General features: G+C 70.4%; 43 protein-coding genes and 1 pseudogene (1 of these 44 cut by a window edge). 26 read left to right on the forward strand and 18 right to left on the reverse strand.

Going from position 1 to position 47436, the window contains the following annotated elements; all coding sequences use genetic code 11:
- From ACF1CT_RS08525 to ACF1CT_RS08560, 8 genes are all read left to right on the forward strand, one after another.
- Window positions 1–346, forward strand: the 3' portion of a protein-coding gene (locus ACF1CT_RS08525) for a flavodoxin family protein (RefSeq protein WP_391783012.1). Its footprint begins 326 nt before the window's first position; only the last 346 of its 672 coding nucleotides appear in the window; its start codon lies beyond the left edge, outside the window; the stop codon is at window positions 344–346.
- A complete protein-coding gene (locus ACF1CT_RS08530; protein ID WP_391783013.1) occupies window positions 343–1800 on the forward strand; it encodes a phenylacetate--CoA ligase family protein in 1458 nt (485 codons plus the stop codon). The genes ACF1CT_RS08525 and ACF1CT_RS08530 overlap by 4 nt, the downstream gene beginning before the upstream one ends.
- A 125-nt stretch (window positions 1801–1925) precedes the next feature.
- Window positions 1926–3512, forward strand: a complete 1587-nt coding sequence (locus tag ACF1CT_RS08535; protein ID WP_391783014.1) for an anthranilate synthase component I family protein — start codon at window positions 1926–1928, stop codon at window positions 3510–3512.
- Window positions 3509–4162 carry an anthranilate synthase component II gene (locus ACF1CT_RS08540; protein WP_391783015.1) on the forward strand — a complete coding sequence of 218 codons (654 nt, stop codon included), beginning with the start codon at window positions 3509–3511 and terminating at the stop codon, window positions 4160–4162. Before ACF1CT_RS08535 ends, ACF1CT_RS08540 begins: the two co-directional genes overlap by 4 nt.
- Before the next feature lie 183 nt (window positions 4163–4345).
- The gene (locus tag ACF1CT_RS08545) at window positions 4346–5656 is read left to right on the forward strand and encodes a phenylacetate--CoA ligase family protein (RefSeq protein ID WP_391783016.1); all 1311 of its coding nucleotides are present in this window, start codon (window positions 4346–4348) and stop codon (window positions 5654–5656) included.
- On the forward strand, window positions 5625–5834 hold the full coding sequence (locus ACF1CT_RS08550) for a DUF6052 family protein (RefSeq protein ID WP_391783017.1): 210 nt from the start codon (window positions 5625–5627) through the stop codon (window positions 5832–5834). The genes ACF1CT_RS08545 and ACF1CT_RS08550 overlap by 32 nt, the downstream gene beginning before the upstream one ends.
- A gap of 67 nt (window positions 5835–5901) precedes the next feature.
- Window positions 5902–6693, forward strand: coding sequence for a hypothetical protein (locus ACF1CT_RS08555; RefSeq protein ID WP_391783018.1), 792 nt, complete (start codon window positions 5902–5904; stop codon window positions 6691–6693).
- Window positions 6678–9722 (forward strand): CHAT domain-containing protein, encoded by a 3045-nt coding sequence (locus ACF1CT_RS08560; protein WP_391783019.1) that lies wholly within the window; start codon window positions 6678–6680, stop codon window positions 9720–9722. The genes ACF1CT_RS08555 and ACF1CT_RS08560 overlap by 16 nt, the downstream gene beginning before the upstream one ends.
- Before the next feature lie 111 nt (window positions 9723–9833).
- Here the strand turns inward: ACF1CT_RS08560 and ACF1CT_RS08565 are convergent, their stop codons facing one another.
- Both ACF1CT_RS08565 and ACF1CT_RS08570 read right to left on the reverse strand, forming a co-directional pair.
- A complete protein-coding gene (locus tag ACF1CT_RS08565) occupies window positions 9834–10388 on the reverse strand; it encodes an HAD domain-containing protein (protein ID WP_391783020.1) in 555 nt (184 codons plus the stop codon).
- A 106-nt stretch (window positions 10389–10494) separates the two neighbouring features.
- Window positions 10495–11559, reverse strand: coding sequence for a hypothetical protein (locus ACF1CT_RS08570; RefSeq protein ID WP_391783021.1), 1065 nt, complete (start codon window positions 11557–11559; stop codon window positions 10495–10497).
- A gap of 849 nt (window positions 11560–12408) precedes the next feature.
- Here ACF1CT_RS08570 and ACF1CT_RS08575 point away from each other — a divergent pair.
- Window positions 12409–13182, forward strand: coding sequence for a hypothetical protein (locus tag ACF1CT_RS08575; RefSeq protein WP_391783022.1), 774 nt, complete (start codon window positions 12409–12411; stop codon window positions 13180–13182).
- Window positions 13183–13237: 55 nt separating this feature from the next.
- Window positions 13238–13999 carry a hypothetical protein gene (locus ACF1CT_RS08580; protein ID WP_391783023.1) on the forward strand — a complete coding sequence of 254 codons (762 nt, stop codon included), beginning with the start codon at window positions 13238–13240 and terminating at the stop codon, window positions 13997–13999.
- Between the two features lie 523 nt (window positions 14000–14522).
- Here the strand turns inward: ACF1CT_RS08580 and ACF1CT_RS08585 are convergent.
- Together ACF1CT_RS08585 and ACF1CT_RS08590 are read right to left on the reverse strand one after the other, a co-directional pair.
- Window positions 14523–15347, reverse strand: coding sequence for an SGNH/GDSL hydrolase family protein (locus tag ACF1CT_RS08585; RefSeq protein WP_391783024.1), 825 nt, complete (start codon window positions 15345–15347; stop codon window positions 14523–14525).
- Window positions 15334–15903, reverse strand: coding sequence for a PadR family transcriptional regulator (locus ACF1CT_RS08590; protein WP_391783025.1), 570 nt, complete (start codon window positions 15901–15903; stop codon window positions 15334–15336). The genes ACF1CT_RS08585 and ACF1CT_RS08590 overlap by 14 nt, the downstream gene beginning before the upstream one ends.
- A 94-nt stretch (window positions 15904–15997) precedes the next feature.
- Between ACF1CT_RS08590 and ACF1CT_RS08595 the strand changes: the two genes are divergently transcribed.
- The 4 genes from ACF1CT_RS08595 (at window position 15998) to ACF1CT_RS08610 (ending at window position 18813) form a co-directional block, all read left to right on the forward strand.
- Window positions 15998–16429: a nuclear transport factor 2 family protein gene (locus tag ACF1CT_RS08595; protein WP_391783026.1), complete on the forward strand. Its 432-nt coding sequence runs from the start codon at window positions 15998–16000 to the stop codon at window positions 16427–16429.
- A 157-nt stretch (window positions 16430–16586) separates the two neighbouring features.
- On the forward strand, window positions 16587–16952 hold the full coding sequence (locus ACF1CT_RS08600) for a DUF6210 family protein (RefSeq protein ID WP_391783027.1): 366 nt from the start codon (window positions 16587–16589) through the stop codon (window positions 16950–16952).
- A 177-nt stretch (window positions 16953–17129) separates the two neighbouring features.
- Window positions 17130–17894: a GNAT family N-acetyltransferase gene (locus ACF1CT_RS08605; RefSeq protein ID WP_391783071.1), complete on the forward strand. Its 765-nt coding sequence runs from the start codon at window positions 17130–17132 to the stop codon at window positions 17892–17894.
- 358 nt (window positions 17895–18252) lie between these two features.
- Window positions 18253–18813, forward strand: coding sequence for a hypothetical protein (locus tag ACF1CT_RS08610; protein ID WP_391783028.1), 561 nt, complete (start codon window positions 18253–18255; stop codon window positions 18811–18813).
- 264 nt (window positions 18814–19077) lie between these two features.
- Here the strand turns inward: ACF1CT_RS08610 and ACF1CT_RS08615 are convergent, their stop codons facing one another.
- Entirely contained in the window at window positions 19078–20385 is a 1308-nt protein-coding gene (locus tag ACF1CT_RS08615; RefSeq protein ID WP_391783029.1) for an MFS transporter, read from the reverse strand.
- A gap of 221 nt (window positions 20386–20606) precedes the next feature.
- On the opposite strand from ACF1CT_RS08615, the gene ACF1CT_RS08620 reads away from it, so the two are divergent.
- Window positions 20607–21533, forward strand: coding sequence for a LysR family transcriptional regulator (locus tag ACF1CT_RS08620; RefSeq protein ID WP_391783030.1), 927 nt, complete (start codon window positions 20607–20609; stop codon window positions 21531–21533).
- A 99-nt stretch (window positions 21534–21632) separates the two neighbouring features.
- Here ACF1CT_RS08620 and ACF1CT_RS08625 read toward each other — a convergent pair whose 3' ends face one another.
- On the reverse strand, window positions 21633–21878 hold the full coding sequence (locus tag ACF1CT_RS08625) for a hypothetical protein (RefSeq protein ID WP_391783031.1): 246 nt from the start codon (window positions 21876–21878) through the stop codon (window positions 21633–21635).
- A gap of 266 nt (window positions 21879–22144) precedes the next feature.
- A complete protein-coding gene (locus tag ACF1CT_RS08630) occupies window positions 22145–22648 on the reverse strand; it encodes a cupin domain-containing protein (protein WP_391783032.1) in 504 nt (167 codons plus the stop codon).
- Window positions 22649–22728: 80 nt separating this feature from the next.
- Here ACF1CT_RS08630 and ACF1CT_RS08635 point away from each other — a divergent pair, with 80 nt between their 5' ends.
- A complete protein-coding gene (locus ACF1CT_RS08635; protein WP_391783033.1) occupies window positions 22729–23586 on the forward strand; it encodes a LysR family transcriptional regulator in 858 nt (285 codons plus the stop codon).
- Between the two features lie 163 nt (window positions 23587–23749).
- On the opposite strand, the gene ACF1CT_RS08640 is transcribed toward ACF1CT_RS08635, so the two are convergent.
- Window positions 23750–24454, reverse strand: coding sequence for a hypothetical protein (locus ACF1CT_RS08640; RefSeq protein WP_391783034.1), 705 nt, complete (start codon window positions 24452–24454; stop codon window positions 23750–23752).
- 134 nt (window positions 24455–24588) lie between these two features.
- On the opposite strand from ACF1CT_RS08640, the gene ACF1CT_RS08645 reads away from it, so the two are divergent.
- On the forward strand, window positions 24589–25140 hold the full coding sequence (locus tag ACF1CT_RS08645) for a YciI family protein (protein WP_391783035.1): 552 nt from the start codon (window positions 24589–24591) through the stop codon (window positions 25138–25140).
- A 78-nt stretch (window positions 25141–25218) separates the two neighbouring features.
- On the opposite strand, the gene ACF1CT_RS08650 is transcribed toward ACF1CT_RS08645, so the two are convergent.
- On the reverse strand, window positions 25219–25734 hold the full coding sequence (locus ACF1CT_RS08650) for a hypothetical protein (RefSeq protein ID WP_391783036.1): 516 nt from the start codon (window positions 25732–25734) through the stop codon (window positions 25219–25221).
- A gap of 281 nt (window positions 25735–26015) precedes the next feature.
- On the opposite strand from ACF1CT_RS08650, the gene ACF1CT_RS08655 reads away from it, so the two are divergent.
- Window positions 26016–26393: a hypothetical protein gene (locus tag ACF1CT_RS08655; protein ID WP_391783037.1), complete on the forward strand. Its 378-nt coding sequence runs from the start codon at window positions 26016–26018 to the stop codon at window positions 26391–26393.
- Window positions 26394–26586: 193 nt separating this feature from the next.
- On the opposite strand, the gene ACF1CT_RS08660 is transcribed toward ACF1CT_RS08655, so the two are convergent.
- Both ACF1CT_RS08660 and ACF1CT_RS08665 read right to left on the reverse strand, forming a co-directional pair.
- A complete protein-coding gene (locus ACF1CT_RS08660) occupies window positions 26587–27996 on the reverse strand; it encodes an extracellular solute-binding protein (RefSeq protein ID WP_391783038.1) in 1410 nt (469 codons plus the stop codon).
- 107 nt (window positions 27997–28103) lie between these two features.
- Window positions 28104–29276, reverse strand: coding sequence for an epoxide hydrolase family protein (locus ACF1CT_RS08665; RefSeq protein ID WP_391783039.1), 1173 nt, complete (start codon window positions 29274–29276; stop codon window positions 28104–28106).
- A 477-nt stretch (window positions 29277–29753) separates the two neighbouring features.
- Here ACF1CT_RS08665 and ACF1CT_RS08670 point away from each other — a divergent pair, with 477 nt between their 5' ends.
- On the forward strand, window positions 29754–31304 hold the full coding sequence (locus tag ACF1CT_RS08670; RefSeq protein ID WP_391783040.1) for a methyltransferase domain-containing protein: 1551 nt from the start codon (window positions 29754–29756) through the stop codon (window positions 31302–31304).
- Window positions 31305–31497: 193 nt separating this feature from the next.
- Entirely contained in the window at window positions 31498–32892 is a 1395-nt protein-coding gene (locus ACF1CT_RS08675; RefSeq protein WP_391783041.1) for an FAD-binding oxidoreductase, read from the forward strand.
- A 224-nt stretch (window positions 32893–33116) separates the two neighbouring features.
- Here ACF1CT_RS08675 and ACF1CT_RS08680 read toward each other — a convergent pair whose 3' ends face one another.
- A complete protein-coding gene (locus ACF1CT_RS08680; protein WP_391783042.1) occupies window positions 33117–34610 on the reverse strand; it encodes an aromatic amino acid lyase in 1494 nt (497 codons plus the stop codon).
- Between the two features lie 377 nt (window positions 34611–34987).
- Here ACF1CT_RS08680 and ACF1CT_RS08685 point away from each other — a divergent pair, with 377 nt between their 5' ends.
- Window positions 34988–35392 carry a hypothetical protein gene (locus ACF1CT_RS08685; protein WP_391783043.1) on the forward strand — a complete coding sequence of 135 codons (405 nt, stop codon included), beginning with the start codon at window positions 34988–34990 and terminating at the stop codon, window positions 35390–35392.
- Between the two features lie 170 nt (window positions 35393–35562).
- Window positions 35563–38613, forward strand: a complete 3051-nt coding sequence (locus ACF1CT_RS08690; RefSeq protein WP_391783044.1) for an NACHT domain-containing protein — start codon at window positions 35563–35565, stop codon at window positions 38611–38613.
- Window positions 38614–38703: 90 nt separating this feature from the next.
- Here ACF1CT_RS08690 and ACF1CT_RS08695 read toward each other — a convergent pair whose 3' ends face one another.
- From ACF1CT_RS08695 to ACF1CT_RS08715, 5 genes are all read right to left on the reverse strand, one after another.
- Window positions 38704–39684 (reverse strand): hypothetical protein, encoded by a 981-nt coding sequence (locus ACF1CT_RS08695; RefSeq protein WP_391783045.1) that lies wholly within the window; start codon window positions 39682–39684, stop codon window positions 38704–38706.
- A gap of 138 nt (window positions 39685–39822) precedes the next feature.
- Entirely contained in the window at window positions 39823–41319 is a 1497-nt protein-coding gene (locus ACF1CT_RS08700; protein ID WP_391783046.1) for a cytochrome P450, read from the reverse strand.
- 27 nt (window positions 41320–41346) lie between these two features.
- Window positions 41347–41649 carry a hypothetical protein gene (locus ACF1CT_RS08705; RefSeq protein ID WP_391783047.1) on the reverse strand — a complete coding sequence of 101 codons (303 nt, stop codon included), beginning with the start codon at window positions 41647–41649 and terminating at the stop codon, window positions 41347–41349.
- Complete coding sequence (locus ACF1CT_RS08710) at window positions 41646–42587, reverse strand: oxidoreductase (protein WP_391783048.1); 942 nt, start codon at window positions 42585–42587, stop codon at window positions 41646–41648. Before ACF1CT_RS08710 ends, ACF1CT_RS08705 begins: the two co-directional genes overlap by 4 nt.
- 54 nt (window positions 42588–42641) lie before the next feature.
- Window positions 42642–43133, reverse strand: a complete 492-nt coding sequence (locus tag ACF1CT_RS08715; protein ID WP_391783072.1) for a carboxymuconolactone decarboxylase family protein — start codon at window positions 43131–43133, stop codon at window positions 42642–42644.
- 527 nt (window positions 43134–43660) lie between these two features.
- Between ACF1CT_RS08715 and ACF1CT_RS08720 the strand changes: the two genes are divergently transcribed.
- The 4 genes from ACF1CT_RS08720 to ACF1CT_RS08735 all read left to right on the forward strand — a co-directional run bounded on the left by ACF1CT_RS08720 (window position 43661) and on the right by ACF1CT_RS08735 (window position 47025).
- Window positions 43661–44200 (forward strand): carboxymuconolactone decarboxylase family protein, encoded by a 540-nt coding sequence (locus ACF1CT_RS08720; protein WP_391783049.1) that lies wholly within the window; start codon window positions 43661–43663, stop codon window positions 44198–44200.
- Between the two features lie 51 nt (window positions 44201–44251).
- The gene (locus tag ACF1CT_RS08725; RefSeq protein WP_391783050.1) at window positions 44252–45619 is read left to right on the forward strand and encodes an MFS transporter; all 1368 of its coding nucleotides are present in this window, start codon (window positions 44252–44254) and stop codon (window positions 45617–45619) included.
- 213 nt (window positions 45620–45832) lie between these two features.
- Window positions 45833–46405 carry a transcriptional regulator gene (locus ACF1CT_RS08730; RefSeq protein ID WP_391783051.1) on the forward strand — a complete coding sequence of 191 codons (573 nt, stop codon included), beginning with the start codon at window positions 45833–45835 and terminating at the stop codon, window positions 46403–46405.
- 383 nt (window positions 46406–46788) lie between these two features.
- Window positions 46789–47025, forward strand: coding sequence for a chaplin (locus ACF1CT_RS08735; RefSeq protein ID WP_391783052.1), 237 nt, complete (start codon window positions 46789–46791; stop codon window positions 47023–47025).
- 279 nt (window positions 47026–47304) lie between these two features.
- Here ACF1CT_RS08735 and ACF1CT_RS08740 read toward each other — a convergent pair.
- A pseudogene (locus ACF1CT_RS08740) lies at window positions 47305–47436 on the reverse strand (IS5/IS1182 family transposase); the annotation flags it as partial.

A 47436-nucleotide genomic window follows, 5' to 3' on the forward strand; every position in this document is an offset into this window, starting at 1 on the left:
GCGGTTCGACAGGCCGCTGACGAACAAGGTCGCCGGAGTCATCTCCGTCGCCCGCCGCTACAGCTCCGGCGAGGTCTGGGCCCAGCTCACGGTGAATGCCCTGCTCAACCGCATGATCGTGGTCGGCAGCGGATTCCCCGCGACCGTGCACGCACTGCACCGCGGGGACGCCGCCAAGGACGACGAGGGACTCAAGAACGTCTCCCGCATGGTCGAGCGCATGACCGACATGATGGAACTGCTCGACGAGCACCGACGACTGACCGGCCGCGAGGACGCCCTGGCGGCCCACGAGGTCAACGAACGGGTGGGCCTCGCCCTCAACGAGTCGCAGGCGCAGTCGTGAGCACCGCCCTCGTGCCCGCCCCCCACCACGCCGACGTGGCGTCGCAGGACTTCCTCGACACCTACCGGCGCCTCAGCCGCGCCTACCACGATTCCGCCCTGACCGGCGCCGAACTGGCCCGCTGGCACGGCGAACGACTGACCGCGGTACTGCGTCACGTCACGGAACGCTCCCCGTTCTACCGGCGGCACCTGGCAGGCGTGGACATCGAACGGGTGACTCCGCAGACCCTGTCGTCGCTGCCGTTCACCACCAAGGACGACTTGCGGCGCGAGATGTACGACGTGCTCTCCGGGAGCGTCGCCGAGGCGAGCATCTACTACGAGACGAACGGGACCACCGGCACCGCCACCCCCTGCCCGCGCGGCCCGAAGGACGTCGTGACGTCCAACGCGGCCGTCGAGGAGTCGTGGCGGCGCCTCTTCCGGGCCCGCTTCGGGGACCGCATGCCGGTCGTCGGACTCATGGGACCGTCCGAACTGTACGCGTTCGGGGACGTGTTCACCGCGGTGACGGCCTCGCTCGGCGCCTGCCACGTCAAGATCTGGCCCGAGTCGCCCCGGGTCGGATTCCGCAAGGCCCTGCGCCTGATCGAGGAACTCGGGGTCGAGGTCGTCGTCTGTGCCCCGGCCCTGTGCCTGAGCCTGGCCGAGGCCGCCCGGCACTACGGCCACGACCTGTCCCGGCTGCCGGTGAAACTGTTCCTGGTGCTCGGCGAGATCTGCACCCCGCAGTTCGCCGCCAACGTGTCCTCCGTGTGGCCGCACGCCGTGGTCCGTCCCGCGCTGTACGGCTCCCAGGAGGCGCTGTGCATCGCGACCGGCACCGATACGGGCGCGCTCCACCTCTCCGGCCTCAACTACCTCGCCGAACTCGTCGACCCCGACACCGGAGCACCCCTCGCCCCACCGGCCGACAACCAACGTCGTGAGGGCGAACTTGTCCTGACCATGCTGATCGACGGCATCAAACCACTGATCCGCTACCGCACCGGGGACCTCGTACGCCTCAGCCCCGCACCACCCGGCTCCGCCCTGCCCGGCCCTGTCGTCGAGGTCGTCGGTCGCGCCGCCGACCGCATCCCGCTCGGCGACACCCTGCTGCGTCCCGCCGAACTCGAAGCCGCCGTGCTGGAACGCGTACGGGGCTGCCTGGGCTACCAGGTCGTCATCGACCACGCCCCCGACGGTGGCGACACCGTCACCGTGCACCTGAACCTGACCGCCGACGTCGACCGCGCCACCACCGCCCGGGCCGTCGCAGCCGAGCTGCGGGAACGCACCGGCGCCCACGTCGGCATCGTCGTCGATACCGACACCGACATCGACCCGGTGACCCACACCGGCTCGTTCGTCAGCTGGAAGGCGGCCCGAGTCCTCGACAAACGGTGTGTACCCGACAACGCGGCACGGACCGCCCGGCGGATCGCACACCGCTACGCGATCACCACGTGAACCGAAGAATCCCGGGTTACCGGGCTCAAGGCCGAGGCTCAAGGCCGAGGACCAAGGCCGAGGACCAAGGCCCAGAACCAAGGCAAGGGCCCAAGGACCGAGAACGAAAGACGAAGGACCGAGCGATGACTGACCGGAGCCCCGCACCGGCCGGGGTGCACGTCACCACCCACACGCGCAGCCTGCCCCCCGTCCCGATGCTCCCCGCCTACCAGGCCCTCGCCGAACATTTCGGCCCCGACCAGGTCTACCTCCTCGAATCCACGGCAGGCCCGGTCCGCGACCGCAGGTACCAGTTCGTCGGCTTCGGCGCACTGCTGACCCTCTCCGTCACGGACGGGGAGGTACGCGTCGAGGGCCTGCCCGTCCTGCGCCGGCTTCTGTTGGACCGCGCCGAGCCCCTCCTCGCCGCCCCCACCCCCACCCCCACCCCCACATCTGCCCCCGACGGCGACAGCGAATCCGACGGTGACAGCGACTCCGACGGCGACAGCGACTCCGATCAGGGGATGCGCCTGCGCACCCCCCGGGACCTGTGGCCGTTGCTGCGCACCGCGCAGGCGATGTTCGACGCGCAGGGTTCGGCCGACCGGTTCCGGTTCGGCTTTCTCGCCTGCTTCGGCTACGACGCCGTTCGCTACATCGAGGAACTGCCCCGTCTCATCGACCGACGGCCTGCGGTGCCGGACGTACAACTCGTCCTGCACCGGGGCTGCGTGATCTCCGACCTGGAGCAGGGCACCACCGAACTCGTCCTGCACGAGTCCGCGCACTGGCCGCCCCTCGACGAGGACGCGCTCGCCCACCTCCTGCACCGGTCCGAACACACCCACCCCGAACCCGCCGCCGACATCTCTCCCGACGCCTTCCCCGATTCCTTCCCCGAGGCCACCGTCATCGACGACACCGAACCCGAGGTGTTCGCCGCCGACGTCGAGCGCTGTCTGAAACACATCGCCGTCGGCGACATCTACCAGGTCCAGATCGGCCACGAACTGGCCATCCGGTCCGCCGCCGACCCGGTCGACGTCTACCGGCGCCTGCGACGACGCAACGCCTCCCCGTACATGTATCTCGCCGGTGTCGGCGGGCAGCGCGTCATCGGGGCCAGCCCCGAACTGTTCGTACGGGTCGAGGGCACCACCGTCACCATGCGCCCGATCGCCGGCACTCTGCCGCAGACCGGGCAGGACGACGGGGCCGGGGCACTCCGGCTGAGCTCGGATCCCAAGGAGATCGCCGAGCACACCATGCTGGTGGACCTGTGCCGCAACGACATCGGCCGGATCAGCCGCCCGGACACCCTTCAGGTTCCGGACCGACTCACCGTCGAGCGCTACTCGCACGTCCTGCACCTCGTCTCGACCGTCATCGGCGAGGCCGAACACGACGAGGACGCCTTCGACATCATTGCCGCGCTGTTCCCCGCCGGAACGATGACCGGTACCCCGAAGATCCGTGCCATGGAGATCATCGAGTCCGTCGAGCGCAATCGTCGCGGCCTGTACGCGGGGGCCCTCGGCCTGATCGATGTCGGCGGCTACACCAACCTCGCCCTGTGCATCCGCACCCTGTTCCACCACGACGGTGTATTCCGCACCCGGGCCTCGGCGGGAATCGTCGCCGACTCCCGCCCCGATGCCGAATGGCGCGAGACGCTGGCCAAGATGAGTGCCGCCCACTGGGCGGTCACCGGAAGGGAGTTGCTGTGACCGTGGCCCCCGACACCACGCGTCCCCAGGGGCCGGCACGGCCGAAAGTCCTGGTGGTCGACGCGTTCGACAGCTTCGTCGACATCCTGCGCCAGTACCTCATGTCCGCCGACGCGGTCCCCGTCATGGTCCGTTCCCACGCGCTGCGGCTCGACGAAGTGCGGGGGATGGGTCTGGACGCGATCCTCCTGGGTCCCGGCCCCGGACATCCCGACACCTCCGGGCATGTGGAGATCGTCTCCGAGTTCGCCGGTGAACTGCCCCTGTTCGGGGTCTGCCTCGGCCACCAGGCGATAGCGCGCGCGTACGGCGCGGGCGTGGTGGCGGCCCGGCACCTGATGCACGGCAAGACCAGCCGGATCGAACACGACGGCAGGGGGCTGTTCACGGGACTGCCCGCCGGATTCGAGGCGACCCGGTACCACTCCCTGATCGTGCCGGCGGACACCGTTCCGCCGTCCCTGGAGATCACCGCCCGTTCCGCCGACGACGGCTACGTCATGGGTCTGCGCCACCGGACACTCCCCGTCGAGTCCGTGCAGTTCCACCCCGAGAGCTTCCGTACCGATCACGGCATGCGCCTCGTCACCAACTTCCTCGACGGCGTCCGGAACCCCGCCGCCGCGGATCGACGGACCGTGACCGTCTGACTCCCCGCCGACGACCCCTCACCGGTCGCACACCCGCCCGTACACCCGCAATGCCGCATGACCGCGTACCCGTACGCCTGCACAACCGCACACCCGGAGATGCGCCGGCCCCCGCACACGCACGAGGATGTCGACCGAGTGAGTGCCGGACAGCAGGCTTCGACGCACCGCAACGGAGGCGCAGTGGACTTCTGGAACAGCAAGGCGGAGACCATGCCCCGCGACGAGTTGCTGGCCTGGCAGTGGCGCAAGCTCCGGCGAGCCCTGGACAACGCGCGGAGCAGGTCGCCGTTCTGGGCCGAACGCATCCCCGACGGCATCACGTCGCTCGCCGACTACACGGCGCGCATGCCGCTCCTGTACAAGTCCGATCTGCTCGCGGCGGAGGCGACGGCGCCCCCCTACGGCACCTGGCCCTCGCTCGACCCGTCGACGGCGGTGCGCCACCACCAGACCAGCGGCACCAGTGGTAACCCGCCGGTCCGCACGTTCGACACCGAACGCGACTGGTCGTGGTGTACGGACACCTTCTGCACAGCCCTGTACAGCAACGGGGTCCGCTCCCATCACAAAGGGCTGGTGGCCTTCGGCTACGGCCTGTTCGCCGGGTTCTGGGGCATGCACTACGCGCTGGAACGCATGGGCTGCACCGTCATCCCCGCGGGCGGCCTCGACTCCCGGGCCCGCATCCGCCTGCTCGTCGACTACGGCATCGAGGTCGTCGGCCTCACTCCGAGCTACGCGATGCGACTGATGGAGACGGCGCGGGAGATGGGCGTCGATCTCGCCCGGGACGCCAACGTCGAGATCATCCTGGCGGGCGCGGAACCGCGGTCCGACTTCACGACACGCACCATCGAGGAGGCGTTCGGGGCCCGGGTGTTCAACGCCGCCGGAACCACGGAGTTCGGTGGTGTGTTCATGTTCGAGTGCCCTTCGCGGCGCGGTGCCTGCCACATCATCGAGCCCTCGGTCATCGAGGAGGTGCTCCACCCGGAGACCAAACAGCCCGTGGGCTACGGGGAGGAAGGGGTCCGGGTAACGACGGGGCTGAACCGCGAGGGCCTCCAACTGTTTCGGCACTGGACCGAGGACATCGTCGTCAAGCGCCCCCACACCGCATGCGGCTGCGGCCGGACCTGGGACTTCCTCGACGGCGGCATCCTGCGCCGGGTCGACGACATGCGCAAGATCCGCGGGGTGTCCATCACCCCGGTGATGATCGAGGACGTGTTGCGCGGCTTCACCGAGGTGAACGAGTTCCAGACGTCGATCCGACAGATCCGCGGTCTCGACACCATTCACATACGCGTCGAAGCGGGCCACCTCTCAGGCCCGGCCGCGGCAGACCTCTGCGACCGCATCACGAAGGAGTTCAAACACGAGACGGGCCTGCGGCCCGAGGTGGAGCCGGCCGATCCCGGCAGCCTGCCCCGATCGAACTGGAAGGCGGCACGACTGCATGACGAACGCACGACCGTCCCTCACGCCTGAGGAGGAGCAACAGCTTCTCGACGTCTACCGCGTCCTGAGCGACCTGGCCCGCACCTGCCAGGTGCCCGCGGTCTCCGCCTCCGTCCGTGCGGCCCTGGCCCCCCTCCACACAGCCCTGGACGGCCAGGACCTGGGCCACGACCACTACCGCCACCCCGACGACACCCTCGCGGCCTGACCGGCTTCCCCACGTTCCAACTTCTCAACATCCCTCGTGACCATGGCATGTTGGGAAACAATGAAGTGTGCTGAATTCAGAGGAACGGGCGGCAGCCGGGCGGCAAGAAGCGCGGGAAGGGGTGGACGCGCACCTCGCGGTGATGACCGAGGCCCTGGACGCTCGGGGTTTCGGACCGGTGCGGAGAAACGTCTACCGGGACGAGAGCGGTGACGGGACCGGCGACATGGGGTGGCTGTGGCTGCGCGCCGATCCGCCGTTGCACCCGGATGAGCCGCACGACTGCGTCGTCCGGTACAGCGAGGCCGACGACAACTGGCAGGTATCCGCGCCGGGAGGACGAATCCGGCAGATCTCGGGAACCGGCGATCCGGCCGCGGTCGCCGAACTTGTCGTCGCGGAATCCGGCAGGGGCCCGGACCTTTCCGTCCCGAGCGGTGCCGCCGAGGTCCCGGCCGTACGCGATGTGCCCGAGTGGGTGGCCATGGTGCTCGGCGGTGCCGCCACCTCGCTGGTCCTTCCTTTCGTGGAGGCCCTGGTGGGGAAGTCCGCCGAGGACGCCTACGCCGGCCTGCGTGCCCGACTGCGCAGACGCCGCCCGAGCGTGGAACCGGCCCCCGCTTCCGCCCCCATACCCACTCCCGCTTCCGTCCCCGTCCCCGCTCACCCGGCACCACCCGCCGCATCCGAGTACGTCAGCGTGCTCGACCCCGAAGCCGATCTGCACCTCGTGGTACCGGACCCGGTTCCCCCGGAGGCCCTGCGTCGACTGGCCGCCATGGACCGGGCCGAACTCCGCGGGCGCACGCTCGTGTGGGACGAGAGCCGAGGGGAGTGGTTCCGGTGCCGGAGGGCCTGACCCCGGAAAGCTCCGACGCGGACCGCGCCGACCCCGTACTCCGCCGGATCTCGGCCTATTCCCGCCGACGAGACCCCCACGTCCTGATGGAGGACGCCGCGGAGCAGGAGGCCGCCGGAGCTCTGGAGGCCGCCGTACGCGACGTGCTGCGCAGCGGGCAACTGGACGTGCAGCCGCATCTGCGTCTCCTCGAACGGGTCGGCTGGCTGTTCTGGCTGCGTGCCACGACGGAGCCGCAGCGCGACTCCCGGCACGACCGGGACCTGCACCTGGCTCTCGCGCTGTTCGCCCCCCTGTGCGACGCCGAGCCGGAGTCCGTCCCGGAAGCCGTACGCCGCGTCATGCCGTCCCCTCCGCAGCCGGGTACACCCCAAGTCCGCAACTGGAACGATCTGGCAGGAGTCCTCCTCCAGGAGACCGGACCCTACGACCGGACGGCGCAGTTCGCTGCCACCGCGGTGCTTCAGCTCGGCATGGCCATGTCCGAGGCTGACGCGGACCGCGCCCGGTCCACCAGCAACACCGCGCACGTCCTGACCCTGCTGCACGAGCACCATGCAGTTCCGGACACCATGACGTCCGCCATCGGTCTGGCGCGACGCCTGCTCTCGGAAGCCCCTGACGGGACCCCCGAGCAGGCCCAGTACCTGGCGCGGCTGTGTGACACTCTGCGCGTGTCCTACCTGTCCGGGCACACCCCGGACGCGCTCGGCGAACTCATCGGCCTGACCCGCGAGGCGCTGGAGATCCTGCCGAACGGTCACCCGGACCGGCCGGACCACACCACCAACCTCGCCGGCCTGTTGCACCGCCGGTACGACGAGACGGGCGACACCGACTCCCTGCGCGAGGCGGTGGCCCTGAACAGATCCCTGGTCGCGTCCCTCCCACCCGGACATCCGGCCGTCGTCCGAGAGCTCAACAATCTCGCCTTCCACCTGGAGACGCTGGCCGGGCTGGACGGTGGGCTCACCGACGCCACCGACATCACCACGCTGAACGAGATCATCGCCCTCGGCCGCACCGCGCTCGCCCCGACGGTGGGCCAGGAACCCCCGCCGGAACTGCGCATCACCCTGATGGCCAACCTCAGTCGCTGGCTGAGGGCGCGTGCGCGGCTCGCCCCGTCCCGGAACGAGGCCGCCGACGACACCGACGAGGCACTGCGACTCGCACGACGGGCACACGACAGCTCCCCCGGTTCTCCGGCCGGAGTCGTCCTGGAGGCACTTGCCAACGCCCTGTGCGACATCTACGCCCGCACCGGGGAACGAGACGCCCTCGACGAAGCGGTGGCCGTCCTGCGGAAGGCAGTCGATACGGCGGGCACCCCGTCCCTGCTCGCCACGCGGCGCTTCCTGCTCGGTGCCGCGCTGAACAACCGATACGTGGATCTCCGTAACCCCGAGGACGCACACGAAGCGGCCCGGACACTTCGCGAAGTTGCCAACTCCCCCGGCGCCCCTGTCGGCGACCGTCTGAAAGGCGCCTGGAACGCGGGCAAGCTGGCCCTCGCTCTCGACGAGCCCACCACCGCCGCCGAGGACCTGACTCTTGCTGTTGGCCTCCTCCCGAAACTCATCGAACAACAGTGGCGGGACGAGGACCGGGCACGGCGCCTCTCAGCCTTCGCGCCCCTCCCGACGGTGGCCGCCACGTGCCTGATATCCACAGGCGACCCCGAACGGGCACTGGAACTCCTGGAACAGGGGCGTGGACTGATCCACGGCGAGTCGGAGGCCATGGCGGCGGACCTGGAACGGCTGCGTGCCCGCTCTCCCGAACTGGCGACCGCACTCGAAACGCTGCCGGACCGACACCGGACGGTCGCCGCACCGGAAGCCGGTCGAAGGCATCAGCCGACCGAGCGGCGGAAGCAACTGATGGCCGAGGTCCGGCGGTTACCGGGATTCGAGGAGTTCCTCCATCCGCCCCGCATCGAGGAGATCCTCGCCGCCTGCGAGGCGGGCCCCGTGGTGGTGCCCCTGGCGGGCAGGAACGGCGACGACTCCCACGCACTGATCGTGACGGAGAACGGTGTCCGCTGCCTCCCCCTGCCCCGGCTCACCAAGGACACCATGAGGGCACTCGCCACCGGCATCCTCGCCGGAACCGAACGGGCGCTGGACGCCGAACGCTCCGTACGCGAGCGGATGGCCGCCGAACAGGATCTGCGATCCGGCCTGACCCTGCTGTGGGACGCCGTCGTCGGACCCGCCCTCGATGCTGTACGCGATCTTCCCCGCGGCGACACGGACGAATCGGCCGACCCGCCTCGCCTGTGGTGGTGTCCCACCGGCCTGCTCGCCCACTTCCCCCTCCACATGGCGGAGCACCCCGAGGACGGCTCCGCCTTCGACCTGGCCGTCTCCTCCTACACCCCCACGATCCACGCACTGGGCCGGGCACGCCGGGCGGGTCCGTGGCGGGCAGGCACCGGGAGTCGGCCGCTGGTGGTCGCGGTGCCCCGCGCACCCGGAGTTCCCGATCTCCCCGGCGTCGACGAGGAAGCGGCGGTTCTTCTCGGCCTGCTCCCGGGCGCCCGTCTCCTGCGCGGGCAGGCCGCCACGCGCGGGCGTGTGATGGCGGAACTCCGGAATCACGACATGGTCCACATCGCGGGCCACGCCGGATACGACGCCGACCGACACCACGAGGGCCACCTCGTCCTGCACGACGGCAGGCTGCACATCAACGACATCGCACGCGCTCGCGCCGGCGGCGGAGGCCTGGCCTTCCTGTCCGCCTGCGGCACCGCCCGCAGCCGCCTGGACGTTCCAGACGAGTCGTTGAACCTGCTGTCCGCCTTCCAACTGGCCGGCTACACCCACCTGGTGGGAAGCCTCTGGCCCGTGGCGGACCAGGTCGGCGTCCGCCTGGCCGAAGCCTTCTACCAGCACCTGACCAGCCATCAGGAATCGGGTGTCGCGGGTGTCGCCCACGCGCTCCACCATGCGGTGTCCCGGCTCCGGACCCGCTACCCCGACCGCGCCTCGCTCTGGGCCTCTCACCTACACATCGGCCCATGAACCACACAGCCGACCCGTGCGGCGGGCCTCCGACCGGCCGCCCGCCGCACGGGCCGCCGCCCGGGTCGCCGATGGCCCGCCGCGTCCCGGACGTCGGGCCGTCGACGCGTCCTACCGCCCGGGCTTCTCCTCCTCGGACCACTGCCGAAGCCGTTGCCGCAGCCATGCACCGAGAGTCGCGAAGTCGTCGTCGGTCAGACCGAGACGGGCATCGACTCGGTGGAGCAGGGCGTGTCCCGGGTGATGGGCGGCGACCCAGACCCGATCGGTGCCGGTGATCTCGTCGTCGACCCAGACGAACGACCGCCCCGCTGCCCGCTCGACGAGCGCACGGGTCTTCCAGTGCAGCCCGTCGCGTGCGTCCTGCTCGTCGACGTCGGACGGCTCCGGCCAGACCACCACGGCCGATCGCGGAAGCCCGATCAGCGGAGCGACGCACTCATTCGCGTCGTCCATCCACGTGGTGGCCCAGACCACCTCGCACGGAAGCGCGGCCAGCTTGGGCCCGTGCCCAGGATTGATCCTGGTCAGAAGCGGATTGCCGTCGGCCCCACCCAGATCGGAACTCGTGAGGCGGGTCGGATACCGCTGAGGCTCCGCGCCGAACGGGATGAGCGGCCCATCGACATCGAGGAAGAGAAGAGGAAGCTGTACCGAGCCCGTCACAACAACTCAGGATAGTGGCGGGTGCGGGTGCGGGTGCGGGTGCGGGTGCGGGTGCGGGTGCGGGTGCGGGTGGGGGCGAGCGAGTGCCGCCGTCGATTCCGCGTGGTCAGCCTGTCACGGGTTGCCACCGCTCTTCCCGCGCCGGATTGACACCGCTGCGCCACACCAGCGCCCCACCGACCAGCCCGGGTGTGTCCCGCGTGGCCAGGGCCGGAGCCTCAAGCATGTCGGCGGCCTCTTCCAGATAGGTGACCAGAGTGTCGAGTTCTTCGCGGGGGCCTTCCCCGGGCTCCTCGTCGGAGAATCCACCGGGGCCGTCGTGGTAGCGGGACCAACGCCCGAGGTAGCCGGTCGCGGTGTCCAGGTACAGGCCCGAGGTGTTGTCGGCCGGGCCCAGGGCGACAACCGGAACCCAGGTGGCCTTCCATACGGTGATCCGGTCGTACTCGGGGCGGCGGGCGTTGAAGGTGTCCTCGTGGGTCTGGGAGTCCGTCTTCAGCCGATGGACAGCGGCCACGGCGTCCAGGGGCATCAGGGCCTCACCGCCCGGAAGGCACCCCCGGCCATTGACCCCGTCGTCGCCGCCGGTCAGCAGCCACAGGACGTGCAACTCGACGGGTATGCGGATGCCGAGACCCTTTTCCAGGGCGGCGATGCCGGCGGGGTCGGCTCCCGCGCGGAGTGCGGCATGGGAGTCGGGGGCGTTGTGCCGGAGCCAGTCGGTGATGCGCCGCCAGGCATCGGCGACCTCCCGTACGGTGACCGCGCGGTCGGCAGCGGCAGCAGGCCGCCCCCCGCCGAGACCCCGGCCCCGGTCCTGATCCGGGTCCTGCCCCTGAGCGCTCCCGACTCCCTCGATCTCCCCGACCTCCCCGACGTGCCCACCTGTCACAGTGGGCTCAGCAGGTTCGGTGTGTTCGGTGGAGAAGGCCGGGCTCACGTACCGGATCTGGATTCGGTCGGGTTCGCGGATGTAGCCGATGGCCAGAGCGGGGCAGTCCTCGATCAGGTCCCCGTCGATTGTTGTGGTGAGGATGCCGGGCAGCCCCGAAGGCCGGCCCATGTCCGGGTCGTCGGCCAACCGGCCGGCCAGAATCTTCAGGGCATAGGGGACGCCCGCCCCGATCCGACTGGCGGTGTCGCGCAGGTGCGAGGGAATCTCGACGTCCACGGCCTGGTGCTCCTTGCCGATCCGATGGAAGGCGGTGTCGCCCCCACAGTAGGGCTCCCGCGCTCACAACCTGCCGCACCTCCGAATCCGAATGCCCGACACCCGCACACTCCACCGGCACACCGGCCGGGCGCGAGAACCCGATGGTGGCAACAACGGGGGACACGCACACCTTCGTCTCCGCCGGGCTCCGATCGGGGAGACACCGATGACCTCCGACGGCGCCCACCTCCACGTCGGCACCGGAACGACGCCGCCCACCCATGCGTCGTGCGTCGACGCGTGCGGACACGCCCGATACCCTGGCCGCCGGGGGAGGGGTATGCGATGGCTTTCACGCCGGACGAGCCGGGCGTACGGATACCCGGGACCGCCACCATCGGAACTCACATCCAGACCCGCGGCCGCTTCACCGCTCATTGCCCGGTCACCCGTGGCGGAGCGGAGCCGGCCGGCTCCGGTGGCCGGACCCAGTTGCCCGGCCGGACGAGCGCCATCGGCGAGGCCGCCCGCGCTGGTGCCCACACGATCCGTATGCCGTGCGCCCAGGGGCGCCGGAGTACGCGAACTCCCGGCGGTTCATGGCGCCGCCCGGGCCGCCACCATCGACGGAACCAACACCCTTCCACCCACCGGCGCCAACCATGATGGGGATCCGTACACCGTGTTGATCGACACCGGGGCCGAAGGGTTCCCCCCGATCCTCGCCGACCACTTCCGCGAGGGTCCCCACCTCGACGAGATGCGCACCGGACCGGAAGCAGGCTCCAGGACCGGATCCGGATCCGGATCGGAGATCACCGCCTGCGGCTTCTGGTCACGTCGTTCCCCCCTCGGGTGCGTGAGCGCATGAGCACGGCGTGGGCCGTCGTTCTGAGCGCGGTACTCGGGCTCTCAGCCCTGCTGGTCTGGGGCCTGGTGTTCTCCGACTGGCGGAAGTCGAAGTCCCCGCAGTCCCCGCACGATCCGGCCCACTACTTCCATCGACGAATGGACTCGTGGGAACGGGCCCCTGGAACGCTCTCCTCGTGGCAGCAGGGCGGCCCCTCGGCCACCGGCGATTCGACGACCGACGGTGTCGAAGTCGCCCGGATACTCACCCTCCTGGACGGCACCAGCAGCGAGGACGGAGGCGGCGTGGGCGCACGAATGGAACTGGTACTTCCGGACGGCTCGACGACCACCGTGCACACGGAAGTGGGGAACGTCAGGAATGTGCGCCCCGGCATGTTCGTACCGGTCCAACCCCTGCCGGAGGGGGTCAGTCACGTGCTGGGCGACATGGTCGAACTTGCCTCGGACCTCTCGGAACCGAACGTCCGCAGCGTGCTGCTGGAACACCGGCATCGCCTCGGCCTCCTCGACGACGAGAGCTATGACGTGCTCGTGAACGGGCACCCCGAGACCGTGGACCTCACCGCCGTGCGGCCGACGGGTCGTGTGCGCTCCGAGCATGTCGAGGTCGAGGTCGCATACGCCTCCGGCGGCGGCAGCGACAACGGAACCGCGACGGTACGGGGGTTCCTGCGGCCCGAGGAGATCGCCACGTTGCGGCACACCGGTCAAGCCCTCGTCGCCCGATCGACGGAAGGGCGGCGGGCCCTGTGGCCGGCCTGGTACTGAGATGACCGACGATCACACCCCTGCGCTCCCGGACACGGGGACACCGGATGCGTTCATGCGCGCCGCACATGCCCGGCAGCTCCGGAGGATGCGCGCGCGCCGACGCGTATCCTTGCCGCTGGCCGCCCTCACGATCGTGGTCACCGCCATCGGGCTCACCACCTTCGACTGGCTCTGGTGGATGACGCTACCGAGCAGCCTGTGCGTGCTGATCCTGCTCGGATGCGCGAACTTCGTCAGCGACGACGAAGTCGAACGCCCACGTCCCGACACCGTGCTGGAAGTCGCCTGCGTCGTCGGCGTCGAGATCACCAGCTGGGCCCGTGCGGATCCCGGCGGCGTCCACCGCGTGCGCGTGATCGCCCGCCCGCTCGCCTCCGAAGCCGGCCAACTCGTGCACGGCTACCGGACCTTTCGCGCCGACCGAGGCTGCCGGATCGCGCCGGGAATGCTGTTCGGCTTCCGCCGTCACCCGGCCATGAAGCACCTCGTCTGGATCGAACCGCACCACGATCCCCTTGCCCTGCTCCACCACCGTGAGGGCACCGATCCGGCACCGAGTACCCGGCCCGAGGACGCGACCATCGAGTCCGTAGCCGTCACCGACGAGCACGACGGAGACCGGTGGCAGACCACGATCAAGATCCGTACCGACGACGGGACGCGGCTCACCGAGACCTCGTACCGACTGCCCGAGGAACTCGGCAAGTTCGAGCCCGGTCACCGCGTCCAGATCATCCGCCGCCAGAACGCCCCCGGCGCCCTCACTCCCACCCCCACCACAACCACCTGCTCCATCGTGCCCCGCACGCTGTGAGCACCCCGTCCATGGCGACCGGCCCCGTCCCCGGACCTCCACGAGCCACGAACAACACAGCTCCGCCCCGTTGCTCACCCCACCACCTCAGGCCCACCACCTCACACTCCGCAGCCTCATGCCTCACACCCCACCACCTCACGCCCCACGACTTCCGCTTCCGCGACGGCTGCCATCCGCTGCCACGGGCGTGGCGCATGCAGGGGCAGGAATACGCCGTGGAGCAGAAAGAGTTCATTGCCGACGAGCTCGGTCTCCGGCGCCCCGCGTCCCCCCTCAAGAATTCATCGTGCCCCACGAACAGCGGCACCGCCCCCTCGCGACCGGACTCCTGGAGGCGGTCGCCGGTGGTCGGGCGGCGGCCTGGAGTCTGCTCCCCGCGCATGCGGGGATGCTTCCGAGGCATTGAGGCTCGATGCGCATGGACGATGCACCCAGTCAGTTCCGGCGGCTCGGTTTCTGGAGTGGAGACCGGCTTCCCCAGGTCGTCGTTGACCGCGTTCCACGACGGCGTCGGGCTCTCTCAGACCTGGCTGCCGTGCGGCGGTGACGCGGGGCCGCTCGGTGTGCCCACCGGGGTGAGCTGTGGCCGCTTGGCGGTGTGGCCGTCGCCGGAGGAGCGGCCCTGGAGGCGCCGGACGAGCCAGGGGCCCAGGAAGGCGGCTGCCCAACGAAGTTCTCCAGGGGCGGCGCGCCATCCAGTGGGCGGGGGCGTCGTCGGTGTGGTCAAGGGGCGGGTCCAGGTGTCGTCGGCGCCCGGCAGATCAAGCGCGTGGGCGAGGGCGGCGGCGATGCGTTGGTGACCGAGTGGGCTCGCGTGAAGGCGGTCCGGGCTCCACAGACGGGGGTCCGTGACGACGGGGTGACGGGCCGTTTCCGCGACGGTGACGCCATGGCGGTGGGCGGCTTCGCGTATGCGCTGGTTGAGGGCTGCGATGCGCGGTGCGAGGGGGCGGGCGAGCGGGGTGATGCGGGCGAGGTCGGGGAAGGTGAGGGTGGCGACGTGGGTGCCTTGGGCCGTGAGGGCGGCGAACATCGCCTCCAGTTCGCCGGAAACATGATCGGCGTCGAAGCGGGGACGAAGGATGTCGTTGACTCCGGCGACGACGGTGGCCAGGTCGGGGCGCAGCTTCAGGGCCGGGGCGAGCTGTTCGGCGCGAACCTGCGCCGTGAGGCGACCCCGTACGGCGAGGTTGGCGTAGACGAGGTCGGGGTTGTCGTGTGTGAGGTGTCCGGCGAGACGGTCGGCGAAGCCGCGCGGATTGGTGTCGTCGCCGTCGCCCAGGCCCTCGGTCTGGCTGTCGCCGAGCGCGACATAGCGGTTGTAAGGCATGTCAGCGCTGGCCATGGGCCTGCCGCCTTTCGTTCAGGACCGTGATCGTGTGCTCGCACCAGTCGCGGTTGCCCTGTTCGAAGGCGAGGCCGCGCATGCACGTCAGATACGGACCGATGCGGTCGCCGTGGCGCAGGAACTCCTCCTCCGTACGGTCGCCACGCATGCCGCGCAGCAACGTGTCGAAGAGGTCGATCTTCGTCTGGGCGAGAACGGCCCGCTCGCGAAGTTGCACGACCAGGGTTTCCGCGTCGACGTGGTCGGCGGCCTGGACCTTGACGAGGAGGTCGTCGCGAATGAAGGAGGGCTTCTCGGAGGCGGCCGTGAACTCATCCAGCTGAGACAGCCCCGCTTCGGTCACGCGGAACAGGCGTTTGTTGGGCCGGGACTTCTGGATCACCTCGCGGCCCGCGATGAGCCCGTCCGTCTCCAGGCGGGCCAGCTCGGCGTAGACCTGCTGCGGCTGGGCGTGCCAGAAGTTCGCCACGCCGAGGTCGAACGACTTGGCCAGTTGGTATCCGCTGAACTCGCCGTCGAGCAGCGCCGCCAGTACGGCGTGTCGTAGCGCCATCGGTTCGTCTCCCTACATGTACCTGTCGCCGGACCTCGCAACATGGTAGTCATGAAAATGACTAATCATCTTCATGATTGAGGGAGGAGCGGCCATGTCGGCTGCCGACCGTTTCCGTGCTGCCGTGGACCGGCGTGATCTCGCGGCCATGGACGACCTGTTCACCGAGGACATCCGCCTCTACAGCCCGGTGAAGTTCACCCCCTTCGAGGGCAAGCCGATGGTGCTCGGTCTTCTCCGGGTCCTGCTTCGTACATTCGAGGACTTCCGCTACATCGGCGACCACACCGGCACCGCACAGACCAGCACCGACGGAACGTCAGCCCCGTCGGCGGTGCTGCTCTTCCGCGCCGGTGTCGGCGGCAAGGAGATCCACGGCGTAGACCTGCTGCACCTCGACGAGGAGGGCCGGATCAAGGAGTTCACCGTCATGGTTCGCCCCCAGTCCGCCGTTCACGCGCTCGGCGAAGCGGTCCTCGCCGGCCTGGTGGAGGACGGCCTTGTGCCGGCACCCTCGGGCCAGTAGACGCACACGGGCACGCTCCTAGGTCGTGCCCCGTAATTGATCTTGTGGTTGGGAATTGTTGTTGAGCTCGTGGTCAGTGATCGAGAAGACTGCCGCTGTGAGCTCTCGACGTTTCGTAGCACTTGATCAGGACGGTACAGCCGACGGGTGGCTACACGTGGTCGTCGAGGCCTCGACCGGTGTCGTCTACCAGCAGCAGTACGGTGGCCACATGTGCCGTCAGGGGCGGGTGGAGGGCTTCCTGGTGCCGGTGTTCGGTCCTGACGCGCTGGACGCGCTGCGCCGGCTGTTCGAGAAGGACTTCGCCGGCGTCGGCACGTGGAACTACTCGTGGCCGGACGACAAGCGCGCAAGGCTGCGCGGAATCATCGAGGGGATTCCCTACTGGGCATCCGACGGACACACGGAGAATCTGCACGCCCTGAGGCTGGACGAGAGCCGAATGCGTGACGCCGACGAGGCCTGGGTGCCGGTGATCACGCCGGACGGACCCGGAGTGCTGCTTTGGGCCAACTCGGACTGAACCACGCGATCAGTCCTCCGCCCCGAGCCGGAAGACTGGCGCGTGTATCGAATGTGCTGGTCGTCGGCGTGACACTGCCGAGGACGAGCCGAAATCGCATGAGATCTTCGCCCAGTCATGTTGAAATCAATCACTATGAATGATTATTTTCTCAATGAAGCCGACTTGATGGACAGGATGGAACGGAACCTGGCGGAACATGCCTGTCACCTGCACCGGGGAATGACCGGCGCGGCCGTTGCAGATGCTGGTGACCTCCTGATCGCGGACAGCGGGCTGGACGACGACACTTTCAACATCGTTGCCGCGGCCCGCTTCACCGCCGCCGACGCCACGGCACGTATCGCCGAGACCGCTGGGACGCTGGCCCGCACCGGCCGTCGTTTCTCCTGGTGGGTGGGGCCCGCCTCGACGCCGGTGGACCTCACCACCCGCTTGACGGCGGCCGGTCTGCCGGCATCCGAACGTGAGACGGCGATGTGGGCCGAACTTGATGACACCGTGCCACTGCCTGATGTCCGGGGACTGGACATTCAGCGGGTGACCACGCCCGAACAGCTCGCCGACTACGCCACGGTTCTTGCGGCGAACTGGGACCCGCCCGCAGACACCGTCCGCGGCTTCTTCGCCCAGGCCGCCCCGCAGGCACTGGCCACGCAGTGCCCGGCCCGGTACCTGGTCGGCTACGTGGAGGGCCGTCCGGTCTGCTCCGCTGAAGTGTTTCACCACGCCGGAGTCGCCGGCATCTACAACATTTCCACCCTGGCCACCCACCGCCGATGCGGCTACGGCGGTGCCATCACACTGGCGGCACTCCGCACGGCCCGCGACCGGGACCACCGCATCGCGGTCCTTCAGGCGTCAGCCGACGGCGAGCCCGTCTACCGCCGTCTGGGGTTCCGCTCCTGCGGCCGGTTCACCGAACACGCCGTCAACCCCTGAACCCCCCCGGACTCCACCGGCCCTTCGCCCGCCTCTCCTGACGGTGGTGGTCACCACCAGTCGTGATGGCCGCCACGAGGACAGTGGTCTCGTGGCGGACCCCGCGAGCCTCTCGTGTCTCGTGACCACAGCGCGGTTCCTTTCGAGGAGATCGATGCCGCACTCGTCGGCGTGCGGAGCCCTGTGATCCTTGGCGTCGAACCCGGGCGGTTGGTCACCGTGCGAGCCGAACTTCTTGCGGTCGCGGATCTGGTCGGCCCTGTCCGTGATGGTGCGGCGAATGCCGCGTCGGCGCAGGTGGGCACGGTTCTACGACAGTACGGTCCGTCGTCCGGCGGCAGTTGGTAGCGTGATCGTCGTGACGGAGCTGGAAGAGTTGGTCCTGACCCCCGAGGAGCGAGCCCGGGGAGTCCGAGTCGACCGTGTGGTGTTCATCATGGACTGGACCGGTGAGGACTACCCGGGCCAGCTGGCAGCGTTCGTGGCCGGTCGTGTACGGGCCTTCGGGGCGGAGCCGACAGACGTCGACACCACCGTCGTCTACGACCGGGCCGAGGCCGATCCGACTCTCCGCCGCGGTGATTTCCCGGTTCGCCAGCTCGATCATCTGTCCGCCGTGCTGGCAGGCGTCGGCTGCACGCTCCTGGTGCCGGACAACGGCACCGACACCTATGAGGTCATGGTCGCGCAGACCGGTGAGCGTGAGCTGACCGGGCTGACGTACGTGGGCCTTCCGGTGCGGGTCTGGGGCTCGGAACCCGAAGAGACGCTGGTCAGCCTGGACTGCCCGAACTGCTCGGCGATGCTGGTCTGGCAACTGCCGGCGACCCAGACCCTGGCCGACGAACGTTGCGATTGTGGAGCCGTGTTGTTCGACACCACCGGCCGTCCGCTGCCCAACGTCACTCTTCACGACTGAGCCGCTCGGCATTCGTCGGCCTCGGCTCACCCTCATCGACGTACGGCTCACCGAACGCGGAGTCCACTGGTCCCGGCGACCCGTACCCGCTCGCCTTCACTCACGGTCATCCACGCCCGGCACTTCGTGATCGTCGGGTCCGGATTCCGCGCCGAGGGTGTCGGTGGTCAAGGTTGTGGCGCGGTCGTGGCCCCGGGCCAGGGGCCCGAATGCCCGCGCCCCGGGTCCGACCGTGCCCCGAGCCTCACCGGGCGCCGGGCGGCGTCAGGCACGGTCGATGACGTCCCCGTCCTTGTCCTCGGCGCCGGGACCGTCCCCGGCACCGGGACCGTCCTCGGCGTCGGCGGGAACAGGGGCGTCCTGCTGCGCGGTTTCGCGGCGGGGGAGCAGCAGCGGGGAGGCGAGGAGGACGACTCCGGCGGCGGCGATCGCGGTGCGGGTACCGGCGACGGCGGCGAGTACACCCCATACGGCGGTGAGGGCCGCGATGGCGGCGCTGCTGCTGACCGACCATGCGGACAGGGTGCGGGCGACCCGGCCCGGGTCGGTGTGGTCGAGCCGGTAGGTGGCCAGTACGGGGTTGAACACGGCGCAGCTGGTCACCAGGCCGAGCTGGACGACGATGATGAGGGCGATCCCGGGGGTTCCGGGCTGGACGAAGGCCAGTCCGACCGACCAGCATGCGCGCAACGCCCCGGAGGTCAGGAGCACCGTGCGTCGGCCGAACCGTGTCACGAGTCGCTGCGTCAGGCGGGAGCCGACGAGGCCGCCGATGCATGGGGCGGCGAAGACGAGACCGTACTGCCACGGGGTGAACCCGAGGCGGCCCAGGAGGAGCACGGCGAGCAGCGGTTGGGTCGCCATGATCAGGCCGTTCACGGTGATCGAGTTGAGGAGGAGCGGACGCAGCACCGGGTGCGCGAGGATGTGGCGCCATCCTTCGAGCAGGTCCCGGGCGCGCAGCCGTGGTGCGTCGGCGCGTGCGGGCAGCGGTTCCGTTCCGCCGATGGCGCGGATGCCCAGTGCGGAGAGCAGGTAGCTGATCGCGTCGGCCACCACGGTCGTCATCGGGCCGAACGCCCCGATCGCCGCTCCACCGAGTGGCGGGCCGATCATGGTGGAGGCCCATGTCGTGGATTCGAACCGGCTGTTCGCGACGAGCAGGTCCTCGCGCGGCACGAGTGTCTTCAGATAGGCGCCGCAGGCCGCGCCGAAGGCGATGTTGGCCGCGGCGACCACGACCGAGACGACGAGCAGCTGGGTGAAGGTGAGCCAGCCGAACGCGAACGCGGCGGGGACGCTCATCGTCGCCGCGAACCGGACCAGGTCCGCGGTCACCATGACCGGTCGTTTGCGGCGGAACTCCACCCAGGGGCCGAGCGGCACCGCGATCACGGCCCCCACCGCCCGTCCCACGGCGGCCAGTGCCGCCACCTGGGCCGGCCCGGAGTGCAGTACGAGGACCGCGATCAGGGGAAACGCGCCGAACGCGAGTGATGTGCCGTACGAGCTGACGGCGTACGCCGCCCACAGCCGCCCGAACCGATGCCCCAGCGCACGTCCACCCGCCATACCCGCCGCCATACCTCTCGCCGATGTGAACGACTGCCCGCCGACCGCTCGCCGATCGCCTGCCGACCGCCCGTCGACTGCCGAACGCCCACCCGCCGAGGGCCGGTCACCCGCCGAGCGCAGGCCGACCACCGGCATCCAAGCGGGTGGCGGGCGACGGGATCAAACAACCGATGAGCCGCGGCAGCACAACCAATCGTTGTGTCGATACGCTGGCCGACGTGGATCTTGAAGCCGTGCGCACCTTCGTGACCGCCGCGGACGCGGGGCGGTTCCAGGACGCCGCCGCCGAACTGTCCGTCACTCAGCAGGCTGTTTCCAAACGCATCGCCACCCTGGAGAAGAACCTCGACGTGCGGCTGTTCACCCGTACCGCGCGAGGGGCGAAGCTCACCGTCGACGGGCAGGCGTTCCTGCCCCACGCCCGGGACCTCCTGCGGGCCGCCGAGCGGGCGGTCGCCTCCGTTCGTCCCGGACGCCGTGCGCTGCGCGTCGACGTGATCGGCCGACGGCTCGCCCCGGCCGCCCTGCTGCGTGACTTCCAACGTGCCCGCCCCGGGACCGAACTCGATGTCGTGACCCTCTTCGACGTCGATGCGGCCGTCGATGCGATCCGGTCCGGCACGATCGACGCGTCCTTCCGCGCCGTCACCATGCCCGGTCGGCAACTGCCCGACGACATCGGAGCCGTCCGGGTCCACGACGAGCCGATCCAACTCCTCGTCGGACCGGATCACGACCTGGCCGCCGTGCGCTCGGTCACGCCCGCCGAACTCGTCGGGAGCCGCATCTGGATGCCCGGCATCGTCCCCGGGACCGAGTGGGCCGCCTACTACGACGCCCTCGCCGCCGCTTTCGCACTCACCATCGAGATCACCGGCCCCGACTTCGGCGCCGAACCCCTGCTGGAAGCCCTCGCCACCTCCCGGTCGCTGGCTACCTTCGTCGGCGAGCGGACCCATCTCGTCTGGCCCGCCGATCACGGCCTGCGGCGTATCCCCGTGCGCGGCCCCGTACCGGTCTACCCGCACTCCCTGCTGTGGCATCGAGACAACCGGCACCCGGTGCTCGACGCCCTCCGCGACCACTTCCGTCCCGGCCGGGCGGACCGCTCCGACGCCGGGACCTGGAAACCGGCATGGGCGTAGGCCGTTTCTTTCGGATCCTGCCGGGCCCGCGAGGTCGGTGCACCCGACGTCGTGATGCCCGGAACGTGTCCGCCGATGGGGCTTTCCCCGATCGAGGGGTCAGGCGCACGCCCAGCGTGGCACCCACACATCGCCGGATGTCTCAGGTGCCGTCGCGCGCAGGTAGTCGCGCAGCCCGGTCAGCACCGGATGTTTGTCTCCGGCGCGGAACAGCAGGGTGTGAGGGCAGGCCGGTGTCGGGTCGTGCAGGGGGATGCGTCGTAGGTCGTGGGTCCGGGGCCACAGGTACCGGTCCCCGGCTCCGACGAGGGTGGCCAGATCGGCCGAGTCGGCCAGCGCGTCCATGAGGGCCTCGTCGCCGAAGTCGGGGCCGAGCGCGTCGATGCTCAGTCCGAACTCCGCGGACAGCGCCTCATAGAACGCCGACCACTCCGTGCCGGGCCGGTCTCCGGTTCGTCGGCCGCCTCTGCCGGACCAGGAGCGGGACCGGAACGAGGCGGGGAGCCGGGACCGGTACGGGGGTGGGGAACGGGACCGGTACGGGGGTGGGGAACGGGGAAGACGTGCACCGGTGTCCCGGCGCCGTGTGTGCGCCGGTGCCCATACAGCCTTCAGGCGAAATCGGTGGCGGGCTCGGTGGCGTAACGGCTCATCGTCCGGATGCCGGCTTCCGCCGTCAGCGCCTGGCCGCCGGCGATCATGTCCCTCAGGTCCCGGAAGTACTGCACGTACAGGTCCGGTGTGAAGGTGCTGAGCATGACGGCGGGTCGGTCGGTCGTGTTGGCGAAGGTGTGGGGGGCTCCGGGCGGCACCATCACGAGTGTGCCCGCGGCGGCGTCGTAGTCCTTGTCCCCGACCGTGAACCGCACCGTGCCCGAGATGACGTAGAAACCCTCGTCGTGCCGGGCGTGACGGTGCTGCGGAGGTCCGGGTGTGTGCGGGGCGAGGACGGACTCGGCGATCCCGAGGCGGTGTCCCGTGTTGCTGCCGTCCTCCAGGACGCGCAGTCGCGTGGTGCCCAGGAGGATCGTCTCGCCGTCGTCCGGACCGACCACCGATACGGCGGGGTCGGCGGAGGACTGCTCGGGCTCAGTGGTCTTCGGTTCGTCGCTCATGCCTCGATTCCACCGGCGAGGCCCGGCGACTGTCCAAGACCCGTTCCGCCGTGTCGATGCCGTACGGGTATCGTCGCAGCATGGAGCTACGCACGCTGCGCTACTTCGTGGCGGTCGCCGAGGAGCTTCATTTCGGTCGGGCCGCAGTGCGGCTGCACATGAGTCAGCCGCCGCTGAGCCGGGCGATCAAGCAGTTGGAGACCGAGGTCGGAGCCGCGCTGTTCGAACGGTCGCCGACCGGCGTCGGACTCACTCCGGTGGGGGCGGTGCTGCTCGACGAGGCGCTGGCCCTGCTCGACCGGGCCGACCAGGTCCGTGTACGCGTGGCCGCGGCGATCGGCACCGCGACCGTCACCCTCGGCATCCTGGGCGATGGTGCCGACCCGCGTGTGACCCGCTTGGCCACCGCCTACCACCGGCGACACCCGGGCGTCGAGGTCCGCATCCGCGAGGCCGACCTGACCGACCCCACCTGCGGGCTGCGCGCCGGGCTTGTCGATGTCGCCCTGACCCGTGGACCGTTCGACGAAACCGGCCTGACCGTACACGAGTTGCGTACCGATCCGGTGGGCGTCCTGCTGCGCGCCGACGATCCACTGAGCCGTCGCGACAGCCTGGGACCGGCCGACCTGGCCGACCGCCGCTGGTTCCGCTTCCCGGAGGGCACCGACCCCGCCTGGCAGTCGTACTGGCACGGTGGCACACCTCGCGAGGGTCCGGTGGTGCGCTCCGTCCGGGAATGCCGACAGGCCGTGCTCTGGAACGGAACGATCGGCATGACCCTCCTGGACCACGAGCCGGTGGAGGGACTGACGGTGGTGCCACTGACCGATGTGCGGCCGAGCCGTGTGGTGGTGGCGTGGAAGGAGGGCGAGAGCGACACGAACCCGCTGATCCGCTCGTTCGCCCGGATCGCCCACGCCTGCTACCGGGACTGAGCGTTTCACCTCCTGCCGGGACCGGTGGGTCACTACGCACCGGGGCCGGGCGTCTCACCGGAGTCGCGTCCGATTCCGCGGTCGCGTTCGGTCTGCTGCTGCATCCGAGGACGGCGCGTGCCGGTGGGGATGTTGTGGTCCTCCGCGGATCCTCCGTGGATCCTCAGCGGGAAACCGGCGGGAATCCTGCGGGAAACCTGCGGCGATCCGTGGGGCGTGGTGGCAGTTTCGCCGACAGACGCAGTCGCTCGTCACCTCCGTACGTGAGCGTCAACCCGGTACGGGCGACCAGTTCGTGCGCGGCGGTACCGATCCGCGTCCTCGTGACCTTTCGGCCCGTCACGTCTTCGACGACGGCCGGGAGCGTGGCGGATCTCAGCGCCTGCCAGACGAGGCGTGTCTGCTCGTACAGCAGCCGGTGGACTTCCGGTCCCACGTCGGGTTCGGACCAGCGCACCGCGAGGCGTCCGGCACAGAAGATCTCGCTCGACTCGCCTGCCCCGTCCGCCTCGTTCGCCACGTCCGCCTCGCTTGCACCGCCCGGCATGCGGAGTGAGCGCAGCAGTTGAACGACGGCGGCATGCCGCAGGCCGGGCCGGGCGGGACGTCGGCCGGTCACGACGACGCCGGGCGGTTCCGCCGCTCCGGCGGGCAGGAGCAGGAAGGCCTGCACGCTGCCACAGTCCAGCGCCTCCCCGGCCGAGGGATGCAGATGCACGTCGTGCAGGCCCCTCGGCCCCGGGTGACTGCACAGCCATCCGGCATCCGGCAGCACCTCACGGATGCGCTGCCCCACGAACACCTCGTCCTCCGGCAGGAGCCAGATGTCTGTCTTCTTCGTATGCGTACGGGAACCGGGAGGAGCCATGCGGCCAGCATCCCAGCACCCACCGACAGCCACCGCTCCCCCGTTCCAACCGTACGGGCCCGTGGGACGGGGCGTCGAGTGGCCGTTGTCGTGAAACCGTTCGCCCCGGTTGCGCTCCCGAGAGATCCTTGGGCATGGATTTCCTCTGCTATCACCGCGACCGGCCCGGCTCCCTGCCGTTGCGCGAAGAACTGCTCGAAGAGCACTGGTCGTACATGGACCAGTACGCGAAGGAGATGATCGCCCGGGGGCCGACCTTCGCCGACGACGGCGAAACCCCCACCGGAAGCGTGCACATCCTGAGCCTGCCCGATCCCGCCGCCGCGCGCGCGTTCGCCTTCGACGAACCGAACCAGCGGGCCGGGGTCTACCGGGACGTGCTGCTGCGACGATGGCGCAACGTGCTGGGACGCACCATGTGGGACTTTCCCGGTGGCAGCCGTGGGGAGGACCGATATCTGGTGCTCGGCCTCGGCGAGGGGCGGGCCGCCGACCTCGCGGTGCCGCCCTGCCGGGACGAGTTGATCGCCTACGGGCCGCTGCTGTCCGACGACGGCGAGGCCTGGCTGGGCACGGCGGCGTTGGTCCGGGCGCCGGACCCGGCCACGGCACGCGCCGTCCTGAGCGCCGACCGGTACGCCGACATCGAGGTGCACCACTGGGAGTTCGGCGGTCGCCGGTCGTAGCCGTCACGGTTCGTCGGTGCCGGTGCCGGTGCCGGTGCCGGTGCCGATGCCGGTGCCGGTGCCGGTGCGCCGGGCGGTTCACTGCTCGTCGTCGACGCCCTGGACATCGACGGGCCGAGTGCCGTCGAAGGTCACGAGGATTCCGTAGGGGTCGCCCATGCAGAGCCCGCTCTCGGCGAAATGGATCGCCCAGGTCCGATCGGCCCATACCGTCGCCCCGGGCATTCCCAGGGGCGGTTCCGGGAGGTCCAGCCGGTTCAGTTCCTCGGCCGTGAGGCCGAAGTGTTCCTCCCGGAGGCGGGTGCGACAGTACTCCAGGGCCCGGTCGACGAAGACGTCGAAACGGCTCACGACGTCACGGGCGAGCCAGAGGGTGGTCTCGTCCGGTGGGGCGGGCGGCTCGATCACCAGACTCACCTCGACCGGGTCCGCCCCCGGCGGCACCGGGAAGCCGCCGGTCCAGCAGGCCAGTGACGGAGGGCTGTCCCTCCTCGTCAGCGCGAGCCCGGCGATGTCCAGGACCGTGGGCAGCTCCGCGTCGACACCGGGTTTCTCGGTGGTCGATCCACTGGGTGGCACGCTGTCGTCGGACATCCGCCCAGCATAGGCCGGGGCTGTTCACGACGAGTGCCGGTGACGACGAAGGCCGGTGACGACGAGTGCCGGTGACGATGAAGGCCGGTGACGACGAAGGCCGGTGACCGAGGGCCGGTAACCGGGGCCGAGGTGCCCGGCGATCCATAGGGCTACGACTTCTCGCCCGATTCAGGCATGGTTCGGGCGGCACAGTTAATTGAAGTGTTGACCAATCGATTGACGGGGGTGAATCTTGGTTCCGACCCACCTCGGATCGCTCGAACTTGTGAGGAGAAGGCATGCACATTCGTGGTCTCAAGCGCGCTTCAGCCGGTGTCGCGGCCATGTCCGCGGCGCTGTTGATCGGTGTCATGCCGGGGACGGCGTCGGCGTCGTCCGGCCCGGTTTCCGGCGCGGACCCGTCGCAGTGCAGCGCCGCCGGCAATGTCTGTGTCTGGGAAGGTGCCTTCACGGGTCGTTGGGCCCTGTACGAAGGCGTCGGCACCGAGTGTGTGACCGCCCCGTTCGGCGTGCTCGCCACCCTCAACATGACGGACCGACGGGTGGACTTCTACCAGAACGCCGACTGCACGGGCACTCCCGCCCACAGCGAGCCTTCCTTGGGCCTGCACTCGTGGAAGTCCCGGGGAGCGATGTACAGCTTCCGGCTGGCGTGACGGTCGGGCCGTCCCTTCCGGATCCCCCCGGATCCCCCCGGACCTCGCGAGCCCGGCGGGATCCGGCACGCCCGCCCGCGGCGTTCTCGTCGGTGCGGGCGGGTGCGGGCGGGTGCGGCGGGTGCGGCGGGTGCGCGTGGCTCGCGCCTCCGGTCCCTTCCTGCCATGGGGGCCGGAGGCGGTGCCGCTGCCGCTACCGGGACGGCCGTCCCACCGCGTTCTCCAGGGCCGCGCCGGTGTAGACCTCCGCGTCGGTGAAGTACTCCACCCGCAGGCTCTGCGGGCTGCGCACCCCCGCCTCGACGCGGTCCTTCTCGTACGCGTCCAGCAGTTCCTGCGCCTGCGTCGTGGCCCGCGCGAACCGCTCGGTCGGCTCGGCGCCGTCACGCAGTACATCGGCCATCGCCCGTGTCATCACGTCCTGTGCTCCGGCGAAGTCGCCGAACAGTGCCCCGCGGCACGGCGGAGCACCCGCCGCCTGGCCCTCGGGACGCGAGCCGAGCTGCTCGCCGGCCAGCCGGTGGTAAGGGTACTTCTCGAACCAGCCCTCGTCCTCAAGGAGTTGGTGCGAGGCGTTGGTGACGGGCACGAAGCTGCTGGCGATGTGCCGGTCGGCGGCGTTGCGCGGGTTGTTCAGGAACTGCATGAAGGCCAGCGCACCGTCCTGGGTCGTCCGGTCGAGACCGTTGGCCAGCCACAGCGACGTACCGGCGATGATGTTGCCGCCGAAGGTCTCGCCCTCGCGGTGCGGGAAGCGCCCCACACTCATCTCGAAACCGGCGTTCTCCGCCGCGGTCGCCATGTAGTTGAGGTCGTTGGACGAGGTGACACGAATGGCCACTTCCTGGTCGGCGAACGCCTTCAGGTTCCCCTCCCAGTCCGGGATCTTGCCGGTGTAGAGGTAGTGACCCTTCCGGTGGAGGCTCTGCCACCAGGTCACCCAGGTCAGCATCTCGGGCGACGAGAGGTCGAGGCGCGTGGCACGTGCGGATCGGCCGTTGTCGTGGTCGGCGAGCAGGCCGCCCTGCACCGCGAGGGCCTCCTGGAAGAACAGGCCGTGATTGGCCCAGGTGACACCGTGCGAGGGGCCGTCGGACAGGGCGGACACGGCCTCGCACGCTGCCTCGACGCCTTCCCAGGTGTCCGGCAGCTCCGTCACCCCGGCGGCCCTCAGCACCGAGGCGTTGCCGTAGGTCAGCATTGTGGTGACCACGGCGGGCATCGAGGTGAGGTCACCGTCGTACGAGTAGTACTCGCGTACGGCCGGCAGCAGGTCGTCGGTCACGACCGGCTCGCCGAGGATCTCGGTGCGGCCCGCGATGGCCCGCTCCACCGAGGTGAACATCGGGCTGCCGTCCGCACACCGCGAGTCCCGGGCGGCCTGCGTCACCGCGAAGTAGTACTCGGCGACGGCCGGTGTCCGGCCCTCGTCGGAGGCCTGGGCGATCTCCCGCGACATCGTGCGGAAGTCGCGGCCCTCGATGTTGATCCGGTACTCGGGGTGCGCCTTCTCGAACTCGGCTCCGAGTCGGTGCAGCCGGTCCATGTAGCCGGGGAACGTCAGGTCGGCGACCCATACGTCGATGACGGTCGGGGCGGTCATGCGATTCCTCATCTCTGTGGATACCTGGAGCGGGGAAGTGGCCGGGGAGAAGATGCCGGGACGGGCGGAGCGGGACGGGGCGGGGCGGGCGGGGGCTGTCCGTCGGGTCAGGCCGCCGCTGTCTCGGAAACCAGTGACCGGGCGAACGCGCGGATGTCACCGGCCAGTGCCGAGGGCTGTTCAAGGGCCGCGAAGTGGCCGCCGTGCTCGAACTCCGTCCAGTGCGTGATCGTGGGGAGGTCGCGGTCGGCGAAGCGGCGGATCGGTACGAAGATGTCGTGCGGGAAGACCGCCACCCCCACCGGAACCGTCAACGGCGGCGGTACCGCCCCGGACGCGGCCTGCCGCACCTCCTCGGCGCCCTCGTAGTAGTACTGCGCGGACGAACCGGCGGTGGCCGTCAGCCAGTATATGGACACGATGGTCAGCAGCCGGTCGCGGTCCACGGCCTCCTCGGGCAGCTCCTTCGAATCGGTCCACTCGGCGAACTTTTCGACGATCCAGGCAAGTTGGCCGACCGGTGAGTCGTTGAGGCCGTACGCGAGGGTCTGCGGACGGGTCGCCTGCGTCTTCATGTAGCCGGACAGCTCCGCCTCGAAGCGGGACAGCTTGCCCAAGCGGGCCAGATCGGTCCCGTCGAGCCCCTCCATCTCCGCCGGGTCGCCGGAGGGGAACGTCATCAGCATGTTCACGTGCACACCCAGCATGTGCTCCGGGTCGGTCCTGGCCAGCGCCAGGGAGATGACCGCCCCGGCGTCCCCGCCCTGCGCGATGTACCGGTCGTAGCCGAGCCGCCTCATGAGCTCAGCCCAGGCCCGCGCGATCCGGCCGGTGTCCCAGCCCGCCTCGGGCAGCGGCGTGGAGAAGCCGTACCCCGGTATGGACGGAATCACCAGGTGGAACGCCTCCGAGGGATCACCACCATGCGCACGCGGATCCGTCAACGGACCTATCACATCGAGGAATTCGGCAACGGAACCGGGCCACCCGTGCGTCAGCAGCAGCGCCGTGGCGTCCGGCTCGGGGGAGCGCACGTGCAGGAAGTGGACCGGGGCCCCGTCGATCTCGTCGACGAACTGCGGGTACGCGTTGAGGGCGGCCTCCGCCACACGCCAGTCGAAGGAGGTGCGCCAGTACTCGGCGAGTTCCTTGAGGTAGCCCACGGGAACCCCGCGGCTCCACCCCACCTCGGGCAGTTCGTCCGGCCAGCGGGTGGCTTCGATCCGGCGGTGCAGATCGTCGAGCTGGGCCTGCGGGATGGCGATGCGAAAGGGATGCATGAGGGCTCCGGAGTCCAGAGTGTGCGTGCCGTGGTGGAGGAGGAGTGAAGAGCGAAGGGGGAGAGGGGGAGAGAGCGGAAGAAGGAGAGGAGAGAGGAGGGGCAGGCGCATGGTGGCGGCGGCCTACGGGATGGCCGGAGGCGTCCGGGAGCGGCCGGAAGCCGCCGCGCACATCGGGGGTGTGTTCCGCCGTATCGTCCGACGCGGTGGGACGGGGCCGCATCTTGAGGATTGCGGCGTGCCGCCCATGTGGGGGACGGCGCGGACACGACGCCTCCGGCACAGCGCAGTCCAGAAGATGCGACCCCTTCCGGCGTCCTGAAAGCATCCGCACGAGGTTGAGCTCGATGTTGAGCACACGGCCGAGCCCCATGCCGAGGACGCGGCTGAGCCCGACGCCGAGGGCTCGGCTGAGCCCCCGCCACATCTCCGTCCGCCCCGCCCGGCACACGTCGCACCTCCGGAAAGGACGCGCACATGAACGCTCCCACCGCCCACCCGGCCGTCGCGCTCGTCGACGACTTCGTCGCGGCGCCGCATGCCGAGCGCGACACACGGTTCCGCGACCTGGTGGACGCACTGTGGTCGGACGGCAGGGCCACCGACGCGGCGCTGCCCGCCGTACCGGCCCTGGTGCGCGCGCTCGCCGACAGCGGTGAGGAACGGCAGGGGCATCTCGCGATCCTGCTCGGGCTGCTCGCGGAGAGCGAATACCCCGACCTGGACGGGCCGTTGGCGACAGCGGTGAGCTCTCACCTCGACCTGTACCTCGGACTCGTCCGCACCTCCGGGGCGGGCCGTCCGCTCGTCCTCGCCCTCGTGTACCTGCTCGCCCACTTCCCCCACCGGCGCGCCGACATCCTCGCCGCCGTCTCCGGTCTCGGCCTCGACGCGGAGGACCTTTCCCGGCTCGACCGGGGCGTGAGCCTGCTCGACCCCGAGGCCCCCGACCTCGGCAGGGTGTGGCCGTCGCCGTCGGTGTGGACCCTGAACGAGGACGAACGTGCCTTCGACAGGTCCTGGATCAAGGCCCTCACCCCGCAGCAGCTCGTCGCCAACTGGGACAACGACACCCGCACCGTCCACGGCTGCGCCGGGGCACGGGCCTACTGGGCGGTGTGCAACGGCGACCCGGTCAACCTTCCCGCGGCCGACGTGCCCGAGGACCGCGCCGGGCAGGCCGTCCCTGCGGCGAACGGCCTGTTCGCACCGCACGAGGCGGCCCTGCGCTGCCCCACCTGCACCGGGCGCCTCGACACCGGCGACGACACCGCCCGTCGCACCGCCCGCTGCACCGGGTGCGGCGCGCGCTATCCCGTCGCCGGCGGCATTCTCGACCTGACGACCGTCGTCGGCGCCGACGAGGCCACCGACGCCGGCGCCGACTTCCTGGAGAAGCTCTCCCGGGTGCCGAGCATGGGTCTGTTCTACGAGGCCGTGGCCCGCCCGGCCTTCCTGCGGGTCTCCGGTTCGAACTGGGGTGGTGCCGTCACCCCCGACGACGAGGACCGCTACATCGCCGATCACATCCGGCCCGTCGACGGCCCGGTTCTCGACCTGGGGGCGGGTGCCGGACGCTGGACGGCCGTCGTCGCCGACACCGTCGGTGCCGACCGGCTCATCGCACTCGACAGCGCGCTGCCCATGCTGAACGTGCTGCGCGGCCGGTTGCCCGAGGTCCCCTCCGTGCTCGCGGGCGCCGCCGGACTGCCCTTCGCCGACGCCTCGTTGGGTGCCGTCGTGTGCTGGAACGCCCTCCAGGCCTTCTACAACGACGCCGCCGCGGCCATCGCCGAGGTCGCCCGCTGCCTGCGTCCCGGAGGCACCTTCACCCTCATGACCTTCCGCCGCTCCGACGACCCGGTCTACGGATATTTCCAGCGTGCCCACCGCTTCCCGCAGCACCAGGGCGGGCTGCAACTGTTCGACGCCGACGATCTCAGGACGTGGCTCGCGGACGCCGGACTGACCGTGGTCGAGGACAGCGGGCCCGGCACCTTCGTCTTCCTCAACGCGGTACGGGCGTAGACGGCGGACACAGGCGGCGTGAGTCGCTCACGGACGGATCCGGCTGCGAGGTGCCCCGGGCACGGATTCAGCGCGACTCGCTCACACCCATATCCGGCGTGAGGCACTCCGGACACGGGTTCGGCGCGAGGTGCCCGGACACGAATCCGGCGCGTGGCACCCGGACACGGAAGCAGAGAGGACGCACCCAGACATGACACTCCCCACGGACCAGGAACTCGCCGTCGGTCTCCCGGGCAGTCCCGCGTACGACGAGGCGACACGCGTGTTCAACCTCGCCGCGCCCGCCCGCCCCTCGACGGCCGTCACCGCGCGCAGCGTCGAGGACGTCCGGCTGGCCCTGGCGCGTGCTCGCGCGGACGGCACCGGGGTACGGGTCCACACCACGGGCCATGCCTCCGGAGCCACCCGGCCGATGGACGGCGCACTCCTCATCCGCACCCGTATGACGGGGCGGGTGGAGATCGACGCCGTGCACCGGACGGCACGCGTCCCGGCCGGTACCACCTGGGGCGAGGTCGCGAAGGCGGCGGCACCGCACGGACTCGCGGCGCCGCACGGTTCCGCCCCCGGGGTCGGCGTCGTCGGCTACCTGCTGGGCGGCGGCGTCAGCTTCTACGGCCGGTACACCGGTCTCGCCGCCAACAGTGTGCGCGCCGTCGAACTCGTCACCGCCGACGGGGACCTCGTCCGCGCCGACGCGGTGGGCGACGCCGAACTGCTGTGGGCGCTGCGCGGCGGCGGAGGCGGCTTCGGCATCGTCACCGCCGTCGAGATCGGCCTCTTCCCGGCGGCGCGGGTCGTCACGGGCGGCGCCTACTGGTCGGCCGCGCATGCCCGGCCGCTGCTCGACACGTGGCGGGAGTGGACGCGACGGGCGCCGCGCGAGGCGACCACCACCCTGCGCATCATGAACCTGCCCCCGGTGCCCGGTGTTCCCCCGGAGCTGGCGGCGGGCCCGGTGCTGTGCGTCGACGGTGCCGTGCTCGCCGCCACCGGGAACGACGTGCCCGCCGCCCTCGGCAGGGCGGAGGAACTCCTCGGCCCGCTGCGCGAGATCGCCCCCGTCCTCATGGACACCTGGGCGCCGACCGACCCGGTGGGGGTGCTGTCCGCGCACATGGACCCGGAGGATCCGGTGCCGTTCATCGGTGACCACCAGTTGCTGCGGGAACTCGGCGACGACGGAGCGGAGGCCTTCCTGCGGGCCGTCGGGCCGGGCTCCGGTTCCCCGTTCGCCGTCGCCACCCTGCGCCAGCTCGGCGGGGCGTTCTCCGAGTCGCATCCGCACGGCGGGGCCCTGAGCCAGGTCGACGCGGACTACGCGTACATGGGTTCGGGGCCGCCGTTCGGTCCGGTCACCGTCGAGGCGCTGGAACGCCACTGCGCCGTGGTGCGCGAGGCGCTCGCCCCGTGGGACACCGGCCGGACGATCCCGTCGCTCGTGGAGAGCGGCCGCCGTCCCGCGTCGCACCTGGACCGTGCGAGCACCGAAGCGGTGGCGCGCGTACGTTCCCGGATGGACCCGAAGGGCCTGTTCGCCGGTGACGTGGCCCGCCACACGGCGGCCGGGCAACTGCCCGGGTGAGGCACGTCCGGTATGGCGAGGGGCGTTCCGTACGGCGAGGGGCGTCCCGCACGGCGGGAGCGTTCCGTACGGCGAGGGGCGTGCCGCATGGCGGGGGCGTCCCGTACGACGAGGGGCGTGCTGCACGGTGAGGGGGGCTCCGCGCGGCGAGGCGAGCCCTCCGGTTCTCGACGGACAGGTGCCGGAACCACGCGCCGCGTGCCCCCGGCGGGCCCACCACCGTCTCAGCGCAGGGTGATCCGGGCGTGGTGGGCGAGGGCGCCGAGCACGTGCTGCGACGACAGCGCGGCCGCGACAAGTTCCGTGTCGGCGGCCATGTGGCGGTCGACGCCCAGCGCGGGCACCAGCGACCGCAGCGCGTCGTACGCCGCCTGCGTGGCCGGGGCCATGCCGTCGTAGTGGCGGCCCAGGTCGACGGCCTGCGCGGCGGCGAGGAACACCATCGCCAGTACCCGGTCGTTGTTGTCCAACGCCTTGCGGGTGGTACGGGCCGCGAGGAGACCGGGCGCCGACGGGCCCTCCACCTGCTCGGTGGCGGCGGACCGGGTGCTGACCGGGGCCAGCGCGCGGTTCTCAGCGACCAGTGCGGCGGTCGTGTGGCGCAGGCCCGCGAGGCCGCTGTTGAGCGCCGGGTCGGCCGCGACGAGGGAGCGGGGCAGCCCGTAGCGAGGTTCACCCGACAGCAGCCGAGCCAACTGCCGTTCGGCAAGGGCCCCGAGCTGGGTCAGCGCGATGGTGGCGAAGTCCAGCGCCAACGTCGCCGCATGCCCGGGCAGCCCTCCTCCGCGCACGGCACCGTCCTCGTCGCGCAGCAGCGCGTCCCCGTCACCGGCGTTCAACCGGGCCTCCAGCGCGCCCGCGACGTACCACAGCGTGTCCCGCACCGGACCCAGCACCTCGGCAACCGAACGCACCGCCGGGGATCGGTCGGGGCGCTCGCCGCGCAGACGGGTGCGGCCCCGCAGCAGATCGCGCAGGTTCGCCGCGCAGTCCGCCGCGCCCCGGTGTGCGCCGCCCGCGTCACCGCCGCGCACCGGGGCGCCGTCGAGACCGCCCAGCACCTCCAGCAGCAACGCCGAGACCACCTCCGCGTGTCGTACCTGGTCGAGCGCCCGATGCACCACGAGGCAGCCCAGGCCGACGGTGGCCGCGTCACCGCTCATCAGGGTCAGTGCCTCCTGTCCCCGCAGGCCGAACGGCTCCAGACCGCGGCGCGCCAGCACCGAACAGGTGTCTGCGGGACGCCCGTCGTGCAGGACCGTCCCCTCGCCGATCAGAGCCTCCGCGATGTGCGCCAACGGGGTCAGATCGCCGACCGCACCCGACGAACCGGTCCGCGGCACGGCCGGAGTCAGCATCAGGTTCAGGTAGTGCACCAGCCGCGACAACACCTCGGTGCGCACCGGGTGGAGCCCCTTGGCCAGCAGGTTCAGCCGGGCCACCATCATGGCCCGTACCTCGTCCTCGGCGAACAGCCGGCCCACCCCGGCGCTGTGACTGCGTACGAGGTTCTCCTGCGTCAGCGCGGCCTCCGGCCCGGCCGGAACGGACGCGGGGACATCGTGTTCCCGCGGGGTGCGCCCCAGGTCGGTCACGATCAGGCAGCGGGGCGGCACACGCACCGGTGCGCCGCCCACCGCGACCTGCCGAACTGCCTCGACGGTCAGGCTCTCCCCGTCCACGACGACGGGCGGTGGCACGGTCTCGGGAACGGTCAACGTCCGGCTCCTTGAGCATGGGCGAGCCCCGCTCCGGGACGCGGCCCGGAACGAGGACGGGTTCCTACCACACTGGGGTGCGGTGGAGGGCACGGTCCACGCGGAGTTGAGTGAACCGCATCGGCGTCGCCCACCTGCCCGTACTTAGCCAACTCGGCTTGCGGAGCCGGTGCGATCGTTCTTGTATGGGCTGGTTGCCACCATCTGTCGCCACCATCTGCCGCTGCCGCTGTTGTACGACCATGGGGTGTCGAGCACCCGCCCGGCCGTCATGTACGCGTAGGGACCCGGGCACCGATGCGTGACCGCTCAATTCCGGCCGTTGTAACCCGTACGACATGTGCACCTCGCTGCCACACCGTCACGGAGGACCGACCATGACTCCCGCCCCGCGCCTGTCCGAGCCCGCCACCTCGCGATCCGACCTGCGCATCACCCGGGCACATGTCGCCGCGCTCTCCTACGACCTGTGCTCGGGGCAGTGGGCGCCCACCGACGTCGAACGCAGGGTCGCCGGCATGCTCACACTCTCCGCCGCGGCGCACGGCACGATGACCGCCTCCGGTGTGCGGAACGCGCTGTGGGAGGGGAACCTTGCCATGATCAGGGAGAACGGTGGCCATTTCGCCCGTGCGCTGGCGGTGCTGCTGTCCGTCCTCGATGTCGACGACGACGGTGACGGCGTGGTCGATGACCTCGTCGGCCCGGAGGTGCTGGACGTGCTGGACGAGGCCGCCGACCTGTGCACGGCGATCGCTTCCGCCGAAGCGGCCACTGCCTGAACACGTTCCGGTGAACCTGAAGCGAGGCGCCCGGCTGCCGGGGGACGGCCCGTCCGGTCCCTCGGAAGCGGAGTGACCGGCCCTTTCGCACTGTCCGAAATCTTATTCACGACGGGTGCGGAGCAACCTGTTCCGCCTCTGACGGGGATCCAGTTCGGCATTCTGCAGAGATGATTCGACTTCCGCGCCACGAGCGGCGACGGTGGGCACGACTGGGGCTCCTGGTGTTGTGCGCGCTGGTATCCCTGGGGCTCGTCTGGGCGTTGCTCAACTCCAAGGGGAAATTCGGGGACGAGCAACTGGTTGGCTGGGCGGGCCTGTTCGTCTCGCTGGCCGCTCTGGTGGTGTCCCTCGCCCAGTTCCTCCCACCGCTTCCGCCACCGACGGACGCCGACCGGCTCGCGAACGACCTGGCGTTGTCGGTGCGGGCGCAGTGGGAGGACGAGGTCACCGCCCGCAACCTACGTGCTCCACGCGTGATCCCGTTGTCCTGGTCCGCCACCCGTCGACCGGTGGCCGCGCCGCCCGAGGAGACCCACGGAGGCGCGGTCGACGCCCGTGTGCTGCGACTCTCGCTGAACGGCCGGTTGGAGGGCGACTTCGACCAGGCGGCCCGTCGGCTGGCCCAGGGGTACCGACGGGTGCCCAGCGGCCGACTCGTGGTGCTGGGCGAACCAGGTTCGGGCAAGACCGTACTGGCCGCCATGCTCACTCTCGGACTGCTCGCCGAACGCGAGCCGGGCGCGCCCGTTCCCGTCCTGCTCACACTGTCCGGATGGGACCCGGTGAGCGAATCGATGGGGGACTGGATCGAGCGCACCGTGGGGACCGCCTACTACGGCGGACGCGTCGACATCCCGAGGCTGTTGCTGCGCGGGCAGCGGTTGTCGCTGATTCTGGACGGCCTCGATGAAATGCCCGAGGCGTCACGCCGCAACGCCGTACGCGCGATCAACGAGTCGTGCGGTGAGGGCGCCGGGGTCATACTCACGTGCCGTTCGGTCGAATACCAGGACGTCATCGAGGGCGGTTCGCCCGTTCTGCGCCGCGCGCCGGTGGTGGAGGTGGCACCGGTGCCGGCCGCGGACTCCGTCGCCTACCTGCACGACGTGAGCTGGCCCGCCGGTGTCGAATGGGAGCCGGTGTGTGCGGACCTGCTGTCGAATCCCGACAGCCCGATCGCGTGCGCACTGTCCACCCCGCTGGCCCTCACCCTGACCCGCACCGTGTACAGCAGCTGCGACCGGGACCCGAGCGAACTCCTCGGCTTCGACAGTTCGCACGCGGTGGAGGACCATCTGCTCGACCATGTCATCACCGCCGCGTACGCCCCGGAACCGGGCAGCGGCGGACAACGCAATGCTGACGACTGGCGCCGCCGCGCGAAGCGGGCCGAGGCGTACCTGACCTATCTGGCGACCTATCTTCACCAGCACCGCGAACGCGACCTCGTCTGGTGGCTCATGAGCCGGCGCCTGTTGTCCCGCCTCACCGGCTTCGCACTGGGAATCACCGTCGGTCTGCTCGTGACGTTCACCATGGTCGGTGGGATGTCCTTCGCGGACAGGAATCTCGACGACGACGCATTGCTTGCGATGGCGATCGGGTTCGGCTGCGCGATCCTGACCATGATCGTCTGGTACGCGGCACCGGGCCATTCGCCCGGGAGGCTGTCGTTCAGGAGGCGCGGTTCTCTGGGGCGGCTCTGCAAGGGTTTTGCCGCCGGTGTGAAGCTGACCGCCACCCTGATCGCCCCCGTCGGCGCGGCGGCGGCTGTCGCCCTCGCGATCGCGGACTACTGGACCGAGGCGGATCTCGCCCGGTACTCCATGCTGGTGGCGGCGGTGTGCGGTGTGGCTCTCGCGATCAGTCTGGCCCTCGCCGTGCACGCCTGGCTCGACGCACCACCGGAACATTCCAGGATGGCCAGCCCCCCTGGCCTGTTGCGCCAGGACCGGACCTCGTCCCTGACCGGAGCCCTGGCGGCCGGAGCGGTTCTCGGAGTCTGCGCCGTACCGCTGTCCATCCTCGGCTGGTCGACAGCGTTCATCGTGTTCTCGGCGTTCACGTACGGTCCTGTCACTCCCTCGGCCACGGACTTCATCGCTGCGAGGTTCGACGGCGACGTCCCCTACGGATCGATCACGTCGGGCGTCATGAGCAGCGTGCTGCCCGCGGCGGTCTTCGCGCTGTTGATTCTGCTCGCCAGGGCGTGGCCCAGGTTTCTGCTGGTCCGTCTGGTCCTCGCGGCCCAGGGAAAACTGCCCTGGAGGTTCATGCGCTTTCTCTCCGACGCCCGGGACCGGCAAGTGCTACGACAATCGGGCGGCGCGTACCAGTTCCGGCACATCCGCCTGCAAGAACGGCTCGCCGGCCGGTCGTTGGCCCGGGACCGCGCAGTGAACGCCCCCGCCCGGACCAGCCGCCGTCGCGTGATCCGCGCAGGCACCGCAGTCGGTGCTGCCACCTTTTGCGTAGCCGGTTTGCTGGTGATGCCCCGCACGTCTCCCGGCCATCCCATGCCCAACTTCATGGTCACCGGAAGAGTCGAGTACATGGCCTTTGGCCCGCCGGGAACACACACCCTCTTCACGGTCGACAAGAAAAGCCGGGTGCGGCAGTGGGACACGGAGAGCGGGGAGAAGCGCAACAGCCGGGCGGTTTCCCTCGACATCGATCTGGAAGAAGAAGGCGGGGAAGAAATCGTGGCGACGGAGCGAGGTCTCGTGGTGCTCGGACCTGATTACATGGAGGATCAGGACGAGTATCCGGTCGTGCAGGCGAAACTCTTTCCCTGGACAGGGCAGGAGTCGAAGACTCTGCCCCTGCCGGAGACCTACCGACGCAAAAGCCCCGTTGGCGTAAGTTCCGGAGGCCGCCAGCTCTTCTATGTCTTTCGCGACCGAAGAAGCGTTCCCCGTCGGTGTGTTCGACTGGACATGGACCCCGCTGCCGAAAAAATGGAACGTCCGTGTGGGCGGGGCTTCAGTGAGATCGACGATCAGACGTTGAGGTGGCATTTCAGTAATGACGGCGAGTGGCTGGCCGCCATTTCGGATGATTCACCCGTCACATCCGTTAAAATCTTCGGCCCCGAGGGGAAAGCCGGTGATCTGCTTTCGAGTTACGATTCCATCGATTCCATTGCGCTCAGTTCCGACGGTAAAAGGCTGGCGGCCAATTCCGGGGGCGTCACCCGGCTGCGGGGTCTGGACCGCTGACGCGAGGTGAGCGGGCTGTCGACGGCGAGCGGGTCGGCGCGCCGCGTCCGATACCGCGCGCCGCCCCACCGTGAGCTACCGGACCCGCCCTCAGGCCCACGGAGCGAGTGGGTACCAGATGAGGTCCCGCATGGCGAGCATGCGCACGTCCCAGTAAAGGATCATGAAGACACCCGCTCCGATGAACGCCGCGGCGATCGCTGCCGAGGCGCGGCTCGGCCGGGCCGTCAGCCAGGAGCCGAGCCTGCGTCCTGCCAGCAGCGTCAGCAGCACGAACAGCACACTCATGATCACGAGATTGCCGACGGCCTGAAGCGCGAAGGCGGACGCCCCGTACAGGACGTTGCCGCTCTCGGCGGCGTCGTGGAAGAGACGCCGGAACAGCGGGTAGGGCCGACCGACGAGGAAGCCGCCGAGCAGGACGCCCATGACGACGAGAGGAGCGTTCGGGAAGCGGCTGGCCAGCCCGGCCAGTGGATCCCGTACCAGACCCAGCGAGGCCAGCCCCAGACAGACCATCGCCGCGCCGATGACACCGAAGGTGACCATGGCCTGGATCGTGCTGGGCGAGAAGCCGCCGTGTCCTGACGAGCCGAGCTGGAACTGGGGCATGCCCGTACCGACCAGGGCCACGACGACGCCGTACGCGGCGGAGACGGCGACGGAGCCCGCCGCGAGGCAGCCCAGCGGTTTGACGAGCCGGCCCAGGCGGCTGCGCCGGGAGTCCATCCGGCCCGCCAGCGGGGCCATGGCGCTGAACACCGCCACGTTGCAGGCGGTGAACGTGCCACCGACACCGGTCGCCAGCGCGAAGGCGATCCCGAGGAAGGAACTGCCCAGCGAGGCGGTGGCCGCGTCGTGCCCCAACAGGGTTCCGGCGACATTCGCGCCGATGGTCCGGTCCACGAACTCGTAGGACCAGACCACGGTCAGTGCGAAACCGAACAGCGCGGCGAGGCCGATGAGCAGAGCGCGACGGCGCGGGAAGGCGCCGTTGACGAACAGGGTGCCGCCGCGGCCGGTGTGCGCCGAGCCGGGCGTCGGAGGTACGCGTTCCATGACGGAGTGCACAACGAGATCCTTCCGGTTGGGGAACACGGCAATCTGGAAGAAGCCCGGATCGCGGCAGAGCAATCCGGGAGAAGCGACGCCCGCGAAGGAGCAATCTCGAAGAAGCGGGAGCCGAGGGAGAGCAATCCGGGAGTTGCGTCACAGGAACCCGTTGTGCGGGGTCCGTACATCGCGCGGGGCCCACGGCTGTGCGCGCCCGCCGAAGCCGTCCGCGTCGACCCACAGGGCGCGGAGCCCGCGGAGTGCGACGTTCGGCCGGTAGGTCGGGGTGCCGGTGGCGAAGCGGGGACGCTCCACGCGTTGCGCGAAGCGCACAAGTAGCTGACGTGCCATCAGCCGTGCTGTCGGAGCACCGGTGCACGAGTGACCGACGAGCCCGAGATCGTGCCCGGGAGCACGTCCGCTCCCAAGGCCGCTCCCAAGGCCGCGCCCGAGATCGTGCCCGGCTCCGAGTCCGGTGTGTCCGAGTCCGGTGTGTCCGATTCCGAGGTCGGGTCCGGGGCCGGTACGTCCGGGGCCGGGCACCGTGAGGCAGCGCGGGTCGCGGTGCGCGGCGGCCACGAGCAGGACCATCGTCGTTCCCTTCGGCACGTGGACCCCGCACACGTCCAGATCCTCGCGAGCCGTGCGCTGGAGCACCTGGACGGGCGGGTCGGTCCGGAGCACCTCCTCGACCACGGCCGCGGCCCTGTCCGGGCGTCGCCGGATGCTCTCCTGCTCGTGCGGGGCGCGCAGCAGGGACAGCACACTGTTCGAGAGCAGGTCGGCCGTGCTCTCCAGCGCGCCGAGGAGCAGGGCCCGGCACCACGCCCAGGTCTCGTCGGCGCTCGGCCGCACGTCGGCCGACAGTCCGGCGAGGGTCGGTGCCAGCAGCCCGTCGCCCAGGTCCGTACCGCGTCGTGCGGCCACGTCACCGAAGAAGTCGTCGAGTTCGGACTCGGCGCGGAGCTGCTCGTCGTGCCCCGGCGGTTCCGTGCCGAGCAGTGCGCGGTGCGGCTCCCAGACACGGGCCGACGGCATCAGCCGACGGCGCAGCCACACCTGGTCGACCTCGGTGAGACCGAACAGCCGGCAGACCAGTGCCACCGGCAGGGGATAGGCGAGATCCGTCACGACTTCCAGTCGGCCGCGTGCCGCGACCGAGTCCAGCAGGTCGTCGATCAACTCCCGCACACAGGGACCGAGGAGGGCGAGCACTTCCGGCGTGACGACAGACGTGACGACAGACGTGACGACAGACGTGACGACGGGCGTGACGACGGGCGTGATGACGGGAGTGACGACCGGTGCGGTCAGGACATGCCGATGTTGATGCCGATGCCGATGCCGATGCCGATGCCGTTCGGCGGGCGGGACCGGCACCGTTCCGTGCCCCCGCGGTTGTCCGGTCGTGCCGGTCGCCGATGTGGGGACCGCTGCCGCGGACCGCAGCACCGCCGCACAGTGCTCGCACGAGGAGAACACCACGACGTCGTCGTCGGGCCATACCGGACCGTGGTCACGGATGCGTTCGAGGAGCGGATACGGGTCCGCGCGAACAGCCGGTTCGAAGAGGCACCGTACGAGGCTCCCGGCGCCCGTGGTCCGCGGTGCGGATTCCTCGACGAACAGTCCCCTTGCCTGACCGGTCTTCATGAATGGCCTTCCTGACGGGGTGCGGGATCACCATCGAAAGGGCGTGGGGCGCGGTGCGGGGGATCGGCGCTCCCGCCCGTCCGTCCGGTACCGCCCGTCCGTGTACGAGGCGCCGTTGACCTCGGGCAACGGCTCGACCGCGCCGAGGTACGCCCTGAACCGGCGCAGCATTCCGCCGACCCGGCTCGCGAGGCCCGCTGCGGGCGGCGGAGCACCGACGTCCCGTCCTGCTCCCACGACTTCGCCCACGTTCTCGTCCTCATCGACGGCTCCGCCCACGTTGTCGGCCTCGTTCTCGGCCTCGTTCTCGCCGTCCTCGTCGGCACTCATCGGACCGAGGCGGCCCGGTCCGCCGCCGCGGACGGCCCCGGACACCCGAATCGCACACCGGTCAGCTCCTCCGAGAGCGCCCAGAGGCGGCGTTGTCCGACGCTGTCGCGCGACAGCCGACTGGACCCGGCAGGCCCCGGCGCGCCACGGCATCCCGCGAGGCCGTCCGGCCCCAGATGGGCACCTGCCCGGACGACGGGGTCCGTGGCGGCCCGTAGGACAGGGAGCGCGGCCGCGGCCGGCGGCTGCGACATCCCCTTGAGCAGGACCGTGCTCACCGGCCGCAACCATGCCGGAACATCGCCCCAGAGGCCGGTGGCCGAGACTCCGGGATGGGCTGCCAGCGCGACCGCGCGGGAACCGGCACCCGCCAGGCGTCGCTGGAGTTCGCGGGTGAACAGCAGGTTGGCCAGTTTCGACCGTGCGTACGCCGCCGCCCGGCGATGCTCCTGCCCGGTCCGCGGCAGGCCGTCCCCGGCGCCGCCGCGCGCCAGCCGGTGGGTGAGGCTCGACACCGTCACCACCCGTGCTCCCGGCACGTCCTCGACCAGGTCCAGCAGCAGGCCGGTGAGCGCGAAGTGCCCGAGGTGGTTGACACCGAAGTGCGGCTCGAAGCCGTCCTGCGTGCACGGGTACGGAGGAAACATCACCCCGGCGTTGTTGATGAGCAGATCCAGCCGGTCGTAGCGGTGGTGGGCCTGCGCGGCGGCCTCCCGTACGGAGTCGAGCGAGGCAAGATCGACCCTCAGTACCTCCGCCGGGCCGCCGATCCGTGCCGCGGCTGCGCGCCCGCGCCCGGTGTCCTGGCAGGCGAGCACCACCCGGGCCCCCTTTGCGGCAAGGGCTTGGGCGATTTCGAACCCGATGGCCCCGGTCGCCCCGGTGATCAGGGCTGTTCTGCCGCGCTGATCGGGTATGTCGGTCGTGCTCCAGGCCATGGCGGCCTCCCTCGAAGCCCGGTCGGGACGTGGTCAGTGGTCGGCGGCCAGTGGTCAGTGCTGGGCGGTGTAGCCGCAGGAGACGATGAGGCGGGCAGCCACGTCGTAGTAGTCGGGTCGGGTCGGCAGGGTGGTGGCGAGGCAGTTGACATAGCGGTTGTACATGCAGAACGCGGCGGCGATGAGCACGGTGTCGTGGATCTCGTCGTCGCCCGCGCCCTCGTTCCGGGCGGTGGTGAGAGCGTGATCGGAGACCGGGCGGGCCTGTTCCCGGACCTCGGCCGCGATCCGGAGCAGGGCGCGCAGGCGGGGAGTGATGTCCGCACGGTCCGGATCGGCAAGCACCGCCGCCACCAGACCCGGGCCACCCGCCAACTGCGCGGCGGCGAAGGCGCTGTGCGAGCGGGAACAGAACGGGGTGCGGTTCAGCTCGGAGACGTACGCGGCGATCAGCTCGCGTTCGCCCGGGGGCAGCGACCGGGGCGCGCGCAACAACGTCTCCGCGAGCTGGGACAGGGGGGCGCCGGTGTCGGGGCGGTCGGCCATCAGGCCGCTGATGCCCGGGAGTTCGTTGTCGACGGCGATGTGGGGTGCGGGGCGGTGCCCCTCCGGCACGCCGGGGGCCGACGACGGCCCCACGCGGCGGTCGAGTTCCGGAAGATCCTTGAGCGTCTCTGTGGTCGACATCGGTGCACGTCCTTTCGACAGGCGGAAGGTGCCTCATCGTGGCGAGCGCCGAATCGACCGGCCAACTCCGAAATTGCGGATCCTCACGGCACTCGAACGCCGTGCACGATGTGCTGCCCGAGCACCCCGAGCACCCCGAGCACCCCGAGCACCCCGAGCACCCCGAGCACCCCGAGCACCCCGAGCACCCCGAGCATCACGAACGTGCTAACACCCCGGACACCTCGAACATCACGAACATCACGAACACCACGGGCCCGGCGGGACACGCGGGTCAGGGAGGCGCTGAACGAGGTTCAGCAACGTCGGAGTTGGCCGCGCCGGAACGGCCCGGTGAGCATGAACCCCCGCTCTCCCCGTCCCGGGACAGGAAGGACACCCCGCCCGTGCCGCACATCGAGATCAAGAGCGACCTTCCCGGCATTCGCGGCCTGATGGCCGACCGCCCCGACACCGCAGTGCCGCTCAACCGGCTCGCGGAGACGTTGTTGCGCGCGCCCCGGTCGCTGCCCCCGGGCGAACGCGAGCTGATCGCCGCGTACGTCTCCGAGCTGAACCGCACCCGCTTCTGCTCGGACACCCACGGGGCGGCGGCCGCGGCCCAGCTCGAAGGCGGCCCGGGTCTGGTGGCGGCGGTGCTTGCCGATCCGGACCGTGCGGACATCACTCCCCGCCTGCGCGCCCTGCTCCGGATCGCGGCCGAGGTCCGGGAACAGGCCCGCCCGGTCTCCGATCACGCTCTCACCACCGCCCGGAACGAGGGCGCGGGCGACGACGAGATCCACGACACCGTGCTCATCGCCGCCGCGTTCTGCATGTACAACCGCTATGTCAACTGCCTCGCCACCACCCTGCCGACCCGACCCGACTACTACGACGAGACGGGCCGACGCATCGTCACCCAGGGGTACGGGCGCGCTGCCTGACTGACGCACCCGGACGGCACACCGAATCCGTGTCCCTCGCCAGGAGTCCTCATGCCCACCGCCCCTCGCCGACCAGCCCCTCGCCGACCAGCCCCACCCCTGCCGCACCGCCGATCCGTCGCCGCGACCGTCGTGGGCAACTTCGTGGAGTCCTTCGACTGGCTCGGATACGGGCTCTTCGCGCCGCTCTTCGCCCAGCAGTTCTTCCCGTCCTCCAACCCGGTCACCTCGCTCCTCGGCGCCTTCGCGGTCCTCGGAGTCGGCGTGCTGGTCCGGCCCCTCGGCGGCATCCTGCTCGGCAGGCTCGCCGACCGGCGCGGCCGCAAACCCGCGCTGATGCTGGCCATCGCCCTGATGACGGGCGGATCGCTCCTCATCGGTCTGGCCCCGACCTACGAACGGATCGGTTTCCTCGCCCCCGTCGTCCTGCTGGTCGCCCGGGTCGCGCAGGGTGTCTCCTCCGGCGGCGAATGGCCGGCCGCCGCCGCGTACCTGATGGAAGTCGCGCCGCGCCACCGCAAGTGCCTCTACGGCAGCCTCTTCTCGCTCACCACCGCGGCGGGCGCGTTCGCCGCCTCGCTCCTCGGCGGCGCGCTCACGGCCGGGCTCGGCACGGAAGCCATGACGAGCTGGGGGTGGCGGGTGCTCTTCCTGGTCGGCGGTGTATTCGGGCTGCTCCTGCTGCTGATGCGCAACCGCCTCGCCGAGACGGAGGTCTTCCGGCGCCAGGCGACCGCACGCTCCTCACGCGGTTCCGTCCGTGAGGTGCTGAGCACCTACCGGCGCCACGCCCTGCTGTCCGTGCTGCTCGTGGCCGGCACCGGCACCGTCGGCGGCACCTGGACCTCGGTCATCCCCGCCGTCGGCCAGCGTATCGCCGCGCCCGGCACGATGTTCTGGGTCGTCGTCTGCGCGACCGCCACGCTGATGGTGGTGCAGGTGCCCATCGGGCTCCTCGCCGACCGCGTCGGCGCGGTCAGGTTCCTCGTCGTGGTCAGTACCGTGTTCGCCGCGATCGGCTCGTACGCCTACCTCGGCATGACCGGCACCTTCGGCGGCCTCCTCTTCGCCTACGGAACCGGTGTCGTCTACCTGGCCTGCGCGACCACGGTCCTGCCCAAGCTCCTCTCGGACATCTTCCCGCCACGGGTACGGGGCGTGGGCATCGGTCTGCCGCACGCGCTGACCACTTCGCTCCTGGGTGCCGTCACCCCCGCGTCGGCGACGTACCTCGGCGAGCACGGGGGCTCCGGCTGGTTCATCGCCGCGGTGATGGTGACGGTACTGCTGTCCCTGCCGGCCGCCGCGCTCTCGCGCGGCCGACTCCGCATCCCGGACGAGCAGCCCATGGGGCCCGAGCCGCAGTCCCTCGGGGCGGGACCCACCGAGCAGGGCATGGCGATGGCCGGGAAACAGTAGGGCACCGAGGGCCCGCACGAGGGCCGATGCCGACGCACGACCGACGCATCCGCACGATCCGTGTGCGGATCGGGGGCGGTTGCGGTCGACATCGGCCCACCCGGCATGCTGGACTTCCGGTGGTCGCCGAACAGGAGCACGGAACGTTCTCGGCCACCGTCGGACCCGGCACACATCCGGCCCGACAGGAACGACACAGCAAGGGAAGACGAAGTGCCGGAGCGCACACGTGAGTTCGGGAAGTTCGGGGCCCGGGGCGTCAAGGGCCACGAGCTGGTGGCCCGTCGGCTCGACGAACTCGCGGGCGGCATCACCACCCCCGTCAACGTTCGGCGCGGCTGGATGGCACGCCTGCACTACCTGACGAAATCGGCCCACAGCCGCCGGGCGGCGCGGGACGCCGGTCTGACCGTCACGGACCGCACGCTCAAGGCATGGCTGGACGGTCGGCGCAACCCTTCGCCCGCGAGCCTCGAGAAGATCGAAACGGCCTACCGCACGGTGCGCCGCACGAACGTGGCCCGGTATCTGCTCGGCCGTCTCGACGCCCGCGGGCGCGGCACCCGGGTCGAGATCCACCCGCTCAACCAGTCCCAGGTGCCCCGTCCGCACCAGAGGTTCCTGGAGTTCCGCACCCTGAACATCCGGCACTGGGACCGGATCGTCGACGCATGGGTCCGGGGGGACGACAGGGCACTCGACGACGCGTGGGTGGACCAGATCGTCGATCTGGGGTCGCAGTGGGGCCAGTACGAGTACTGCACCAACATCGGCTTCGCCGCGTAGCGTCGCGCGGAAGCGCGCCTCGACGCGTATCGGTTCACCGTCGGCCGGATCGATACTGCGGCCCGGGCCGTCAGGACGAGGATCGCGGTAGCGGGGATTCCCGCCGGGACCGTTCGGGCCTGCCGGGGAGGGGTGGGCGGAGGGATCCCGGGCGCGGAGGGCGGAGGGCGGAGGGCGGAGGCGGAGGCGGAGAGAGCGGGACGGACGGGGCGCCACCGTGGTCCACATTCGATTCCTTCTCACCCGTTCGGCCCCGTCGGTCCGTCAGGGGCCCCGGCATCGCGCCTCCGATCGAGTGAGCGCGGTCCGCTCCGACGCACTGAGTCGAAGGAGGTCGTGTTCTGATCGAGTTCGGACATTTCGTAATCCCTGATGGGAGAACAATGCGCATTCGAACCGCTCTGGCCGCCACTGCTCTGACCGCCACCGCCGTCCTCGCCGGCGCCGGTGCCGCTGTCGCCGACTCCGGCGCGGAGGGTGCGGCCATCGGCTCCCCCGGTGTCATCTCCGGCGACGCCATCCAGATCCCGCTGCACATCCCGATCAACCTCTGCGGGAACAGCGTCGACATCATCGGCCTGCTGAACCCGTCCCTCGGCGACACCTGCGTCAACGCCTAGTGCGGGGACCGGGAAGGTTTGCCGCGCGCCGGTGAACTCTCCCGGTCACAGCACTATGGGCTGTCCCGCAATCCCTGGCGGGCGCGCGACGACGGCTACGGCACCTCGCGGCGTTGTCGGAACATGCGCATACATCCCGTATGCGCATGTCTCTCCGCCTTGTGATGCACCGCATCCGACGCCGCGCACTGTTTCACCGCGGATTACGGGACAGCCCTTAAAGGGTGTTGCACAAGGCCGCGTTCGGGCAGGTCAGGGCCGGTGAGGGCGGTTCTCTGGTCATGATGCGAGGGCGAGGTTGTGCATCTGGGCGACCGCTTGGACGGCGTGGTGGAGGCCGTTGCCGTGCTGTCGGCAGTCGCGGAGGATCTTGTAGTTCTTCATCCGTCCGATCACGTGCTCCACGCGGGC

The sequence above is a fragment of the Streptomyces sp. NPDC014734 genome, from assembly GCF_043083325.1.
GTDB lineage: Bacteria > Actinomycetota > Actinomycetes > Streptomycetales > Streptomycetaceae > Streptomyces.

Excerpts from the sequence above, each read along its gene's own strand:
- ACF1CT_RS08645 (WP_391783035.1), top strand. The coding sequence starts at position 24,589 with ATGGATTTCCTCTGCTATCACCGCGACCGGCCCGGCTCCCTGCCGTTG.
- ACF1CT_RS08625 (WP_391783031.1), bottom strand. The coding sequence starts at position 21,878 with ATGGACGCGCTGGCCGACTCGGCCGATCTGGCCACCCTCGTCGGAGCC.
- ACF1CT_RS08590 (WP_391783025.1), bottom strand. The coding sequence starts at position 15,903 with ATGGCGCTACGACACGCCGTACTGGCGGCGCTGCTCGACGGCGAGTTC.
- ACF1CT_RS08715 (WP_391783072.1), bottom strand. The coding sequence starts at position 43,133 with ATGGCCGACCGCCCCGACACCGGCGCCCCCCTGTCCCAGCTCGCGGAG.
- ACF1CT_RS08705 (WP_391783047.1), bottom strand. The coding sequence starts at position 41,649 with ATGAGTGCCGACGAGGACGGCGAGAACGAGGCCGAGAACGAGGCCGAC.
- ACF1CT_RS08535 (WP_391783014.1), top strand. The coding sequence starts at position 1,926 with ATGACTGACCGGAGCCCCGCACCGGCCGGGGTGCACGTCACCACCCAC.
- ACF1CT_RS08580 (WP_391783023.1), top strand. The coding sequence starts at position 13,238 with ATGCGCGCCGCACATGCCCGGCAGCTCCGGAGGATGCGCGCGCGCCGA.
- ACF1CT_RS08550 (WP_391783017.1), top strand. The coding sequence starts at position 5,625 with ATGACGAACGCACGACCGTCCCTCACGCCTGAGGAGGAGCAACAGCTT.
- ACF1CT_RS08710 (WP_391783048.1), bottom strand. The coding sequence starts at position 42,587 with ATGGCCTGGAGCACGACCGACATACCCGATCAGCGCGGCAGAACAGCC.
- ACF1CT_RS08605 (WP_391783071.1), top strand. The coding sequence starts at position 17,130 with ATGGAACGGAACCTGGCGGAACATGCCTGTCACCTGCACCGGGGAATG.
- ACF1CT_RS08635 (WP_391783033.1), top strand. The coding sequence starts at position 22,729 with ATGGAGCTACGCACGCTGCGCTACTTCGTGGCGGTCGCCGAGGAGCTT.
- ACF1CT_RS08640 (WP_391783034.1), bottom strand. The coding sequence starts at position 24,454 with ATGGCTCCTCCCGGTTCCCGTACGCATACGAAGAAGACAGACATCTGG.
- ACF1CT_RS08595 (WP_391783026.1), top strand. The coding sequence starts at position 15,998 with ATGTCGGCTGCCGACCGTTTCCGTGCTGCCGTGGACCGGCGTGATCTC.
- ACF1CT_RS08655 (WP_391783037.1), top strand. The coding sequence starts at position 26,016 with ATGCACATTCGTGGTCTCAAGCGCGCTTCAGCCGGTGTCGCGGCCATG.
- ACF1CT_RS08735 (WP_391783052.1), top strand. The coding sequence starts at position 46,789 with ATGCGCATTCGAACCGCTCTGGCCGCCACTGCTCTGACCGCCACCGCC.
- ACF1CT_RS08615 (WP_391783029.1), bottom strand. The coding sequence starts at position 20,385 with ATGGCGGGTGGACGTGCGCTGGGGCATCGGTTCGGGCGGCTGTGGGCG.
- ACF1CT_RS08650 (WP_391783036.1), bottom strand. The coding sequence starts at position 25,734 with ATGTCCGACGACAGCGTGCCACCCAGTGGATCGACCACCGAGAAACCC.
- ACF1CT_RS08725 (WP_391783050.1), top strand. The coding sequence starts at position 44,252 with ATGCCCACCGCCCCTCGCCGACCAGCCCCTCGCCGACCAGCCCCACCC.
- ACF1CT_RS08675 (WP_391783041.1), top strand. The coding sequence starts at position 31,498 with ATGACACTCCCCACGGACCAGGAACTCGCCGTCGGTCTCCCGGGCAGT.
- ACF1CT_RS08665 (WP_391783039.1), bottom strand. The coding sequence starts at position 29,276 with ATGCATCCCTTTCGCATCGCCATCCCGCAGGCCCAGCTCGACGATCTG.
- ACF1CT_RS08690 (WP_391783044.1), top strand. The coding sequence starts at position 35,563 with ATGATTCGACTTCCGCGCCACGAGCGGCGACGGTGGGCACGACTGGGG.
- ACF1CT_RS08575 (WP_391783022.1), top strand. The coding sequence starts at position 12,409 with ATGAGCACGGCGTGGGCCGTCGTTCTGAGCGCGGTACTCGGGCTCTCA.
- ACF1CT_RS08585 (WP_391783024.1), bottom strand. The coding sequence starts at position 15,347 with ATGGCCAGCGCTGACATGCCTTACAACCGCTATGTCGCGCTCGGCGAC.
- ACF1CT_RS08685 (WP_391783043.1), top strand. The coding sequence starts at position 34,988 with ATGACTCCCGCCCCGCGCCTGTCCGAGCCCGCCACCTCGCGATCCGAC.
- ACF1CT_RS08670 (WP_391783040.1), top strand. The coding sequence starts at position 29,754 with ATGAACGCTCCCACCGCCCACCCGGCCGTCGCGCTCGTCGACGACTTC.
- ACF1CT_RS08630 (WP_391783032.1), bottom strand. The coding sequence starts at position 22,648 with ATGAGCGACGAACCGAAGACCACTGAGCCCGAGCAGTCCTCCGCCGAC.
- ACF1CT_RS08700 (WP_391783046.1), bottom strand. The coding sequence starts at position 41,319 with ATGAAGACCGGTCAGGCAAGGGGACTGTTCGTCGAGGAATCCGCACCG.
- ACF1CT_RS08660 (WP_391783038.1), bottom strand. The coding sequence starts at position 27,996 with ATGACCGCCCCGACCGTCATCGACGTATGGGTCGCCGACCTGACGTTC.